Below are 56,430 nucleotides of genomic sequence, written 5' to 3'. Positions count from 1 at the left end.
TGCCGCCTTTTTAGGCGTTTAGGCCATTTCCAGAAATGTTCTCGGCAGGTGTTGCATTCTCACAACAATTTCACGGGTTTCCTGATTGCCCAGCGGCGTACGGAGCCGGGCAAACGCGGCACCGGTGACACACCGGAGAGCAGCTCTCACGAATCAACCTCCCCGTGAAAATACCGCTTCGGTCGCTTCTCCAGTCCCAACGAAAAGGCCGCAGCGGGTCGGACGCTGCGGCCTCTGGAAATATCCGGTCTCGGCGAGCGAGCTAGTGCTGATCGCCGCCGTTGGAGGAGCCCGATCCCCATGACGGGTTGGACGGCTCCGGAGAAGCCCAGCTCGGCGCAGGCGCCGGTTCGGGCTCTGTCATCGCCGGCTGCGGCTGCGGAGCGGCGGGCTTGGCAGCCGCCTTCCTTTTCTTGGCCGGGCTCTTCTTTGCAGCCTTTTTCGGTGCGGCCTTTGACTTCTTGGCCGCCTTCTTGGCGGATTTCTTCGCCGACTTCTTGGCGCCCTTCTTCGCTGATTTCTTGGCAGCCTTCTTCGCCGACTTCTTGGCGGACTTCTTCTTCGCCGCTACGGCCTTCTTGGCCTTTTTAGCCTTCTTCGCCTTCTTACTCTTCTTCGCCATCGTGGTCCTCCTGTTGCGCCTGTCCATGTCGAGCGCTTCGATAGTCCGCAGGCTAGACCGGGGCGACACTTCTTCGAAGTGCCCTCCCGCTCCATCCTTGTCTGGCATGATCTCCGGGCGCGACGCTTAAGCGCCTGTCCCGAGGAAAACCGGATGCCGATCCGCTGTCGAGACGCGGAGCAGGCTTACCGGATCATGCCCTAGGGCCGATCGATCAATTCAATCCTGGCCTGGGACCTCCCGTCGCCCAATCGAGAAGCTCAATCGTGTGCACCACAGGAACTGACGTACCGCCGGCAATTTGCACCATGCACCCAATATTGCCCGCAGCGATCATGTCCGGTTTGACTGTCGCAATGTTGGCGACCTTTCGATCGCGCAACCTGCTCGCAATGTCGGGCTGGAGAATGTTGTAGGTCCCCGCCGAACCGCAACACAAATGGCTCTCAGGTACATCTTTCACCACGAATCCATTCTTGGAAAGCAATTCTTTCGGAAGGGCTGTGATTTTCTGTCCATGCTGCAGCGAACAGGCCGAGTGATAGGCCACCGTCACGTCGCCTTTCTGGCTCGATGGCGTGAGCGCGATGCCGGCGAGATACTCGGTGATATCCTTTGCCAGCGCAGAGATTTGCGCTGCAGGGCTAGCGAAATCGCGATCCTCGCGCAGCATGAAACCATAGTCCTTAATGACCGTGCCGCAGCCCGAGGCCGTGATCAGGATGGCGTCGAGGCCGCCTTGTTCCGCTTCCTTTTTCCACACCTTGATGTTGGCCCGCGCCCGCGCCAGCGCGTCGCCGTCCTGCCCGAGGTGATGGGTGAGCGCGCCGCAGCATTGCTCGTCCCTGACCAGGACGACCTCGATGCCGTGGCGCGTCAGAAGATTGATGGCGGCCTGGTTGATGCGCGGCGCCAGCACCTGCTGGGCACAGCCCTGCAATAGAGCGACCCGCCCGCGCTTCGCGCCCTGGGCCGGAAACACGCTGCCGCCCGAGGGGCCCGGCGACGGAAGGCGTTTCGGCGCGAGCGCCAGCATCGCCTTGATTCGCCGCATCAGGCCGGGGGTCGCGGCCGGCTTCGCCGGCAGCAGGGCCGCGAACGGACGGGCGAGCCGCGCCATGATCATGCTGGCGCGAAACAGCTCTGGCCGCGGCAGCACCAGCGCCAGCACCGCGCGCAGGGCCCGCTCGGTCAACGGCCGCGAATAGTCGCGCTCGATCCGGACCCGCGCCTGATCGACCAGGTGCATGTAATGCACGCCGGACGGACACGTCGTCATGCAGGCGAGGCAGGAAAGGCAGCGGTCGATATGCTTGACCACCTCCGCCGTCGGCGGGACGTCCTTTTCCAGCATCTCCTTGATCAGGTAGATCCGCCCGCGCGGGCTATCGAGCTCGTCGCCGAGCAGGACGTAAGTCGGACAGGTCGCGGTGCAGAAGCCGCAATGCACGCAGGCGCGCAGGATCTTGTCGGCTTCGGCGATATCGGGATCGGCGAGCTGGGCCAGTGAGAATTCGGTTTTCATGACGCAGATACCCTCACCATCCGGCCGCGGTTGAGGATGATCTTCGGATCGAAGCTGTGGCGCACGCGCTCGCTCAGCGCGGCGATGCCGCCGGATTGCGGATGGAAGACGTCGACATTTTGCCTGGTCTCTTCGGACGCGCGGATCAGCGACGCGTGGCCGCCGGCCGCCCCGACGCGCTGACGCACCATCGCCGCTTGCGCGTCCGGCCTGGGCGGCAAGGCCGCCCAGATCAGGCCGCCGCCCCAATCATAGATCACGTCGCCCCCGGTCTCGCGCGCCAGCGCCTGCCCGAGCGCGCCGCCGGATGCCGGCGGACAGACGATCCGCCACACCGGCCAGGCGCCGAGCGCGCCGCTTGCGGCGAAAGGTTCGACGTCGCGGATCGCACTCCAGATTGCCGCCGAGGCAGCGTCCTCAAGCATTTCCACCGACCCGAACGGCGCAAGCGTTTTGCCCAGCGAAATGGCGCGGTCCGCGACCGAAGCCGCGATGCCTTCGAGCCGCAATAACGTGACCGCCCGCCCCTGAGAATCAAAATCCGCAAGCGCGCCGGTCGCAGGGCGGAACGCCGAATTCGGCAGGTGCGCCGCGCCCGAGACGTCGAACGGCGAGCCGAGTGCTGTGGTCATCGCCCGGTTCGCGGCCACATCGTCGAGGCCTGCGAGCACCAGCGTGCGCTCGCTCTCAGGCTTCGGCATCACCTTCAGCGTGACTTCGGTCATCACCGCCAGCGTGCCCCACGACCCCGTCAGGAGCTTGCAGAGATCGTAGCCGGTGACGTTCTTCACCACCCGTCCGCCGGTCTTGAAGCTGTCGCCGAAGCCGGACACCGCATGCGCGCCGAGCAGGTGATCGCGGGCGCCACCGGCCTTGATGCGGCGCGGACCGGCGAGACCTGAGCCGATCATACCGCCGATGGTGCCGTTGCCGGATACGCCTGTCAGTGCCGACGTATCGATCGGCTCGAAGGCGAACTGCTGGTTCTTGGAATCGATCAGCGACTGCACGTCGGCGAGCGGGGCGCCGGCCTGCACCGTGATGATCAGCTCGTTCGGCTCGTAGGCGCTGACGGCATTCAGCGCCGACACATCGAGCACGGCATTGGTCGTCATCGGCTGGCCGATGCCACGCTTGGTGCCATGGCCGACGATCTCAAGCGGCTGCTCGCCGGCGATCGCCGCCCGCACAACCTCCTCGACGTCCTTGGCGTCACGAACTCTTAGCGTGTCCACGGCGCACCTGAATTGCACATTGCATGCATGGCGTGACCGCGGCTCATCGTGCCGATCGTCGGCCGCGGTTTGCTGATACAGGGTCGCTGCCTCTCTCCCGTCAGCGCCCGGGGCTTACCCCTCCCCCGCAAGGGGGGAGGGAGCCCATCCGCCCGTGCGTCCCTGACGAGTCGCGATACTCCTGCTCGCTCACAGGACGCTGGTGCTCGCTCACAGGACGCTGGCGCTGTGAGGCAAAGTGAGGTGAGCACGCTCTTCAGGCTCCCTCCCCCCTTGCGGGGGAGGGTTGGGGAGAGGGGTAAGCGGCACGGGCGGTGCTCGTGAGAGAGGCCTTCCGGTGTGCGCATAAGTTCGGGCTTCATCACTAAAATCTCGGCAAATCCGGAAACGCCAACTTGCCGGCGTGCACGTGCATGCGGCCGAGTTCGGCGCAGCGATGCAGCGTCGGGAACACTTTTCCGGGGTTGAGCAGGCCCTGCGCGTCGAAAGCGCATTTCAGGCGCTGCTGCTGGTTGAGGTCTACTTCCGAAAACATCTCGCCCATCAAATCGCGCTTCTCGATGCCGACGCCATGCTCGCCGGTGAGCACGCCGCCGAATTCGACGCAGGCCCGCAGGATGTCGGCGCCGAAGGCTTCCGCCCGCTCGATCTCGCCAGGCTTGTTGGCGTCGTAGAGGATCAAGGGGTGCAGATTGCCGTCGCCGGCGTGAAACACATTGGCGACGCGCAGATCGTATTTCGCCGAGAGGTCGCGGATGCGCGCGAGCGCCTTCGGCAGCGCGCCGCGCGGAATCGTGCCGTCCATGCAGAGATAGTCGGGCGATATCCGCCCCACCGCCGGAAACGCCGCCTTGCGGCCGGCCCAGAACAGATTGCGCTCGGCCTCCGACGTCGAAATCTGGCAGCTCGTCGAGCCGCAACCTTGCGCGATCGCCTCGACCCGCTTGATCAATTCGTCGACCTCGACGCTCGGACCATCGAGCTCGATGATCAGAAGCGCCTCGACATCGAGCGGATAGCCGGCGTGAACAAAAGCCTCGGCGGCGTGGATCGCCGGCTTGTCCATCATTTCCATGCCGCCGGGAATGATGCCCGCGCCGATGATGTCAGCGACGCATTCGCCGGCGGCCTCGACCTCGGCGAAGCCGACCATCAGGGCGCGGGCCGTCTCCGGCTTCTGCAGGATTCGCACCGTGATCTCGGTGATGACGCCGAGCAGGCCCTCCGAGCCGGTGATGATGCCCATCAAATCGTAGCCGGAATTTTCGGCGGCCTTGCCGCCGATGCGCAGGATCTCGCCGGACATCAGTACGATCTCGCAAGCGAGCACGTTGTTGGTGGTCATGCCGTATTTCAGGCAATGCACGCCACCCGAATTCTCCGCGACATTGCCGCCGATCGAGCAGGCGATCTGCGAGGAGGGATCGGGCGCGTAGTAGAAACCGGCATGCGCCACCGCCTGGCTGATGGCGAGGTTGGTAACGCCGGGTTCGGTGACCACCACGCGGTTGTCGAAATCGATCTCGCGGATGCGCTTGAACTTGCCCAAGCCCAGTAGCACGCCGTCCACGAGCGGCAGCGCGCCGCCTGACAGTGACGTGCCGGAGCCGCGCGGCACCACCTTGATGCCCTGTTCGAAGCAGTATTTGAGAACTCTGGATACCTGCTCCGTGGTATCGGGCAGCACCACGACCATCGGCGGCTGCCGGTAGGCGGTGAGACCATCGGACTCATAGGCCAGCATCTCGGCCGCACTGTCGATCACGCCCTCGCCCGGCACGATCGTGCGAAGAGCGGCGACGATGGCATCCCGGCGTTCCAGAACCGCCTGATCGGAAGCCGGCATCATGATGGCCATGCGAATCCTCCAGGCCCGGCGAATAACGATTTGTGGTGGTAAATCAAGCACGTCTGCCAAGGTTTGGGTAGGCTATCCGAAGGTCGGATTGCCACGCTTCAAACGATCAGTTCTCTCTGGGACAAGTCGGCAATGGTGAAACCTGTCAAGGTTTCGTGGCTTGTCCAATCCAAGCGGGCCTGCCACAAGAAATCCGCCTCTCTGGGAAGAAACGAAGAGCACCACATGAAAATATCGACTTTGAGCGCGCTGGTCGCCGTTACCTCATTGGCCGCGTCATCGGGCGCGCTGGCGCAGGACGTCGCCGCGGGCAAGACCTCGTTCAACAAATGCCTGGCCTGCCATGCGATCGGCGAGGGCGCCAAGAACAAGGTCGGCCCGGTACTGAACGGGCTCGATGGCCGCAAGTCCGGCACCATCGAAGGTTATGCCTATTCGGAAGCCAACAAGAATTCCGGCATCACCTGGGGCAAGGATGTGTTCCTCGAATACATCAAGGATCCCAAGGCAAAGATTCCCGGCACCAAGATGATCTTCGCCGGCATCAAGAACGAGAAAGAAGCCGGCGACCTCTGGGCCTATGTCTCCTCGTTCGACAAGGACGGGAAGCAGAAGTGAGAGCTGCTTTTCTCCACCCTCCCCTGGAGGGCAGGGGAATCGCATGTTGGATATTGCAACCTGTTGCAAAGTGAGAAGAAAATGATTCTGAAGGTTGCTCCAGATTCGGATGGAGCGGCCCATGAATCGATTTGCCGAGTGCTTTGACGATCTCCCGGACCCGCGGGCCGACAACGCGCTGCATGACCTGACGGAGATCTTGTTCATCGCGCTGATGGCGACATTGTGTGGGGCAACGAGTTGCACCGACATGGCGCTGTTTGCCCGGATGAAGGCCTATCTTTGGCGGGATGTGCTGGTGCTCGAGCACGGCCTGCCGAGCCACGACACCTTCAGTCGGGTGTTCCGGATGCTCGATCCGAAGGCATTTGAAACCGCGTTTCAGAAGTTCATGAAGGCCTTTGCTCAAGGTGCGAAGATCAAGCGGCCGCGCGGGGTGATTGCGCTCGACGGCAAAGCCTTGCGGCGCGGCTATGAGCGCGGCAAGAGCCACATGCCGCCGGTCATGGTAACGGCCTGGGCGGAGCAGACGCGCATGGCGCTCGCCAACGTGCTGGCACCGAACAACAACGAAGCCGATGGCGCCTTGCAGTTGCTTGAACTTCTGCAGCTCAAGGGCTGCGTGGTCACGGCCGACGCCCTGCATTGCCACCGTGCGATGGCCAAGCAGATCGTGGAGCGGGGCGGCGACTATGTGCTGGCGGTGAAGGCAAACCAGCCTGCTCTGTTGGAGGATGCCAAAGCCGCAATCCGCGCCGTCAAACGCGCGGGCAAGACATCGCTCACCACTACCGATGCGCAGCACGGGCGCAACGAGAAGCGCGTCGCGCTGGTTGCGCCGGTTCCCGGCATGGCCAAGAAACACAACTTCCCCGGCCTCAAAGCTGTCGCTCGCATCACCAGCAAGCGTGGCCAGGACGACACGGTCGAGCGCTACTTCCTGATGAGCCGTCTCTACAGCCGAAAAGAAGTTTTGCGCATCGTCCGCGCCCATTGGTCCATCGAAAACGGCCTTCACTGGCCGCTCGACGTTACCCTCGACGAGGACCTTGCCCGCAATCGCAAGGACAACGGACCGGTCAATCTGGCCGTACTCAGGCGCACGGCCCTCAACGTCGCCAGGGCCCATCCAGATACATCGGTCTCCTTGCGCGGTAAGCTCAAGCGCGCCGGATGGAACGATGCCTTCCTCTTCGAACTCCTCGGCCACATGCGATAGCCCTGCCCTGGAGGGGGAGGGTCGCCGCGTAGCGGCGGGGTGGGGTGACGGTCTCTCCACGCCCAACAGTGCCCGAGTGGAGAGATCACCCCACCCCGTCTCACATCTCGCTACGCTCCATGTGAGCCGACCCTCCCCCTCCAGGGGAGGGTGAAGAATGGCAACCCCGCTTGATTGAGAGATCTCAGCGCTCGCCGCATCAAGCCAGCGTGTGCACGATCACCGGTCCGGCCGTCGCGGTGGCCGGTCCGGTCAACAGCGGCGCCAGGTCGTGTTCGATCCACGCCAGCGCACGCTTGTTGGATTCCTCGGCGGCCGCAAAGTTGTTGAACAGGCTGATCGCGATCACCGTATCGTCGGGCGCATAGACCACATAGTAGCCCATGAAGCCCTCGACGCCGCTGATGACGGGAATCGCGCCCTCCTTGATTCTGCGTGTCAGCTCTTCGGCCTTGCCGGCCTTGGCCTTGCCCTGACGAATGGCGGCGTACATGGGGCTCTCCCTCGAAGGTAAGCTGCCCGATATCGCAACTCTTAAGCTTCATCCCTCGCGGGACGAGCAGCGTAATCCCGCGCGCGTTGATCGTATCTCATCCAACGCCGTCAGGCCACGCGCACGCTCAAGGCGCCGCTGCGGTCGCCACACTCGGCGGCAATGCGCCGATCATCGCCTCGATTTCGGCAATGACGAGATCGGGAACCGCATTCTGAATCATGTGACCGACGCCCGGCAGCACGATCAATTTCGTCTTCGGCGCGGCCGCCGCGAACGGCCGTGAGTGGATGTTGGTCGACACCGTCTTGTCGGCGTCGCCGGTGATGATGGTGACGGGCGCCTTGATCTCGCCGTAGCGCGGCACCTGCTCGGCCACCGCCGCTTTCAGCGTCACCAGATCCCGCGCATTGGCAATGAATTCGCGCGGCCGCAGCAACAGCGGCGTGGCGGTGTTTTTGACAAAACCGTCCGGCATGGTCTGCGGCAGGAACACGCCCCGCGCGCCCGAATCCGCCAGCAGCATTCCGAGCGGCAGCGTGATGGTGTAGGCGAACAGCGGGCCGACCACCGGCGTGGCGATCAGTTTGTTGTAGCGCCCGACGCCGCCGGGCCAGGGATAGGCCACCGGCGCCAGCATCACCAAACCGGCGACAGAATGCGGGTAGTCCAGCGCGATACGCGCCCCCAACGCGCCGGCCCAGGAATGAACCACGAAGATCGCTTGGCCGACGCCGAGGTTGGTCAGCGCCTCCTCGATCATGCGGGCCTGAATTTCGGGCGTGGAGTCCCGAAGGCGGGCGCGGGTGCTCCAGCCATGCCCGGGGCGGTCGATCAGGATCACGCGGTGCTTTCCGGCAAGCCGCTCCCCGACCGGCTGCCGCATCACTTCCAGATTGGAACTGGCGCCGTGCAGCATCACGACTGGCGGCCCCGCCGCATCGCGCGGGCCGATATCGAGGATATGCAAGGCCCCGCCCGCCACCTCGACCATCCTGCCCTGGGCCGGATGGGCCCGTTCGCTGAGAAGAACGCCGGCTTGCGTGACCAGCGCCAGCACCGCCAGCGCCGCCACTAAAATCACCACCAACATCGAGAATTTCCGGCTGATTTCTTGCACCAGCGAGCTACGGCCCGGATCGGCGCGGGTTTCGGAGATTGTCCACAGAGGGCCGAACCTGTGGATAGCGGGGTCATACTGACGTCATCAGCAAGTTTGTACAGTGACGTTGCCACTTTTGCCATGTGTGCGCGTGCCTGATTGGGGGGTAGCCAGGCGCCTGCACTGTACCCAACATCCACAGGAACAGGGACGCTCACTACAAATTGTTCCAGCGTATCATCGGAGGACTACCCATGATTTCCGACGCAAGCGAAGCCGCCATCGATCAGATCGTAGCGAGTTGCAATGGCGACATCCGCGGCGCACTCAAGGCCCTGCTGCGGGTCAACGAGCAGCTTGAGACGGAGTTGGCGCAAATCTACGCGGCGGTAGGCCTCGACGGTCTGGCCCGCGGCAGCAACGCCGTACACTAGGTCTTGTGAGAGGTCCTGTGAGCCGACGCGTTTTCCAAGACGCAAAACGGCTCAAGAGCACTCTCGTTTGGATGAGTGCTCGTTTCCGGCGTCTCTGCGGGCGGCTCGTCCACCGCCGGCTAGCAGCGGTTGGCTCGCTCTGTCACGCAGTCAGCCGACAATAGCGCGCACGCGGCGCGGCGTTCCTGCCTGCTGCAGCGGGAGATCAGGGCTAAACTGCGAAAGCTCAGATATCGCGGCCTTCGACCTTTTCGGTCAGCGACTTGACCAGTTCCGGCACCTTCTCGAGATGCGGATTGACGGCCAGGGCCTTGCGGAACGCTTCCAGCGCGCGCTTTTCATCGCCGATCTCCTGCATGATCATGCCGAGCCCGGCCAGCGCGCCGAAATGCCGGGGCTCGCGGATCAGCACCTGGCGGATGTCCTCAAGCGAGCGGGTGTAGTCGTTCTTCAGGTAATACAGCGTGGCGCGACGATTCCATGCCTCGACGTAATCGGGACGCAGCTTGACGAGAGAATCCAAGAGCTTTAGCGCGACGTCGATCTTCTGTGCATCCATCGCGGCCTTGGCGCGCAGCATCAGCAGCGCAGCCGTGTCGCTCGGCGTCTGCATCCACTGCGCCCAGATCCGCGCCTCGACGTGTTTGGCGCTGGCTTCATCAGGGGCAGCCTTCAGGGCGCCGAACAGGAAATCCAGCCCGCGGGTGCGATCCGCACCGACCTTCGGAAGCTTGCTCGGCGCTTCCGGCAACTTCTTCTCGGATTTCGGCGGAGGAATGACCCTGGGGTCGTTCTGGGCAAACGCAGCGGCCGGCAGGGCCGTCACGACAGCAGCGAGGACCACGATCCGGCAGTTACGCGCGCCTGAGAATCTCAAAACCATGGGCCAAGTCTAGACGCGCAAAATCGCGCCGCAAAGCAGCAGATCGTCAAAGACCCGTGAAGCGAAGAAAAAAGCCGGCTCAGCGCCAGGATTAACCTTGGCGATTAACCTTGGCGATTAACCTTGGCGGGCCTTGAAGCGGCGCTGCACCTTGTTAATCACATAGACCCGGCCCTTGCGGCGGACCAGGCGGTTGTTGCGGTGGCGACCGCGCAGCGATTTCAAGGAGTTACGGACCTTCATGGGACAATCCTGATGCTTTGAAAGGCCGTGTTGGAGGCCCGAACCTGAGCTACCCGAAAGTGGCAAAATGGGATTAATCCCGAAAAGCGGCCAACCGCCCGGGACGGGGCGGTTTCTAAGCAGCGCGGGCTCGGATGTCAATGCAGATGGGCCGTTTTCGGGCCTCTTGCCGTCATTCCGGGGCGATGCGGCAGCATCGAACTATAGGGCGCCCTTGCGCCCCTGAGAATCTCGAGATTCCGGGTCTGGTCCTTCGGACCATCCCGGAATGACGGTGGGAGACGGTACAACCCTATTCACTGGCAGAACAGGTCGCACGGGAACTCGACCAGGGCCTCGCCGGTCGCGACCTTCTCGCCCGTCTGGTTCTTCACCACCACGTCGATCATCACCCAACGGGATTTTTCGGTCACCTGTTTGGCTTTGATGATTCCAGTAGGCTGGATGGTGTCGCCCGGCCGGACCGGCTTGACCCATCGCGTCTCCAGCCGGCGATGGATCGCACCGGCCGGATAAGCCCAGTCGGTGATCATGCGCGAGATCAGACCAAAGTTGTTCATGCCGTGCATGATGATGCCGCCGAAATTGGTCTTGCCGAAACTGCCCTTCATGTACTCGTCGTCGAGATGCAGCGGATTGTAGTCGAGCGAGGCGTCGCAAAACAGTCGGATGGATTCGCGGCTGACCGCGAAGGCCGGACCGTCGATGGCATCGCCGGCTCTGAGCTTTTCGAACGTCGTGGTCATCGCAACCTCCCCGCTCACATCGGCCGAATCGTCCAGCCACGGCCGGAACAGATTACGTCGCCCTTCTGATTAAAGAACACGTTGTCGTGCACCACGAACAGCCGCTCGCGCTTGATGAACTTGTCGAGCGCGCGGGCCTGCAAGGTGATGACGTCGTTGGGGCGCGCCGGAATGTTGTAGCTCCAGGATTGCCCGGCATTGACGGTGCCCGGCGAGCGCATCCAGTCATCCGCCGGGGTGCATGAGAACATCAGGACGATGTGGATCGAGGGCGGCGCGATCAACCCGCCATAGCGCGTGGTCTTCGCATAGGCCTCGTCGAAATAGATCGGATGAGTTTCGCCGACCGACTTGCAGTACAGTTCGATCGCCTCTCTGGTCAGCGTGTAGGGGATGGTCTTGCGCGGCTCGCCGGGAACGATGTCGTCCCAGACCTTTCTCAAGTTGGCGTCTTTCCAGAAATCGGTCTCGAAGGCCTGCGTTCGGGCCATGCCACGCTCCCTTATTTTCCGTCTTTTGTTTCTGCCGCCTTGCGGAATTCGTTATATAGTATAATCAATTTTCCAGACCCAAAAATCAAGCCGGCGGGAAACTCAAATGCCCAAGCTCAAGCTGCCCGATATCGAGAAAGTCGTCGCGATCGACATCCACACCCATGCGGAAGAGCCCTGCGGCCTGCATGGCGACGACGGCTATGACGATTTTCAGGAGCGCATGGCCGAATATTTCAAATCGCCGCACAAGCATCCGCCGACCGTGCCGGAGACCGCGGCCTATTACCGCTCGAAAAACATCGCGGCGGTGATCTTCCCGGTCGATGCCGAGCGCGAGACCGGCTTTCGCCGCTACAACAATTACGAGATGCTGGAGGTCGCCTCCGACCATCTCGACGTTTTGATCCCATTCGTCAGTATCGATCCGCACAAGGGCAAGTTAGGCGTGCGCGAGGCGCGCAAGCTGATCGAGGAATACGGCGTCCGCGGCTTCAAATTCCATCCGACCATGCAAGGCTTCTACGCCAACGACCGCATGGCCTATCCGCTCTATGAAGCGATCAACGACGGCGGCGCGATCGCATTGTTTCACACCGGGCAGACTGGTGTTGGTTCCGGCATGCCGGGCGGCATGGGGATGCGCCTAAAATATTCCAACCCGATGTACATGGACGATGTCGCGGCTGATTTCCCCGACCTCAAGATCATCCTCGCGCACCCCTCGTTCCCCTGGCAGGAAGAGGCGCTGTCGGTCGCGACCCACAAGCCCAACGTCTATATCGACCTCTCCGGCTGGTCGCCGAAATATTTCCCCCCGATTCTGGTGCGCTACATCAACTCGATTTTGCAGGACAAGATGCTGTTCGGCTCGGACTGGCCGGTGATCACGCCAGACCGCTGGCTGGCGGATTTCGCCAAACTTGAGATCCGCGAGGAGATCAGGCCGAAGGTAATGAAGGCCAACGCGAGGAAGATTTTGGGTATCTAAAGGAGTATCATCGGCGGCACATTTGCGAGGTGGTCATGACGAACTTCGCCAGAATTGTCGCCTTCCTTGCCACGCTCCTGTTCGGGACCGTGGCCGCTGCGCTCGCGGCCGACAGGCCGCCACTTCTGATCGAATTCGAAAGCCCGCTGGCGGGGCCGCAGGCATTGCAGGGCTACCTGCGATTGCCCGATGCTCCCGGCCCCTCGCCCGCGGTCGTGTTGCTCCATGGCTGCGGCGGCGCTTGGCGGGGCATCGACGCACGGTGGGGCAAGCGGCTCGCGGAGTGGGGCTATGTCACGCTGACCATCGACCGCTTCGGCACGCGCGGCATCGCCCACGCTTGCACGGCCTGGCCGCCGCCATCGACCCTATACGATGCCTATCGTGCGCTGAAATTCCTCGTCGGACAGCCGTCGGTCGACCCTGGGCGCGTGGCCGTGGTGGGGTTTTCGCAAGGTGCGATGCTCGCGCTGCTTGCGGTCGAGCGCAGCGAGATCGAACGCAGCTCGGAGGAAAAATTCCGCGCGGCTGTCGCCTTCTATCCGCCGTGCCGCGGCCTCAAGGGCGAGATGACGGTGCCGAGCCTGATCCTGATCGGCGAACTCGACGACTGGACGCCGGCGAGCGAGTGCCGCAACCTCGCCGAAGGCCGCGACGATTGGGGAATCTCGCGCGAGAAAGGCAAGGGGGTTCCGATCGAGATTATCGTCTATCCCGGCGCCCATCACGATTTCGACGTGCCGAACTTCGCAACGCCTGTGAAGATGTTCGGCCATCACCTCGAGTTCAACGAGGCGGCGCGGGATCAATCCGTTGAGGCACTTCGGAAATTCCTGTATGCGACCATTGGCGGAAAAGAGAAACAACCGTGACCATCAAAGCCGTTGTCTTCGATGCCTATGGCACGCTTTACGACGTCCAGTCGGTGGCTGATGTTACCGAGGACGCGTTTCCGGGCTATGGCGGGATCATCACCCAGGTCTGGCGCATCAAGCAACTCGAATACACCTGGCTGCGTTCGCTGATGGGACGCTACCAGGATTTCTCGGTCGCCACGCGCGACTCGCTGGCCTACACGCTGCGCAGCCTCGGGCTTCAATATGACGACGATGCTTTCGCGCGCATCATCGAGAAGTATCTGCATCTCGATCTCTATCCGGATGCGCTTGCGGCGCTGTCGGCGATGAAGGATTGCAAGCTTGCGATCCTGTCCAACGGCAGCCCCGGCATGCTCAACGCGCTCGTGCACAACAGCGGGCTCGAGCGCGTGCTCGATGCCACCATCAGCGTCGACGCGAAGAAGATCTTCAAGCCCAGCCCCGAGGTCTATGCGCTGATCGAGGAGGTGCTGCACGTGCCGCCTGCCGAGGTGCTGTTCATCTCCTCCAATCCCTGGGACGCTTGCGGCGCCAAGGCGTTCGGGCTCAACGTCGCCTGGATCGAACGGGTGACGCCGGAAGCGATGGCGCTGGCCTGCCTCGAAAGCGAGACGCTGCCGCCCTTGACGATGTTCAAGATATTGCGCACCCAGATGGATGAGCTGGGATTTGAGCCCGATCATCGCATCCACAGCCTCTCCGAACTTCCCGCACTGGTATCTGCCCAAAGGTCCTGAACAAGATGAGTCTAGAGTCCGTGCGCGCCTTCTTTGCAGAAAAGGCGCCCGAAATTTCCGTGATCGAATCCGAGATGAGTTCTGCCACCGTCGCGCTGGCGGCGGAGGCTTACGGCGTCGAGCCGGCGCTGATTGCGAAGACGCTGAGTTTGAGAATCGGCGAGCGGGTGATTCTGATCGTGGCGGCGGGCACCTCGCGAATGGACAACAAGAAGGTGAAGGCGCTGTTCGGGGGAAAGCCGAAAATGCTCGGCCTCGAGGAGGTCGCCGAGATTACCGGGCACGAGGTCGGCGGCGTCTGCCCGTTCGGACTGAAGACGCCGCTGCCGGTCTATTGCGACGTCTCGCTGAAGGCGTTCGACATCGTGGTGCCCGCCGCGGGCTCAACCCACAGCGCGGTGAAGATCACCCCGGCGCGCATGGCCGAACTGACGTCGGCCGAATGGGTCGACGTCTGCGAACTCAGGCCCGTCGAGGCGGCGTCGACCTAATAGTCCTCTTCAAAGAACGGTCTCTGCTGGCGCGGCACCGCCTGAGGCTGCACTTGTTGCGGCGCGCGCGAACGCGGCACCGCCTGCTGCGGCACCCCGCGCGGAGGCGGCGTCGGCTGCGCGTTGGCCTGCGATTCGAATACCGCGCGGCAACCGGTGGAGAGCTGCGGCGTGTTCTGCCGCAAACATGCCACGATCCGGGTAACGTCCGGGATCTGGTCGCCGCAGAGCCGCCAGACGTCGGGCGTGCAGGCCATCTGCTGTTCCCAGGTTCCGCGATATTCCTGCGAGAAAGCGGGAACGGCAGCGCCAGTTCCGCCGCCAGTCGCGAGGGCGAGTGCAAGGACGATCCGCTGCGTTTGCATGGACAGGTCCCCTTCTTTTTAATTTTCACAGGCGCGGAAGCTCCGCGCGGCGACGGCATTAAGCCTGTCGAATGAATGCGGCCACGCGACGTTAGTGCGAACAAAAAAATGTGAAGCGGGTTCCCCTACTCCACCTTGCCAATCTTCTTCACCGCCGCGACCAGCCGCGCGCTGTCTTCCGCGACGAATTTTGCAAATTCCGGCGCGTCCAGGTAGGCGGCGGGGCTTCCGGCAGTCTCATAGGTCTTGACCACCTCGGGCGCCTTCACGGCTTCCGCCATCGCTTCGCGCAGCCGCGTCATGATCGGCGCCGGCAATGCGCGTTGCGCAAACAGTCCCGCCCAGATGTAGAACTCGACATCCTTGTAACCGAGCTCCTTGAAGGTCGGCAGATCGGGAAAACTCTTGATGCGCTCGGCGCCCCAATTGGCGAGCACGCGCATCTTGCCGTCATCGACCTGCTGCTTCAGCGTGCCCGGCGCCGACGCCACCGCCTGCACAGTGCCACTCAAGAGCGCGGTCAACGCCGGCCCTGCGCCGCGGAACGGCACGTGCAGCAATTTGATGCCGGCGCTCGCGGCAAACATTTCCATCGCCACATGCAGCGTGCCGTAGGGACCGGACGAGCCGTAGGGAATCTGCCCGGGACGCTTTTTGGCGTCGTCGACGAACTCTTGCAGCGTCTTCCACGGCGCGGATGCCGGCACCGCGAGCAGCGTCGGATCGGCGAGCACGCGCGCTACGGCTGCGAATTGCGATACTTCATACGCCACCGGACGATCGAACAACCGGTCGGCTTCCGGCAGCACCGCGAGCGAGGACAGCGTCATCAATAGCGTGTACCCGTCAGGCTCGGCACGCGCCGCCGCCGCGTTGCCGACCGATCCGCCACCGCCGCCGGCGCGGTTATCGACGATAACAGGCTTGCCGAGGATCCGCTCCAGCGCCTGCGCGATCGGCCGCGCTGCGAGATCGGCCTGCCCGCCGGGCGGAAACGGCACGATCATGGTGATGTTGCGCGAGGGGTATGGGCCTTGCGCCAAGGCCGTGTTGGAGAGCGCGGTGTGCGCCAGCGGCAACGCAGCGGCGACTTTCAGGAGTTCGCGGCGGTTCATGGGTAGATGCCTCCCCAGCGTTTGTTTTTTGTCCGGCGAGACTAGCCGATACACGGCACATGGCGATAGCGCGCGTCGTCCCACCCTCCCCAGGAGGGGTCCGAGACGAGCGAAGCTCGCTCGTGGGTCGCCGCGTAGCGGCGGGGTGGGGTGACGGTCTCTCCCCATCCAACAGTGCCCGACTGGAGAGATCACCCCACCCCGTCTCACATTTCGCTTTGCTCAATGTGAGTCGACCCTCCCCTTCCAGGGGAGGGTAAACGCACACTTCACGGCTTCCGCTTCTTTCCCTTTGCAAAATGCTTGGCCAAAAACTCCGCCAGCACCTCGACGCGCGCGGGCCTTGGGCCGCCGGGCGGCGTCACCAGGTGCACCGCGCCTTCGGGCTGGTGCCAGCCTTTCAGGATCACTTCGACCTCGCCGGATGCGATGGCGTCACCGACGATGAAGTCCGGCAAATCGGCAATGCCGAGGCCGGCGATGACGGACGGCAACAGCGCCTCGCCATTGTTGACGCGGAGCTGGCCTGCGGGCCGCACGCTGGCCTGCTCGCCTGATGCGTTGGTGTAGTGCCAGACGCCGGGCGTCGAGAGATAGGCGTAGCCGAAGCATTTATGCTCCGCCAGATGCATCGGATGCGTCGGCTTGCCATGACGCTTCAGGTATGAAGGCGCCGCGACCGTATAGCGCGGCATCGCGCAGAGCCGCCGCGCGATCAGCGACGAGTCCGGCAGGCGCGCGATGCGCAGGCCGGCATCGAAGCCTTCGCCGATCAGATCAACCGTCGCATCGCTCAGGTGAAGGTCGATCGAGACTTCCGGGAAGGCTGTGAGAAATTCCGGCAAGATTGGCGCAACGGCTTTCACGCCGAACGTCATCGGCACCGCGAGCCGCACCAGCCCGCGCGGCGCCATCGATTGCGACAAGGCTTCATTCTCGGCGTCTTCGCCGTCCGCGAGCAGGCGCGCGGCGCGCTCGGCGAGCCTTTGCCCGGCATCGGTCAGCGCCAGCCGCCGCGAGGTGCGGTTGAACAGCCGCGCGCCGAGCCGCTGCTCGAGCCGACTGACAGCCTTGGACACCGTGGCCTTGGACAGCGCCAGCTCGGTCGCGGCCGCTGCAAATGACCGCAATTCCACGACTTTTGCAAAAATCGCCAACGCCTCGAAATCCGGGAGTCTGGACATCGGCTCGGCCCCCTCTGGTCAATTTTGGAAACAATGAGTTTCCATAGTTTCTATTTCTATATCACGGTGCAGAGCATATCCAAGCGGCATCAAACTTCGAACCGATGAAGGACCACCTCTCATGATCGAACTCAGGCCATTTGCAAAACTCGGCAGCGCCGATCACGGCTGGCTGAAGGCAAAACACCACTTCTCTTTCGGCAGCCATTACGACCCCGACAATATGGGCCACGGCGCGTTGCGGGTGTGGAACGATGACGAGATTGCGCCGAATACCGGCTTTCCCGCCCATCCCCACGCCAACATGGAAATCATCACCTATGTCCGCGAAGGCGCGATCACGCACCAGGACTCGCTCGGCAACAAGGGCCGGACTGAAGCCGGCGACGTGCAGGTGATGAGCGCCGGAAGCGGCATTCGTCATTCCGAATACAATCTGGAGCCTTTGAAGACCAAGATATTCCAGATCTGGATCGAGCCAACGACAAGGGGCGGCCAGCCGACCTGGGGCGCCAAACCGTTTCCGAAGTCGGATCGCTCTGGCAAGCTCGTCACCATCGCCAGCGGCATTGCCGGCGACGAGGATGCGCTGCCGATCCGCGCCGATGCGCGGGTGCTCGCCACCACGCTGAAGGCGGGGGAGAGCGCGCGGCGTACGAGGCGGCGAAGACGCGTCACCTCTATCTCGTGCCGGCGGCCGGCAGCGTCGAAGTCAACGGCGTGCGCGTCAATGCCCGCGACGGTGCTGCGATCCGCGACGAGGCGAAGCTGACGATTACCGCGCTGGAAGATTCCGAACTGGTGCTGGTCGACGCGGCGTAAGGCAATCACCGCTCGTCATGCCCGGGCTTGACCCGGGCATCCATCCTTCTTCGCGAGACTCCTTGCGAAGGCGATGGATTGCCGGGTCCCGGCTACGCCCCGAGGCTTCGCCGGGCACCACAGCACTAGGCCGGCGAAGCCTAGCGAAGACGGCAAGCCCGGCAATGACACCCAAAAATCAACAACTCACATCAAACCCAAAGGACAACCACCATGGCCAAAGTACTCGTGCTCTATTATTCCGCCTATGGTCACATCGAAGCGATGGCGAATGCCGTAGCCGAGGGCGCGCGCAAGGCCGGCGCCACCGTCGATATCAAGCGCGTGCCGGAGCTGGTGCCTGAAGCGGTCGCCAAGGCCTCGCATTACAAGCTTGATCAGGCCGCGCCGATCGCAACGATCGAAGACCTCGCCAATTACGACGCGATCGTCATCGGCACCGGCACCCGCTTCGGCCGGATGGCGTCGCAGATGGCGAACTTCCTCGATCAGGCCGGTGGGCTCTGGGCCAAGGGCGCGCTGCACGGCAAGGTCGGCGGTGCCTTCACCGCAACGGCGACCCAGCATGGCGGGCAGGAAACCACGCTGTTCTCGATCATCACCAATCTCTTGCACTTCGGCATGACGGTCGTAGGCCTGAACTACGGCTTCGCCGGCCAGATGAAGCTCGACGAAATCACCGGCGGCGCGCCCTATGGCGCCACCACGATCACCGGCGGCGACGGCAGCCGCCAGCCGAGCGAAAACGAACTCGCCGGCGCGCGCTATCAGGGACGCGTGATCGCGGAGACCGCCAGCAAGCTGCATGGCTGAATGCGATATGGGCGGCGTTCTCTCTTACGAATGCCGCCCTATCTAGTCCTTCGGGAGCGCGGAGCGCGGCGCCCGCCCGAAATGCACGAAATCGTGAGGCATAGTTTCCAAACGCCTTATGAATTCGTGATAGGCCTTCGGCCTCCCGTCTGCACGCAAAGGTTCTAGCATGAGCAATAATTCGCAAATCCGGTGGCCGGAATTGCCGACGGCGGCGTGGCGTGACACCTATGCGACGCTCCATCTTTGGACCCAGATCGTCGGCAAGATCCGCCTCGCCAAATCGCCATGGCTCAATCATTCCTGGCACGTGGCGCTTTATGTCACGTCGCGCGGATTGACGACATCGCCAGCGCCCGACGGCGCACGAACGTTCCAGATCGACTTCGATTTCATTGACCACACGCTGCGCATCTCGACCAGCGACGGCTCGCTAGAGCAATTTGCGCTAGCAGGACATTCGGTCGCCAGCTTCTATGCCGCCACGATGGCAGCGCTTGCCGAGCTCGGCATTGCCGTTGCCATCGACGAGATGCCGAACGAACTGCCCGATCCGATAAAATTCTCCGAGGACACCGTGCACGCCGCCTACGATCCAGATGCTGTCGGGTGCTTCCTGCAAATTCTCGTCAACTGCGACCGCATCTTCAAGCAATTCCGAACCGGCTTCCTCGGCAAGGCCAGCCCGGTGCATTTCTTCTGGGGCAGTTTCGATCTCGCGGTGACACGCTTCTCGGGACGCCGCGCGCCACGCCATCCCGGCGGCGTGCCACATTTGCCCGACGCGGTTGCACATGAAGCCTATTCACACGAAGTCAGCAGCGCCGGGTTTTGGCCGGGCGGTGGCGCTATCGATTATCCCGCCTTCTATTCCTATGCCTATCCCGAGCCGCCGGGTTTTCGCGCGGCGAAGGTGCAACCGGATGCGGCGTTCTTCAGCGAAGCGCTCGGCGAATTCATTCTGCCATACGACGCTGCCCGGACGGCTGCCGATCCCGACAGGGCGCTGCTCGATTTCCTGCACAGCACCTATGAGGCCGCGGCAATCGCGGCAAATTGGGATCGCGACGCGTTGGAATGCGATTCCGGGCAGCCCGGCGTGGTGAGGCAGGTTTGAAGCTGCTGTGTAGGATGGGCAAAGCCAACGGGTCGCGCGAACACGCGCCCAGCGACGAGCGCAAGGGCGCTCGCGGAGTGATGACAGGCTCCGCGCGCCCACCGGCGCGTGCAATGTCGAAAATGGTGGGCACGCCTGCGGCTTTGCCCACCTGCGAACCGCCACTAATGCCGCAGTTGCGGCTTCATAATAGTCTGCCGGACTTCGGCGCCGCAATCGGCGCATTCATAGGTGAAGTCAATCTTTGCCTGGCTCCAATGCGGTTCGACGTCCCGCACGAACATCGGAACCCCGACACAGCACGGACAAATGACGAAACCCGGCTCAATGCCATCATGATGAATAAAGGCTGGCATGTTGGCTCTCCCCACGGCAGCAATTCACGAGTAGCCCTTCACCCGCAGCGCAGCATACGCGCGTGCGGCTAAGCCGATCATCAACTCTCGCGAACACACGAAGAACGACTGCACTATCCTGGCATGTGTTGCAGATTTGCACGGGCTGTTCCCGTGCGGCAACAATGTGTCAGCTCTTTTCGCGCGACAATGGCTTGCCGAGCAGGCGCTTCACATGGAAGTCGAGCCGCGGATAATTGCGCAATTCGCGCACCGCGCGATCGCGCAAGGCGTAGGGCCATCCGCGCCAGCTCAGGGCTGCGCTAACGTCGATCAGCGGCACGCGCGTGACGCCGAAGCGGCGCTTGTAGCCGTAATTGCCGACAGAGAAGTCGAACTCGCGCACGCCGTCTTTGTGCAGGGCTGCCATGGTGCGCTCGATGATCAGCCGGCCCGGCGAACAGCTCGACCATTTCTCGCCGGCATTGCTGATGCGGATCATCACATAACGTGAGCCGGTCCTGATGCCGAGCAGCGTCGCCACGATTTCGTCGCCGGCTGCGAGCGAGGAGACCAGCGCATAGCCGTTGCCGACGCCGTCGCGCACCAGGTTGCGATAGAACGCTGCGCAGGTTTCGTCGTCGAGGATGTAGTTCAGTCCTAGGCTTCGCATCCGTGTGCCCTGCTGAACCTCGGTGATCGAGAGAATCCGCAGCGCCTCGTCGGTATCGGTGACGATCGCAAAGGACGCAGCCGGATCGCGCGTGAACACGCGCCAACTCCGTTCCAGCTCCTTGCGCACGGTTCTTCCCAGCGAGTAGCGCCAGGCGTCGTAATCCTCGCCTGTCGTGACGAGATTGCCGTTGAGCGAGCACGCTCCGGCAGCGTCGAGCAATGCAATAGGATTGGGCCCACCGTCGAGGTCGACAGGCACCTTGCGAAGGCGGATGAGATCGGCCGCGTCGGGCATCCGGTACAGCGCCGACAACAGGCTGCGCCACAGCGCGCGCGCTGCCCCGGCATCGCGGGGCGCCGCGCTGCCCAGGATCGGCGCGTTGTAGTCGGTCAAATCGAGATCGGCGAATTCGACAATGGCGATCTTGCCTTGCTGTCGGCGGATCAACGGCAGCAGCACCACCGGCTCGCCGGTCGATGCATCCGTGACGATCGCGATCAACGGCGCCACGCCCTCGGCCGCGGCGAAGGCGGCGTACCAAGCCGCGTACCATTGCGGGTGCTGGAACGGCGTCGAGGGGCTGATGTCGTGCCAGCGCGCGACGGCCTGCTGCCAGTCGCGCACCAGTTCGACGCAGAATCCGGCCGCTTGGCTTGTTGCGTGCGTCGCCAATTGCCCCGCACTGGTCGTCAGCACCGTCATCGGCGTTGCGATCTATGCCGCCTTCGGCAGATCGACGATCTTGCCGGGTTCGTCAGCATCGAGGCGGAAATCGATCGCGCGGCGGGCGCTCCGCTCGCGCTTGACCCACCTGCTGTCGCGCACCAGCTTCTGCAGCACCTTCTTGGCGAAGAAGGACGGTCCGCGCAGATTGCGACTCTTCGGCGTGTAGCCGAAGCGATGGCGCAGCAGGCCGTTGGCGAGATGAATGATCTGGGCGCGACGGATGTCGTCGTTACCGTAGGACACCGTCATGGAGATGTTGACGGTGCCGAGATTCTCGACGCGGTGCGGCGCGTTCAGCGGCCAGTTCAGCATCTGTCCGGGCTCGAGGTCGAACACCTGCGCATGCGCGTCGTACCAGGGCGCGTAGGGCAGATCGACTTCGACATCGAACAGCGCGATGTCCTCGAGGTGCTCCGGCTTGAGGAACGGCGGCGTGTTCGGATAGACATAGACCCGCTTGCGGCCGGCGATCTGGATCAGACCCTGCCCCGGCAAATCGGCATGATAATAGACCTGCGCGTCCGGCGAAGAGACCAGAATGCCGGCCTGGTGGTTCGGCACCACGAATCCCGGAACCTGGGCCGCGATCTCCTCGAACATCCGGTCGATCAGCTTGCGGTAACGGCTATCGACCGCGCCGACATCGCGCATGTTGAGCCAGAGCCCGCCGCGAGAAATCGCTTCGATGACTTGGCGGCCGGAGAGGTTACCGATATCGCCCTCGCGCCACACCCGGCTGGATCCCTTGGCTCCAGTCTTCACCAGGCTGTAGTGCTCGCGCGGATAGCTCTCGATCAGTTGCGCGAGTTCGTCCATCGAGAACGCGGGCGATTTGTGCATCTCGTGTTCGAGCCGGATCGGCTGATGGCTCCAAAGCTCGGAATGCGTCTCATCCCAGGTGCTGAAGATCTTGCCCGTCATCGCCGCTCCTGCTGACTTCCTGTTGCCTGGCGCACCGCCTATTCCGGCTGTTCCGAAATCGCGGCTTGGCGCCATTGCGTGACCGCCCGGTGTCCCGTTATGAGACGGCCGGACGACCTTTACGGTCAGAATGGCAAGAACGATGCCGGGCGGACGCTGCCGCTTACCGGAAGCTAATGTCTGGCAGCTATAGCTAACGCCGACAGTACCTGGAACCCCACCGCCGCACGATGACTGGAGAAACTCGATATCGGGCGCTGTTTCTCGGCGCCGGACCGCAGATGCATTGCGGCATCGGCCAGTTCACCCGGCTGTTGCAGGAGGCGATCGAAAGGCTCGAGCCCGGAGCCAGCGCGACGTTAACCCTGACGCGCAGCGAGGGTTCGCTCGCCGATATCTGGCGCGCGGTCGGCACGGCACAAAGCATGGTCTGCAACTTCCCGATCGTGGCCTGGAAACGTGTGATCTTCGTGCCGCTCGCGGCGCTGGCGATCGGCTGGCTACGCCGGCGCAAAATTGTCCTGATTCAACATGAATGGGGAGGGCTGCATTGGCTGCGCCGCATCACCTACATTCCGGCGCTGCTGCTGGCCGATACCATCGTCATGTTCTCGCCGCTGGTCCGGCGCGAGCTGGCCGATGATCGCCTGCTCGGCTGGACCGCGAGAAAAAGCGTGCTGGCACCGCTGCCACCAAACATCGAAGCGCCGGCAGGCATCGAGGACTCGAAATTGCGCCACCGCCTCATCGCCGCCAAAGGCGACGGGCGGCTCTTGATCGGTCATTTCGGATCGATCTATCCGAGCAAGCAACCTAATGCGCTGCTCGAGATCGGTGCCATCCTGAAGCAACGCGGCGTCAAGCCGCTGCTCGTCTATATCGGCTCCTTCATTCGCGGCGTCGACAAGGTCGAGGACGAGTTTCATGCGCGCGCGCGCGAACTCGGCATTGCCGAGGACGTAATCGTCTCCGGCTTCGTCGCCTCCGATCACGAGGTGTTCGGCCTGTTCAGCGAGATCGACGTATTCTGCTATCCACTTGACGAAGGGATCACCGCGCGGCGCTCCAGCATTCTCACCTGCGTGCAATCCGGCCGTCCGCTGATCGTCGCCGGCCCCGTGCTTCCGGAAGAGTTCGACCATCATCCGCGGTTCAAGGAATTGATCAGCCGCGGTGCCATCGTGCTGGTCGCGCGCGGCTCGGACAACGAGGCTTATGCCGACCGTATTGCCGCGGTGGTGAAGCGGCCGCCGGTGCCGTTGCCGTTCGATTTCGACGGCTGGTGGAAGGACGTCGCCGAAACGGTGCGGGCGCAATTGTGAGACGCGTTCCCCGGACGCAGCGCAGTGCGCCGCCTTTGCAGCGTAGTGCGCTGCAGATCCGGGGTCCATAAAGCTGCGGCTAGAGTGGGTCCCGGCTCTGCGGAGCAGCCGCCATAGCGCGTCGAAGACGCGCGTAAACGCGCTTAAGGAGCGCTGCACCGCGTCCGGGACACGCCATCGTCAGGCTCTTGCCCGGAACCGCGCCAGATAGTGCAGGCCGAATACCGCCATCAGGAATGTGAACCACAGCGGATCGGCACGGTCCAGGAAGAAGCTTTCCATCGCCGACAGGTAGAGCCCGAACAGCCAGATCCGCAGCAGCATCATGGCGAGCGGACCGTTGTTGCCGCCCTCGTCAGCCCGTTGAAAATTCCTCAACGGCAGGATCACCAACACCAGGATCAGCAAGAGAAGCCCGGGAACGCCCATGCCCAGCGCCGTATCGAGATAGCCATTGTGGCTGTGGGAGGCGAAGCTGGCCCACTCCTTGCCTTCGGGAAGATTCTGAATGGCGCTGCTGCCCCAGAAGGACGCAAAGCCGTAGCCGGTGAGCAATCGTGCCTGTAGCGACTGCAACGCGAACGCCCAGATGTCGGTGCGGCCGGTGAATGTCGAATCGAACGGCAGCAGCTTGGAAATCCCGGCGAGACTCTCTGACATCACCGAGCCGATGCTCAACAGGTTCAGCAACAGCAAGGGCGTCAGCCATATTACCGCGCGAAGCCGGAATGAGCGGATGAAGGAGCTGACCGACGTCAACAATAGCACGGCAAAGCACAGCGTCAGCGAGCTCTTTCCGGCCGAATACACCAGGAACAGCGAGGTGAGCGCGATGATCGCACCCCCCGATAGCCATAGGCCGCAGCGCATGATGTAGATGCCGAGAAACAGCACCATCACCATGATGCCGGCGGCCTGGTTCTTGTGACCGAAGGCGCCGCGCCAGTTGCCGGCAAGTCCCGGCTCCTGCGGGTCGGTCGCCAAGTGAATCGAAAGATCCGGGGCGAGCAATAGTCCGAGATAGCAGACCGCCAACAATGTGAGCGCCGCGATCGTGAACCAATGCGTCAATTCCTGCTGCGACCTCGGCAGCAGCATCAGTGCGGCGGTCACCGCGACAACGCAGATCGTCAGCGAAAGACGCCTGATCGACGTTGCCGGATCGAACGACAACACGACGCTCACCAGCACCCAGGCGCCGAACAGGACAAACGCCGGCGACAACAATGTCGCCAATCCCCGCGCGTCATTTCGCATCGCGAGCGCGACCGTCAGCACGCTGAGCGCACCGAACATCGCATAGGTCGCCAGCTCGTTTCCGGTGCCGACGTCGCCGATCTGCATGTCGCCGAGGCTGACGAACGGATGCAGCGAGATCCAGCCAAGCAGCAGCGTGCCGACAAAGGTCGCGCCGCGAACGATATCCATCACCTGCTGGCGCTCTATCCCGGCGGCGACGTTGCGAATTTCGGATGCGTCGATGAGCTGGCTCATGCGACGATCTTCGACGCCTTGTAGGGCTGCGGCTCGAGGCCGAACGCGACCAGCACGCTGCCAATCGCCACCGTGACGGGATGCAGGGCAATGGTCCACTCACGCTCGGTGAGGACCGCGTACACGGCATGGCCGAGTGAAAGCGGCAAGGCAGCCAGCAGTTTGGCGGTCAGCTTCGCCCGCAACCGGAATGTCGGCGTCGCCTTGCGCTGGACGTGATAATTGATCGCCCCGATCCGCAGGCCCCGCATCGCCAGCCATTTCAGGCTGGTCCGGCTTTGCGGCACGGTCTCGCTGATCGCGGCTTCGGCCGCCCAATGAAACCGCAAGCCGAGCCTTTTACAGCGGTAGAAGAAATCGGTGTCTCCGCCGCCGAGAAAATTGAAACGGAGGTCGAACGCCGGCATGCCCAACCGATCAAACACCGCGCGCCGGATCAGGCAGTTGCCGCAGCCATAGATCACCGGCACTGGACCTGAGGCGTCGTAGGCCGGTGCAAACGCGGGATGGCGCCGTAGCCCACGCTTCCGTTCGTCATCGAATTCAGGAAATACCGGACCGCCGACGATGTCGGCGCCGGTCGCCTCCGCAGTCCCGACCATCTGCTCCAGCCAATCCGGCGAAGCGATTTCGTCATCGTCGATCATCAGGAAGCTGGTGGCCAGCGGGAACATCTGCAGTGCCGTCTCGAAGGCGGCATTGATCGCATAGCAATTTCCCTGCCGCGGCTCGATCACGCAGAGCCCCGAGAATTTCCCCGAAGCGAGGTATTCGACGGCAACCGGCACGCTCTCGCTCCTCGATGCATCGTTCTCCACCATCACGACGGCGAAGCGGCGGCTGGTGCGCTGAACGGCGAGCGACTGCAACGTCCGGCGCAGGTACTTGGGGCGACGAAAACAGGGGATGCACACGACCGTTTCGATTCCTGGATCGAGCGCCGGTGAAGCAGCCACCAGCGCGCGCAGAGCCCTAGCCGCCGGATCAGGCCGGTCCATCCTGATATCGCCGATCGAGCTCTCTGCCATGAAAGTCTGGTCGTTCACGAATATGTCTCATCGTCCCGAAACGGGATTGCCGGATTAATTCCGGGACACTTCCGTCTCGATAAAGCCGCTCGCTCGGGGATTATCCCGTCCTTGCGGACGTAACGCGCACGGTGGTGCAAAAACCGATCCGGCAGCGAAACGTGAGGCACTGAATTCTGGCGACGGTTAATGGATGGGGTTAATCCGCGCTGAACGAACGTCGAGTGCAGATCAGCGGCTGAACAGTTTTCGGAACAGTCTTTGCGAGTTCGGAAACTGGCCGTTGTCGATCTGGGTGGGCCACGCCCCGTTGACGTCGAAATAGGCGGCGTAGGCAATCCTGTCTTCGTTCTTCATGAACCAGTGGTGCATCTGCTGAATGAAGAACGGATTGTCGCCGAAATTGCCCACGCCCCATTCGGGATAGCTCATGCGCTTGCCGTGCAGACGCGCAAACTCTCGGTGCCATTCGAGTCCGAATGGCACCTTAATGTAAAAATTAGTCCAGCGCTCCTCGGCGGAGCCCTCCTGCTTGAAGTCGTAGACGTCGAGACCGATGTAGTCGACGACATCGTCACCGGGATAGCTCGCATCCGCCGGCATGTCCTGCGGCCCCCATCCCGGACACCAATCGAACTTGAAGCCAGTGGAGTGGCGGCGGAATATCTCCACGACGCGGCGGAACGCCTTGATGTAATCGGCTTCATGCCCCTTCGCGAACCACGCCATTTCCGCCAGGTTCATTTCCCAGCCGAGCCGGATGATCGCCTGGGGATGCGCTTCTGAAATCGCCCGGGCCGCCGCTTCGAATTCGGCATCGTGCAGCCCATCGGCAACGTCGGCGAGAGGCGTCCCTTTCATGGTCAGCGGGATCGACCAGACCACGTTGCGCGCAGGGTTGAGCTTCTTCCAGACGCCGGGAACCCAACTCACTTTGGAGAAGTCCTCCCAGGTCGTCTGTCCATAGAAGTCGACGCCGAGCACCGAGGACGGCTTCTGCTTCAGCCATTTTTCCCACGCCTGCAGCGTATGCTCGCGTCCCACGGGCCCCCAATTAACGAAGGCGCCTGCGAACTTCGATGGAGTGGACGTGGCGCGCGAGGCGGCATTGCTGTCGACGTGCGCCAACAGCAGCACGGTCAGCACGAAGGCCGCCAGAAACAGCACCAGCCGCTTTAGGCCGTGTTTCTTGCGCCGCCTGGGCTCAGTTCGAAACATCGCCTGCCCTCGTGTGCTTTCTGGCAAAGACGGCCGTGACAGCGTTAACGCACCGCAGGAAGCGGTTGCGATGATGAACTCTCGCCGTCGCAAAAGGATACAAACCGAACAAGGCGGCTGTCCCATAAAGAACAGGAGCCTCGCAGGGCCCACTTCGCGGAAAGAGATTTTGTCGAAAAAAATATAACCAAACGCTCATCGGCAATCCATTCGCCGAAAAGGCCGGCGATCTCGGTGACGGGCTTTGCAATATCCAGTCCACTACGGGCGCATGCACGAACGGCGCGTCTGAAATGGTTACTGCGCAGCGAGATCCGCAGCGGCGTGTCGCAAATGCGGACAGCGCGGACAGATCGGATGTGCCCAAAATTCCCAGCCTCGTCGTTTATCCGCAAGAGACGCCGGAAACCACCGGGTTAACCACGCTGATGCGCCGCAAGACATGCAGCGCCGGTTCGGCACCGATCTTGCTCCAATGGGCACCGCGGGAGGTTTGCGCCGGTTGGCGGCGAGCCTCCGGCAGATCGTCGAGATGAACTGTGCCGTGTCGTTAACCCTGAACCCATTGCCGAAGTAATGCTCAGCCAAACGTTCCATTATTCGGTTGCGAGCGTCGTATCGGCCGCTGTCGGCTTGCTGAGTGCGGTCGTATTCACGCGCCTGCTCTCTCCGGACGAATATGGCGTCTATGTCGTCGGCCTGAGCACCGCCGGCATCGTCTCGGCACTGCTGTTCACGTGGGTTCGCGTCGCCGCGCTGCGTTTTCAGTCGGAGGGCGGTGCGGTCGACGTCAGGAAGACCGTTTTTCTCGCCTACCTCATCTCCGCCCTCGCCGCGCCGATCGCACTCCTGGTTGCCACGCTGACGACGTCGGTCTCGCTGGAACGAAATATCGCCGCCATCTTCTTTGCGCTGGGGCTCGGCCTGTTTGAACTCGGGCAGGAACTGCTCAAGGCACGGCTGCAATCGCTTGCGTTCATGACGGCGTCGATCATCCGCGCCTGCCTGGCTTTCACGCTGTGTCTGGCCGCGGCGCTTCTAGGCGGCGGCGGACTGTGCCAACTCGCGATGGTAGCCATCACCTATTTCGTCACGACGACACTGTTTGCGAGTACGATCCTGCGGTCGCCCGTTGCGGGACCAAAAATTTCCGATCTGCGGACGTTTGCGGCCTTCGGCATTCCGATCACGCTATCCGGCATCGTCTTTGCGATTCATGCCGCGCTCGACCGGATGCTGGTGTTTCATTTCATGGGCGACCATGCGGCAGGCCAGTACGGCGCTTCCGCCGACCTCGTCCGACAGATCATTCTTATTCCTGCGGTCAGCATCGCGTCGGCGACGATCCCGCTGGCGGTGCGCGCCTACGTCAACGGCGGCGCCCGCGAGGCGCGGCCGCATCTGGAGTTCAGCCTCGAAATCCTCTTGGCCGCCGTCCTGCCTGCGGTCGTAGGCGTGGCATTGACGAGCAGCCATATCGCCGGCGTGATCCTCGGCAGCGAGTTCAGGGAGACCGCGGCGCAGATCATGCCGATCCTGGCGTTCGCCTGGCTGTTCCAGTCATTCTCCCAGTCCTACATTCACGCGAGCTTTCATCTTGCCAAGACGCCGTTCATGATGACGATGCAAAGCATCGCGATGCTGATCGCGAACTTGCTGGTCATGCCGGTTCTGCTTGCCAGATTTGGCCTGATTGGCGCGGCGGCGAGCCTTGTCATCGTCGAAGCATTTGGCGCGGGTTTCGGCTGGTATCTCACCCGAAAGGCGTTTCCGCTTCCCTTCAACGCATTCCAGGTCATGCGCATCGTCTCGGCGACGGCAATCATGGCGCTGGTTCTGGCGTTCCTCAAGCCGTCGCTTCCGATCGGCGTGGTCTCGTTTGGCGTGCTAGCCGCCACCGGCTGCCTCGTGTACGTCGTTGCCGCTTTCGCGTTCGACATCGCGGGCTTGCGGAAGGCCGTCATCGCCTACGGCGCGTATCGCAAGCTCTGGCCGGCCAGCAAATCGACGCGTGAAGGACACGCCCTTCCGGTCTCGCCGATCACCGCCCCGTCCACGGGACTCCCCAGCATGTCGATCAGAAAGCCATGATGCGGCTCGCCAGCAAAAGCCCGGTCGCTGCAACCGACAATCGACATGTCGTCTGCCGGACCAATCCGGTGTCGCTGTCGGACTTTACCGACAAGCGGCGCGAGGCAACACGACCGGTCGCGTTCCGGGGCGCGAATTTCGACCGGGACTTCGACAGCAATACGCTGTTCTACGATGCGGTGCAGGTCAGCCAATCAAAGATTGCGCTGTTTGCACCGCCCTTCTTCAACCTCGCGCGCGAAGTCGCGACGACAACCTTTATCAGCGGCGCCGGGACCTCCAAGGCGCGGACAAGGCGCCTCGACCGTCACGCCCAGTTGTGGCTGGACATTCCCGAGAACGTCGGCCCGGTCCAGGCGTTGGGCGAACTGGGCAGCTTCGCGTTCTCGGTATCGCCCAACGAGTCGAAGATGTTCCGCGATTGCCGCGTCATCTTCACGATGTCGAAGGACAATCCGATCGAATGGATCCTCGATTGGGTAAGGTTCAACCGCGACATTCACGGCGCGGATGCCGTCCTCATCTACGATAACGGCTCCAGCGCCTACGACAGCGCCACCTTGAGCGCGGCGCTTCGATCGATCACGGGCATCCGATGCTCGGTCGTGATGGAGTGGCCCTTCAAATACGGCCCGCAGGGCGCCAATAGCTGGGATCACTGGGATTCCGATTTCTGCCAATTGGGGGCCTGGGAGCACGCAAGATGGCGGTTCCTGCGACATGCCCGAAGCGCCATGAACTCCGACATCGACGAGTTGGTACTCTCGAAGACCGGCAGGTCGGTGTTCGAAGCCGCCGAACAATCGTGGACCGGCCTTGTTCGTTATCGGGGACGATGGATCATCGGCATCGACCACGGTCTTCGCGGCGACACGCGCGTTCCGCATCGCCACGCCGACTTCTCGATCTTCATGCCGCCGAAATACGAAGTCTCACGGCTGGTGATGCGACGAGACGCCAACGCGTGCCTGCCGAAATGGACGGTGGTTCCCGGCCGGTGTCCGACGCATGCGCAATGGCACGTCCATTCGATCTTCTCCTGGTGGGCCTCGTATTTCTGCACCAAGGACTTTTCGTTCCGGCATTTTCGCGAGATCGGCAGCAACTGGAAATATCAACGCACCAACCGCGTGCCGTTCGATCCTTCGATTCACAAGGCGGACAAGACATTGTTGCAAGCGTTTCAGCGGGTGGATTGGGAAAACTAGAATGAACAGGGCACCGCCCACGTCGGAATGGATGAAGTCGATGAACGAGGCAGTCACGATCGGCCACGCGCCGGCGACAGCAGTTTCTCCGCAAGCCGTACACCATCCGCAGGCGCTTCTCGAGCTGGTGCATGGCGAGGCGCGGCAGAGCCTGCTCACGGTTCACGCCATCCTCGAAGCGACGCTGCCCGAAAGCGAACTCTCGATTTACGAAGCCGGCGGCGGCTCGACCAGCTTCCTGCCGCTCAAGGTGCTGCATCGCGCCCACGTCACCGTGGTCGATATCGACGAGGACCAGATCCGGAACAACGACTACGCCCAGCGGGCGATCCTTGGCGACATCCAGACCCATCGCTTCCGGCCCAACAGCTTCGACCTGGTGATCTGCTACAATGTCATCGAGCACCTGCCCGATGTCGAAGCCGCATTGCTGCGCTTCTACGAAGCGCTGAAGCCGAACGGACTGATCCTGATCGGCGCGCCCAATCCGCGTTCGCTGTCCGGCTTCGTCACCAAATACTCACCGCACTGGTTCCATGTCTGGTTCTACCGCCATGTCCGCGGCGACAAGAAAGCCGGCCTGCCCGGCCACGCACCGTTCCCAACGCTGTTCCATCCGCTGGTCACGCTTTCCAACCTGGAAGCATTCGCCGAACAGCACGGCCTGCAGATGATCTATCGCAAGCAATATGAGAGCCCGCGCTATCCGGAGATGCGGCTGCGCATGCCCGCGTTCGCTGCGCTGGTCGATGCCGCCGCGCGCGCGATGAACTTTCTCCTGCCCGGCCGCACCGACGTGCGGAACGGCGACTACCACGTGATCCTGCGAAAGCGCTGAACCATGAACGCGATGTGGTCAGAGGCAAGGGCAAAGGTCGGCCACCGGCTGGCGATGCATTTGCACGTCGATCGGTTCCGGCTGCGTAACAGCACGCCGATGGTCAGTTTTACCTTCGACGATCTGCCAAAGAGCGCGGTGACGACCGGCGCTGCGATGCTCGAAGCGCATGGCGCGCGGGGAACGTTCTATGTCTCGGGCAGCCTGGTCGGCGCCGCCGCGCCGGACTGGGTCGCGGGCGATGGCGAGGATGTGGTCTCGCTTCACCGCACGGGTCACGAGATCGGCTGCCACACGTTTTCGCATCAACGCGCCTGCGACCTCGACGAGGCCGCGATGCGGCAAGAAATCATGCGCAACCGCGCTTACCTTCGCGCGCTCGATCCTTCGATACGGATCGATAGTTTTGCCTATCCGTTCGGATATGGCTCCTACGCCCGAAAAGCTCAGCTCAGGAAGGAGTTCCAGACCTGCCGCAGCATCGTCCAGGGCGTCAATAGCGGCAGCGTCGATCTGCAGTTCCTGCGCGCGATGCCGCTGATCGATCGCGAGATGGATCGCGACGGGATAGACCGCGCGTTCGAGGACGCGCAAACCAATAATGGATGGTTAATTTTCTACGGCCACGACGTCATCGACCGTCCGAGCCCCTATGGCTGCTCGCCTGCCCTGCTCGAGCATGCGCTCGCAGCGGCATCGCGGCGGAAAATTCCGATCCTCACCGTGGCGGAGGCGATGCGATGCGCCCGCGGTTAAACGCTTTGTTTGCCATTTCGGTGAATAGTCCCTCGGTGAGTATGGTTAATTTTCCCTGTTGCGTTTTTTCAGCGCTTTTTTCCGGCGCGCCCGGCGTGACCCGAAGAGTAACCCCTCAGCCGATGCGTGCGGCAGTTCGAATGGATGCTGGGGTCGATGCTTATCTATGACCAGCCGATACGGCCTGACGCCAGGCCCGCCGCGGCGACCGCGCCGGCTGGCTTCAGCGTGCTCGATCTGGCCCAGCTCCTGTGGCAACGGAAGGCTGCGATCGCATCAGCGGCGCTGATCTCCGCCTGCATCGCCGTTGCGGTCGGCAAGAGCCTGACGCCGAAATATACCGCCTCCACCCAGCTCTACATCGACCCCCGCGAACTGCAGTTGGTCGATCGCGAATTGACGCCCCGCGCCCAGGATATTTCCGGCCTCGCGATGGTCGTGGAGAGCCAGGCGCGCGTCATCACCTCGAACAACGTGCTGCTGCAGGTGATCCGCGACACCAATCTGGAAAAGGATCCGGAGTTCGGCGGCGGCGCCGCCAAGGGCCTTCTCGGATCGCTGCTCGGCCTGTTCGGGATCGAGCTGCGCCCGACCGCCGAGCAGCAGAAGCAAATCCAGATGAGCGCGCTGGAAGCGCTCAATCGCCACATCAACGTCAAGAAGACCGACCGCACCTTCATCGTCGATATCGACGTCTGGTCGTACGAGCCCGCCAAGGCGGCGATGCTCGCCAACGCGATCTCGAAAGCCTATTTGGCCGAATCCAAGCAGTCGCAGGCGGCCGCGGCGCGGCGCGCGACCAGCGACCTTTCCGGCCGGCTGAAGGAACTGCAGGAACGGCTTCGCAATGCCGAGAACACGCTCGCGGTCTACAAGGCGCAGAATAATTTCGTCGGCACCCAGGACACGCTGATCAGCGACCAGCAGCTCTCCGCCAGCAACCAGCGGCTCGCGGCGGCGCGCGCGCTGACGCTCGACGCGCAGGCCAAATTCGCTCAGATCGAGGCCAACCGCAAGGTGTCGGCCGACGCCGGCGCCATTCCCGAGGCGCTGCAGTCGGCGACCATCGCCAATCTGCGCGCGCAATATGCCGAGGCGCGAAAGCGCCAGGCGGAATTGCAGGGTGAGCTGGGACCGCGTCACCCGGCGCTGCGCCAGATGGCGCAGCAGGTGCAGGACCTGCGCCGCGCCATCAATGAAGAGGTCGAGCGCTTCGCGCAGGCCGCGAGGAACGACCTGATCCGGGCCCGTGACTACGAAGCCTCGCTCAACAAGGCGCTGGAAGCCCAGAAGCGCCAGAGCGTCCAGATGAGCCAGGCCTCGGTGCGCCTGCGCGAACTCGAACGCGAGGTCGAGGCGAGCCGCGACGTCTATCAGTCGTTCCTGAAGCGATCGCGCGAGACCGAGGAGCAGGAGAGCCTGAACACCTCGAACGCGCGCATCATCGGCGAGGCCACCGTGCCGCAGCGGCGCACCTTCCCGCCGGCCATGAGCCTGCTCGCGATGATCGGCTTTGTTCTGGGCGGGCTCGCAGCCGCCGGCTGGATCGTCGCGGCCAACCAGTTGATGCCGGGCACGAGTCCGTTTCAGCCCCGGGACAAGGCGCCATCGGAAGCTACCAAAGAGCCCGCCGCGCCTGAGGCTGCCAGGGACCCGCCTGCCGCCGAACTCCGAGCGCAACCCGCAGTCAGCCTGATCGAAAAGCCGCTGATTGCACGGCTGCAGGAAGCCGACCTAATGCGCACGCTCAGTGGCATCCTTGCGACTGATGGCACCGCCGACGTCACGCGCTTCGGATGGCCGACGCTGCGCGCCGGCCTTCCGTTGATGACCGTCCTCAATGCCATGCGCGAGATGCGCGCAGCGCTGGCCAGGCGCGCCGAGCAAACGCCGCCCGTGATGGCCGTGATCGGCGCGGGTGCGGATCAGGACCGCAGCATCGCCGCGCTGAACATTGCGCTCGCTGCGGCGCGCGACGGCGCCAAGGTGCTGTTGATCGATGCCGACCTCACGCAGCGCGCGCTGTCGGACAAGGTGAGCCACTTGGCCAAGAGCGAGCCCAACCGTTTCGGCTGGCTCAACATCGGCGCCAAGACACCCCGCGCGATCCAGACTGCCAACGGAATTTCGATCCTGCCGGCCATCAAGGCTACGGACGCGAAGGCCGGCGACGCCATTCGAAAGGCGATTGCGCAGGCCCGTTCCACCGATGGCCATGACCTTGTGATTCTCGACGGGCCGGCGATGCCGTGGAGCCCAACCGACCGCAAACTCCTGGATATGGCCGAGGGACTGGTTGCGATCCTGCCGGTGCACCTCGACATCAACGACAGCATGGAAGACATCATCGCAGCCCTCGGCGGAGCCGAGCGCAAGCTGGTCGGTGTCGTCCTCAGCGAAGTCAACCCGACAGCCGCCGGCGAGCAGCGGGACAAGCAATATGCGTGAGCGCCGCGCAAATCCCGTCGGGCGAGCCGCCACGGCCAGCATACCGCGCATCACGCTCGGCGGGCTGCGGCTTGCTGTGCTGGATCTCGAGCAGACCGCGGACTTCATGGTCGACATGGTATTCCCGCAACGCCGCATCAATCGTCCGCTCTATCTGACCTCGGCCAATGGCGAGGTGCTGGCGCGTTGCTCGACCGAGCCGATGACCGACCGGCTGTTCCGGGCCGCCGATCTGATCAATGCCGACGGCCAACCGCTGGTGACGTTGTCGCGGCTGAAATCAAGGACGCCGCTGCCCGAGCGTGTCGCGACCACTGACTTGTTCCACGTCGTCGCCCGCAAGGCACAGGCGGCCGGCCTGACCTTCTACCTGTTCGGCGCGGACGAGACTGAGAATGCCGCCGCGGTCGCCAGCGTTCGCAGGCAATATCCCGATCTCAAGATCGTCGGCCATTGCCACGGCTATCTCCGGGGCGAGACGCTGCGCGCCAAGGTCGCCGAAATCAACGCGCTGGCGCCGGACTATCTCTGGGTCGCGCTCGGCGTTCCCTATGAACAGGCTTTCGTCGAGGAATTCGCGCCCGCCCTCTCCAATGTCGGCGTCATCAAGACGGCTGGTGGACTATTCAATTTCCTGTCAGGCAGCCGCACCCGCGCGCCGCTGTGGATGCAGCATGCGGGCCTCGAATGGGCTTGGCGCATCTGGCTGGAGCCGCGCCGCCTGTTCTGGCGCTATTTGACCACCAATCCGCGCGCGCTTTATCTGTTGCTGAACAGGAGCCGATCGAGAAACATCGGCGGGACACAAAAGCGATGAGCAGCCGTCCAGCCATTCTCGTCACCGGCGGTGCGGGCTATATCGGCTCGCATTGCTGCCGGGCGTTGGATAACGCGGGCTACCAGCCCATTGTCTACGACAATCTTTCGACCGGCCATCACAGCTTCGCCGCGGGCACGCTGGTGGTCGGCGACATCGCCGACAGGACGACGCTGGCGCGGACCTTTGCCGAGCATGACATTGTGGCGGTTATGCACTTCGCTGCGTCGAGCCTGGTCGGCGAATCCGTTGCCGATCCGCAGAAATACTACGTCAACAATCTGGCCGGCACGCTGTCGCTGCTCGAGACCATGCGCGCGGCCGGCTGCAACCGCCTGGTGTTTTCATCGACCGGCGCGGTCTATGGCAACGCCGACAGCAAGGCGCTGCGCGAGGACTATCCCTGCGCGCCGATCAACCCCTACGGCGCCTCGAAATGGATGATCGAGCGCGTGCTGTGGGATTATCGCATAGCCTATGGCTTCGGCTCGTTCGCGCTGCGCTACTTCAACGCCGCTGGCGCCGACCCTGCCGGCGGCATCGGCGAATTGCGCGAGGTGGAAACCCACCTCATCCCCCGCGCCATGATGGCGCTGCAGGGACATGTGCCTGATTTCGCCGTGTTCGGCGACGACTACGACACGCCCGACGGAACGGCGATCCGCGACTACATCCATGTGACCGATCTGGCGGCTGCCCACGTACTTGCGCTCGAGCTTCTGCTGCAGGGGCATACCGGCGGCGCCTTCAATCTCGGCACCGGCAACGGCTTTTCGGTGCGCGAAATCCTCGCGGCGATCGCCGCCGAGACCGGCCGCGAAGTCCCGCATGTCGTCAAGCCCCGCCGACCAGGCGATCCGACCTATCTGGTCGCCGATCCCTCCGCCGCACGCACGACATTGAACTTCCGTCCCGCCCATTCGGATCTGGCCACGATCATCCGTACCGCCTGGGCGTGGCACAGGAAGGCTCACCCGCTGAAGACGGGTGCGCCTGGTCGCGATTGAGGCGGGATTACGCCCGGGCCGCTTGAACCTCGGCGATCCCGATGCGGCGGCACCCCCACCCGTAGCTGATGCTCCGCATCCGGAGGCCGCCTATGCCTCCCCCGCAAGCGCAGGGGAATCGCATGTTGGATGTTGCAACCTGTTGCAAAGTGAGAAGAAAATGATTCTGAAGGTTGCTCCAGATTCGGATGGAGCGGCCAATGAATCGATTTGCCGAGTGCTTTGACGATCTCCCGGACCCGCGGGCCGACAACGCGCTGCATGACCTGACGGAGATCTTGTTCATCGCGCTGATGGCGACGTTGTGTGGGGCAACGAGTTGCACCGACATGGCGCTGTTTGCCCGGATGAAGGCCTATCTTTGGCGGGATGTGCTGGTGCTCGAGCACGGCCTGCCGAGCCACGACACCTTCAGTCGGGTGTTCCGGATGCTCGATCCGAAGGCATTTGAAGCCGCGTTTCAGAAGTTCATGAAGGCCTTTGCTCAAGGTGCGAAGATCAAGCGGCCGCGCGGGGTGATTGCGCTCGACGGCAAAGCCTTGCGGCGCGGCTATGAGCGCGGCAAGAGCCACATGCCGCCGGTCATGGTAACGGCCTGGGCGGAGCAGACGCGCATGGCGCTCGCCAACGTGCTGGCACCGAACAACAACGAAGCCGACGGCGCCTTGCAGTTGCTTGAACTTCTGCAGCTCAAGGGCTGCGTGGTCACGGCCGACGCCCTGCATTGCCACCGTGCGATGGCCAAGCAGATCGTGGAGCGGGGCGGCGACTATGTGCTGGCGGTGAAGGCAAACCAGCCTGCTCTGTTGGAGGATGCCAAAGCCGCAATCCGCGCCGTCAAACGCGCGGGCAAGACATCGCTCACCACTACCGATGCGCAGCACGGGCGCAACGAGAAGCGCGTCGCGCTGGTTGCGCCGGTTCCCGGCATGGCCAAGAAACACAACTTCCCCGGCCTCAAAGCTGTCGCTCGCATCACCAGCAAGCGTGGCCAGGACGACACGGTCGAGCGCTACTTCCTGATGAGCCGTCTCTACAGCCGAAAAGAGGTTTTGCGCATCGTCCGCGCCCATTGGTCCATCGAAAACGGCCTTCACTGGCCGCTCGACGTTACCCTCGACGAGGACCTTGCCCGCAATCGCAAGGACAACGGACCGGTCAATCTGGCCGTACTCAGGCGCACGGCCCTCAACGTCGCCAGGGCCCATCCAGATACATCGGTCTCCTTGCGCGGTAAGCTCAAGCGCGCCGGATGGAACGATGCCTTCCTCTTCGAACTCCTCGGCCACATGCGATAGCCCTGCCCGCAAGCGGGAGAGGGAGTCCGACACGCCGTGCGGCAATCGCTCAACTACTACAGCGGCTTGATCTGCACTTTGCGGAATTTAACGACTCCGGAACCGTACTGCAGCGCGAACGGGCCGCTGGCGTGTTTTGAGTCCTGAACATCAACGGTCTTCTGGCCGTTCAGCACGACGACGAGCTGCGGCCCCTTGGCCGTGATTTCGTAGGTGTTCCACTTGCCGCCAGCCTTCGGCATCGGGTCGACCCGGGCCACATCGACAATCGCGCCGGTGCCGTAGGTCGGATCGGGCCGTTTGTCGAAGATGTTAATCTCATAGCAAATCTTGGCATCGATTTTTGCCGACTGGTCGCAGCGAATAAAAATTCCGCTGTTGGCGTCATCGTCGGCCCAGAACTCGACCTTCATCTCGAAATCCTTGTAGGAGGCCTTGCTGACGAGATACGAGGGATCCTTGCCCTCAGTGATCTTGTCCGCGACCAGCGCGCCGTCCTTCATCGCCCAATTGGCTTTGCCGACCTCGGTCCAGTCGCCCATCTTGGTGCCGTCGACAAGCGTCACCCAGCCATCGCTCTGGCCGGACGCCACGCTGGAAAATTGAACGGCGGCCGCGCCCATCAACAGGCCGGCGGCAAGTCTCGACAAATGCTTCATGAACATAGCCTCCCATGCTGCTCTTGGTTGGGCGGCAACCTAGCACCACAAGGCCGGGCGGAAATCCCCTTTTTCATGCTGCAGTTGCGTCATACGCATCGTGCGTATCGCAGCCGGTCACACATGCATGTGCGCGCCTTGTCCCAAGAGAACGGGAGCGGCTAGCGTGGATGGACCACAGACATGAGCCTCGGCCCACGAGTCGATCGGCAACCATTTTGGGTGCGGGGCGTTTTTATGTCCTGAACTATCTAAGGGATGTAGAACATGGCTGTTACCGCGCAGATCAAGGAACACATGGACGTCATCTCGTCGGACAGGAAGACGGTCGGAAAAGTCGATCATCTCGAAGGACCCGACAAGATCAAGCTGACCAAGCAGAGTTCGCCTGATGGTGAGCATCACCACTTCATTCCGGTGTCATGGGTCGATTACGTCGATCAGCACGTGCATCTCAATAAATCGGGCGCGGATGTGACCGTGCACTGGCAGCACGGCCGGCAGTGACCGGCTAACACGCATTGCGCCGCGTGCGGATGTGGATATCATCTGATGACAGGAGATGAGATGCATCCGGCGGCACGATTGCAGTTCGAACGCTTGATCGGCGAGTATGCACGCTGGCGGGCTGTTCCCGAAACCGAACGATCGCCCGCCCCGGCATGGTGGTGGGGACCGGCGATGGAGTTGCGTAGCGCGCCGCAATCCCTTCCAGCGGAATGGTGTGCCGAGCTTGGCCTGCCCAACCAGGCGACATATGCCGCCGCGGCAGAACTCCTCCTCAAAGCCATCGCGGGACAGACGACCCTGCCCTGGCCGGACGACTTTCCTCGCAAGGCTTCGGACACCAAGGCTTCGGACACCAAGCTCGCGCGTGAGTTGCACCCGCAGCCGTCAGACGACAGTGCGTTCCAACCCTGACCCGGCTTCCGGCTGCAGCGGCGGCGAGGCGAGCCGCGGTTCGGCCCGAAGCAAATCGGCCATCTGGTTTGCAGGTAGCGGTTTCGAGAACAGGAAGCCTTGCATCTCGTCGCAGGCGTGATTGCGCAGGAACGCCTCCTGCTCAACGGTCTCGACGCCCTCCGCAATGACGGTCATGCCAAGCGCCTTGCCCATGCTGATGATCGCCTGCGCAATGGCCTGGTCTTCGGAATCGACAGGCAGGTCGCGAATGAAAGAGCGATCGATCTTGATCGTATCGATCGGGAACTGCTTCATCAGCGACATCGACGAATAGCCGGTTCCGAAATCGTCGATCGCAAGGCGAATGCCGCGGCTTTGGATCGCGTCGAGCACCTTGATCGCGCGCGAGACATTCCGCATCACCATGCTTTCGGTGACTTCAAGCTGCAGCAGTACCGGCGACATGCCGCTTGCCAACAACGCCTCGTCGACGTCGTGCAACAGATGCGGATCGGCGAATTGACGCGGCGACAGGTTGACCGCCATCGTTACCGGCCGCAGGCCACGGCGCTGCCAGGCCATGTTCTGTGCGCAGGCTTCCTTGAGCACCCAGCAGCCGATCGGAACGATCAGGCCGGTTTCTTCGGCGAGCGGAATGAATTGTCCCGGGGAGACCGTGCCGAGCTCGGGGTGTACCCAGCGCAGTAGCGCCTCGACGCCGGTGATCTGGCCGCTCACCATGTCGATCTTCGGCTGATAATGCAGCGAGAACTGGTCGCGCTCCAGAGCGCGGCGAAGCGCGCTCTCCAGCGTCAGCCGCTCGATCGATTGCGTCTTGATCTCCTTGGTAAAGAAGCGGAAGCCGTTCTTGCCGTCCTCCTTGGCGAGATACATCGCCATATCGGCGTTCTTGGTCAGCGTCTGCATGTCGGTGCCGTCGGACGGGTACATCGCGATCCCGATCGAGGCGGTGGTGTGGCATTCGTGACCGCTGAGCTGCAGCGGCTGGCCCAGTACGGAGAGGAGCTCGCCGGCTATGCGCTCCACCTCGTGGCGCTCGGCCGCCTCCTCCAGAATGACCACGAACTCGTCTCCGCCGAGCCGCGCCACGACATCGCTCGAGCGCAGCGCGCGGCGCAGCCTGTTGCCGATTTCCACCAGCAGCATGTCGCCGGCGTCGTGCCCCAGCGAATCGTTGATGACCTTGAACCTGTCGAGGTCGATGAACAGCAGCGCAAACTCCCGCTGGCAGCGCGCGGCGGCGTCGATCGCGCGGCGAAGCATGCCGTTGAACATTTCCCGGTTCGGCAGGTTGGTCAGACTATCGTGCGACGCCAGGTACTCGATCCGCTCGTCCGCGCGGGTCTTTTCATCCGCGCGGTCGAAATTCTCCAGCGCAAAGGACACGTTGTCGACGAGCCGCTGCAACAACTCGGCAAATTCGGGCGTGAACGTATCCTTCTCGCGCGACATGAACGACATCACGCCGACGGCTTTCCCATGCACCAGCAGGGGGAACGAAGCGCCGGAATTCGTACCATCAAGACGCGCTCTGTGGTGAAACGCCTCGGCATTGGGATCCGCGAGGTAATCGTTGATGATGCAGGCACGCTGCGAACGGATCGCCTGACCGCACAGCCCACGTCCCTCCGGGTGCGCCTCACTGGCCGATAGCTTTGCCAGACGTGCGCTGAGGGCAGTCGGACCCGCGGCAGCGACAACGTCGAGATAATCGCTGTCGGGCTTCGTCAACACGATAGAGGTCAAGGTGAACTTGCCGCCGTCGGCCGCGGCCTCGCACACCAGGTCGAACAGTTCAGCCCGCGACGTCGCGCGAATGATCGCCTCATTGGTCGCGCTCAGCGCCGCCAGCATGCGCGTCAACCGCTCCTTCTGGATTTCGGTCCTCGCCTTGTCGTCGGCACGGTCGAAATTCTCCAGCGCGAAAGATACGTTGTCGGCCAATCGCTGCAGCAGTTCGACGAATTCGGGAGTGAAGGTGTCCTTATCCAAGGACATGTAAATCATGACGCCAACTGGCTCGTCATGCACCAAAAGGGGAAAGGCGGCGCCCGACTGAGCGCCATAGCTACCTACGACGGCTTGGAAGGCGGCAACGCGCGGGTCGCCAACATAATCATTGGTGATGCATGGACGCCTGGTTCGGAACGCCGTTCCGCTGAGCCCACGTCCCTCGGGACGGCTTTCATCCGTCGACAACCTGACGTGCCGCGTCGCCTCGGCTGCCGGGCCGGAGGCGGCCACGATCCTGAGAAGGTCGCTGGCCGGGGTTGCCAGCGCAATGGTGGCCGACGTGAACCTGCCGCCATTTGCGGCAGCTTCGCACACGAGATCAAAGAGCTCCGTGCGGGACTTGGCCCGCATGATGGCTTCGTTGGTCCTGCTCAAAGCAGCGAACATCCGCGTCAGGCGCTCTTTCTGACTTTCGGTCCTCGCCTTCTCGTCCGCACGGTCGAAATTTTCCAGCGCGAACGACACATTCTCCGTGAGCCGCTGCAGCAGTTCGGCAAATTCGGGCGTGAACGTGTCTTTCTCGGACGAAATGAAGAACATCACGCCAACGGGCTGACCGGAAACGAGCAGCGGAAATGCAGCGCCCGACATAGCACCGTCGCTGTGAATGAACTGACGAAATGCCGATCCTCGCGGATCGGCCCGAAAGTCGTTTGCGATGCAAGCTTGCCTGGAGCGGAACGCATTACCGCAGAGACCGCGCCCTTCAGGCAGATCCGCGTTGGTCGAGACCTTGACCCGCCGCATGTTGGTTGCCGTCGGCCCTGCCACCGCCACCAGATCGATGTCGTAGCTGTCGGGGCGGGCCAACAGGATACTGGTCGAGTTGAACCGCCCACCGTTCGCGGCAGCTTCGCACACCAGTTCGAACAGCTCTGCCCGCGACGTCGCACGGACGATCGCTTCGTTGGTGGCGCTGAGCGCCGCCAGCATGCGCCCCAGACGTTGCTTCTGGGCGTCGGCCCGCGCCTTCTCGCTGGCGCGCTCGAAGTTTTCCAGCGCGAAGGAGACGTTTTCCGCAATCCGCGCCATCAGCGCGACGATCTCTTCATCCTCCGCCCACAACTTTCCGACGAAAAATAGCAGCACGCCGATACTCTCATCCGCCCTGATCAGGGGAGCGGCGACGCAGGCGGTAACGCCCGTCTCGCGGGCGGCCGGATGCCAGGGCTGCCCCTGTGTCGAATTGAGGATGTCGTTGTTGACGGCCGGCCGTTGTGTTCGGAATGCCTTGCCGCAGACGCCCGTTCCGTACGGGTTGCCCGCGTCGATCGAGAACGGCGCTCGCATGATCTGTTCGACGATTGCGCCTGTGCCGGCGGCCGGCTTCAGCCAGATCGAGTCCGGCTCTGCAAGCAGGACCACTGTGGCCGCGGATTTGCCGCTGTATACCGCGGCGTCGCAAACGCGCTGATAGAGATCCTGTTCGGTCTTGGCGCGAAGAATGGCTTCGTTGGTCGCGCTGATGGCGCCGAACATCCGGTTCAACCGCCGCATCGCACGCTCGCCGTTCTTGCGCGCGGCTTCATGGTCGAAATTGTCGAGCGCAAACGAAATGTTTGCCGACGCACGCTCCAGCATCGATACGAGCTGCCCGTCGATCGAGTGCGCCTCGCGGTGCGAAACCAATAGCACTCCGACGCTTCGGCCATTGCAGATCAACGGCAGCGCCGCCGCGGCGCGCACCTGGTTGGCCTTGGCGCCCTCGCGCCAAGCCAGCGAGCGCGGATCGTTCAGGAAATCATTGCTGACGCATGCCCGCCGGTCGCGAAACGCCTGTCCGGCAACCCCGGACCCCTCTGGCGTACCGGCCACGATCGAAATGTCGATGCTGCGAAGGCGGGGCACGTCATCGCCGCAGCCGGCGGCGAAGCGCAGGAGATTGGTTTCCCTCTCCAGCAGGAAGACCGAGACAGCCAGGAAGTCGCCGACCGAGAACGCGGCTTCGCAAACCTTCGCATACAGTTCTTCGGGCGATTTGGCGTACAGAATCGCTTCGTTGGTCGCATTCAACGCCGCGAGCGTGCGCGCGATGTCGGTCTTCACCGTCCCCAAGCTCCCTGCCGGCAGCACCGGGCTGCCCCTTGCGGATTTTATGCGTGCAACAGGCCTAAATGCTCGTTATTGGCGGCCGTGAGTTGCGATTCAGAGTAAATGTCGGACCAACGGTGAACGACGCCGCTCCGGAGAACTACGGCCCATTCACGATTTGTCAGCCATACCGCTGGCGCGCGCCGGCCGGGATGCGGGATCTGCTGCGAGCAATTTTCGAATTTTGCGGGATGAAAGTCCTGATACGTGAGGGCCGTGCTGACGGCATGGCTAACAGGATATTTCCACGCTTGCCCTGCCGCGCGCGCTTTGAGAGCATGCCGGTACCAAACACGACCCGCGGTTCGCGCGGGCGCTCAAGGTGAGGAAACTACCATGCCGATGGTCCAGGCCGACCGTCTCACGCGAATCGGCGCGGCCCTGCTTAGGGCTGCCGGCGCAACCGAGGAGGAGGCCAGTGCGGTCGCCGTCGGCTGCGTCAACGCCAATCTCGCCGGTCACGATTCGCACGGGGTGATCGCGATCCCGACCTATATCGACCGCATCAAGGCCGGCCATATCGTGCCCGGCGCCAAATGGACCATCGTCCAGGAATCGCCGACCACGACCGTGATCGACGGCCATTGGGGGTTCGGCTTTCACGTCAACGCCAAGGCGATGGCGCTGACGATCGAGAAGGCGAAAACCGCCAATGTCGCCGCCTGCACAGTGTTCCGGCAAAGCCATGTCGGGCGTCTCGCCGCCTATCCACTGATGGCGATGCGGGCCGGCATGATCGGGATTGCGGCTGCCGATTCCGGCCGCTCGCCGAAACATGTCGCGCCGTTCGGCGGCCGCGAGGCAAGGCTCGGCACCAACCCGATCTCGATTGCGGTGCCGTCGGATCTTGAGGCACCGTTCTATCTTGACATGGCGACCTCGGCGGTTGCGGCCGGCAAGATCGCACTGTCGGTCGCGCGCGGCGAACAGATTCCGCAAGGCTGGATCATCGACGCCGAGGGACGGCACACCACCGACCCCATCCAGTATCGCAAGGGCGGCGCGCTGCTGCCGCTCGGCGGCAGCGAGGGCTACAAGGGAAGTGGGCTGGCAGCGATGGTGGAAGTGCTCTGCGGCCTGCTCACCGGCCTCGGTTTTGGCGTCGAGCCGACCGGCCGGCACAACGACGGATGTTTCATGGCGGTGTTTAATGTCGCAGCCTTCCGTCCCCTGAAGGATTTCGAGAAGGAGGTCGGCGAGTTCGCGCGTTATCTCAAATCGACGCCGCCGTCGGAAGGCTCGCCCGGCGTGTTCTATCCCGGCGAGATCGAACATATCCGCGAGCAGCAGCGCAGGCGCGACGGTGTCGAGGTCGAGGACGCCACCTGGGAGAAATTGAAGGCACTCGCTACCGACTACAAGCTCATCGCTGAGCTCGACCTGAAATGAAATCCGTACCAGTCCGCACAAGGAGAACGGCATGACACGGCAAATGGCGCTGGTGGGATTTTTGCAGGCGCAGAACTGCACCAACCTGCCGAGTTCATGGCGGCACCCGGAATCGCGCGACGATTCGATGTCGGCCGACTACTACCAGGAGATCGCCCGGATCCTCGAAGCCGGCAAGTTCCACATGGCGTTCTTCGACGACCGCCTGGCGATGCCGGACCGCTACGGCAACGACCACGCTCACACCGTCGAATACGGCATCCGCTGCGTGAAGATGGACCCGCTGATCGTGCTGACCACGATGGGTATGGTCACGACGAAGCTCGGTCTGGGGTCGACCTGCTCGACGACCTATTACGAGCCGTTCGATGTCGCCCGCCGCTTCGCTACCCTCGACCTGATGTCGGGCGGTCGCGCGGGCTGGAACGTCGTCACCTCGCTCAATGACGGCGAGGCCCGCAACATGGGCAAGGATGCCCATCTCGAACATGATTTCCGCTACGATCGCGCCGACGAGTTCATGGAAGTCGTGCTCGGCCATTGGGACACTTGGGAAGACGGCTCCTTGATCATGGACAAGAAGAGCGGCCGCTTCGCCGATCCAGCCAAGGTGAAGCGGCTCGACCACAAGGGACAATTCTTCAAGTCGCGCGGGCCGTTCACCGTGCCCCGCTCGCCGCAGGGCCATCCCGTCATCATCCAGGCCGGCGCGTCCGGTCGCGGCCAGCGGTTTGCCGGGCGATGGGGCGAGGTGATCTTCACCGCGGCGCGCAACGTGGCCGCGGCCAAGGAAGGCTATGCGGCGGTCCGCAACGAAGCGGCGAAGGCCGGCCGCGATCCCGATCAGATGTTCCTCTGCAACCTCACAACCCCCGTCTGTGGCGCAAGCAAGGCCGAGGACAAGATGGCTGTGATCAACAAGCTGCCGCTGGAGATCGATGCGCTGTCGCTGCTGGCAGAAGCGCTGAACTTCGACTTCGCCGCCAAGCCGCTCGATGAGCCGCTGACCACGGAAGAGCTCAAGAGCATGCAGGGCATCCTCGGCATTCGCGACGGCGTGCTGAAGGCATCGGGCAAGACCAACCCCAGCGCGCGCGACTTCGTCACCTTCTCCGGCCGCGGCCAGGTGCAGGACGCGATCGTCGGTGGCCCGAAGGAGATCGCGGACAAACTCGAAGAGATGTTCGTCGAGCGCGGCTGCGACGGCTTTGTCATCGCGGCCACTATCGTGCCGGGCTCCTACGCCGATTTCGTCAAGCATGTGGTGCCGGAATTGCAGCGCCGCGGCCTGTTTCACAAGGACTATGCCGGCAAGACCCTGCGCGACAATCTCGGCCTGAAGCGGCCTGCCGCCGGTGCCTGGAAAACCCGGCCGCAGGCCGCCGCCGAATAACACGAGGGCACTTCATGCGTTGGCTCAAATTCACCGCCGCCGGCAAGACAGCCTGGGGCATTGTCGAGGGCGAGCGCGTGATCGCGGTCGATGGCGATCCGTTCGGCGAATGGCAGCGCGGCACGCAGTCGCATGCACTGAGGGACGTCAAGATCGAGCTGCCGCTGATCCCGCGCACCTTCTATTGCGTCGGGCTGAATTATCTCACGCACCTGAAGGAAGCCGCCGACAAGGCCGGCACGGTGCCGAACGTGCCCGACCGGCCCGAGATCGGCTATCGCGCGCAGAACGCGCTGATCGCCCATAATGAGGATGTGGTGATCCCGGCGAGCGCGACCGAGAAGATTCATTACGAGGGCGAGCTGGTGGTCGTCATCGGCAAGAAGGCAAAACACCTCACCGAAGCCGACGCGATGGACTGCGTGTTCGGCTATACGATCGGCAACGACGTCAGCGAGCGCACCTGGCAGAAGGCCGACCGCAGCCTGTGGCGCTCCAAGAATGCCGACACCTTCAAGCCGATGGGCCCGTGGATCGAGACCGACGTCGATCTCGACAGGATGGAAACGGTGATCCGCGTGAACGACAAGGAGACCGGCCGCTTCCGCACCAACGACATGATCTTCGGCATCGTGCCGTTCCTCGTCGAACTCTCCAAATATTTCACGCTGTCGCCGGGCGACGTTATCTGGATGGGCACCGACGGTGCCTCGCCTGATTTGAAAGCCGGCGATGTCGTCGAGATCTACATCGCCGGGATCGGAACGTTGCGGAACAGGTTTGTGAGGGAGAAGGGGTGAGGCGCGCTCTTTCGTCATGGCCGGGCTTGTCCCGGGCATGACGAACAGGGGCCCCGGCGTCCTCAGAAATGAGGACAGGCGCCGGAACCGGCATTGGGTAAGGTTCGTCCCAACGGGTATCCAATCCTGCGGAGAATCATCATGGCTCGCAGCTCCATCCTGCTCGGCTCGGCATTTACGAGCCTTGTCCTCGCATCGTCTCCAGCGGCAGCCCAACCGGCGATCGATCTGGATCAGCTCACCGCAACGCAAGCCGCCGCCGATCTCTGCGCCGGAAAAATCACCAGCAAGGCGCTGACCGCGGCGGCGGTGGCGCGCGCCAAGGCGAAGCCTGAGCTCAACGCCTTCATCACGCTGGACGAGGCCGGCGCGATGAAGGCCGCCGAAGCCTTCGACGCCGGCCGCAAGAAAGGCGCGTGCAAGCCGCTCGGCGGTGTGCCCATTGTCATCAAGGACAACATCGAGGTAGCCGGCCTTCCCAGCTCGGCTGGAACGCCGGCGCTGAAAAACTTCGTGCCGAAGAAGGATGCGCCGGTGGCGGCAAAACTGCGCGCGGCGGGCGCCATCATCATCGGCAAGACCAATATGCATGAGCTTGCCTTCGGCATCTCCGGTTACAATGGTGCGTTCAAGACCGGCTCGGAGCCCGGTGTGCGCAACGCCTATGATGCGACGAAGATTGCCGGCGGCTCGTCCTCCGGAACGGGGGCCGCGATCGGTGCGCGCATCGTCACCGCAGGCCTCGGTACCGATACCGGCGGCTCCGTCAGGGTGCCCTGCGCGCTGAACGGCTGTGCCTCGCTGCGCCCAACCGTCGGCCGCTATCCGCAGGCGGGGATCGCGCCTATTTCACACACGCGCGACACCGCCGGCCCGATGGCTTCCACTGTCGGCGACGTGGCGATCGTCGATCGTGTGATCGCCGGCGGCGGCGCGATTGCGCCCGCCGAGCTGAAGCGGCTCCGCATCGGCGTCGACAAAGCCATGCTGGCCAATCTGGATGGCGACACCGAAGCCGCATTCAAGACCGCGCTGGACAAGCTCAAGGCGAGCGGCGTGACGATCGTCGATGTCGAAATGCCAAAGCTCGCCGAGCTCAACGGCCAGGTCGGATTTCCGCTCGCGCTGTATGAGGCCTATGACGACATCATCGCCTATCTCAAGAAGACAGGCAGCGGCGTCGGCATCGAGAACCTCGCCAAGGAGATCGCAAGCCCCGACGTGAAGGGCACCTATGACGGGCTGGTCATTCCACGCAAACTGCCAGGACCGAACAATACAGTCGCTGACGCCAAGCCGGCCTATGACGCCGCGATGAGAACCGCCCGGCCGGCGTTGCAGGCGCTCTATCGCGACACGTTCGCAAAGAACAAGCTCGATGCCATCGCCTTCCCGACCGTGCCGAAGGTCGCGATCGCGTCCAACCCCGATTCCTCGAGCCTCGCCAATTTCCTGCTGTTCATCCAGAACACCGATCCCGGCAGCAACGCCGGCATCCCAGGGCTTCAGCTTCCGATCGCGCTCGGCGCGTCGACGAAGCTGCCTGTCGGCCTTGAGCTCGATGGTCCCGCGGGAAGCGACCGCAAGTTACTTGCGGTTGGCATGGCGATGGAGAAGCTATTCGGCAGGCTTCCGCCGCCGTCGCGCTAGCCGTTAATGCCTTGCAAACAGGCTGGCGACGCCGCTGCGGCGGCGGACGCCGAGCTTGGCAAAAATGCGCTCGATGTGGGTACGGACGGTGGAGACCTCGACCTGCAGCCGGTGCGCGATCTCCTTGTCGCTGAGATCGTCCGATATCATCCGCGCGATCTCGAATTCACGCACCGAGAGCTTCAGGATCGGTGAACCGGCAGCCGCAACGGCCGCCACCCCGCCGGCCGCGCGCACCAGCGCGCCGGTGAAGGCAGGCTCGATCAGCCGCAACAACTCCAGCGTATGGCCATCGAAATTCTCGCGGCGCGAGCCGCGCCAGATCCTGACGTCGCCGATATTGCGGCCGCCGGCGAAACTATAGGCATTGACGCCCCAATGCAGTCCATCGCGGGCGAGAAAATCGTTGAAGAATTCGGTCCGCATCAAGTCGCGTTGCGGCATCACCTGCGTGACCAGCGTCGCCTCGCGGCGAGCCTGAAGCTTTAACGTGATGGGGTCGCGCTGTTGAAAATAGCAATCGTAAGCCGCGATGTTGTCCGGGTCCATGTTCAGGTACACGGCCTTCTCGAAACGACCGGTCGCCTCCTGCCAGACGAACGAGGCGTAATGATCGGCCTCCAGCAGTTCGAGCAGATGATGGCCGACCGCCTCGCGAACGTCGCGCTCGCTGAGGTCTTCGGACAACAGCCCGAAGATGCGCGCCAGCACCCGGCTCTCGGAAGCGCTCACATACATGAGGCCATCCTAGCGGGGAACCGCGATCAGGGGAACCGGCTTCGCGTGAGCCTGCCGCCTACTCGACCTTGATGCCGGCGTCTTCGACGACCTTGCGCCAGCGCTCTACCTCGCTGCGATAGTATCGGCCGAATTCTTGGGGAGGTGCCGTAATCAGGACGAGGCCCTCGTTAACGCTAAGTTTTTTAAAGGCGTCGGCCTGCACGGCTTTCGCCGCCGATTTGTTGAGGCGGTCGATGATGTCAGGCGGCGTTTTCGCCGGCGCAAACAGGCCGTACCAGGTTTCCGCTTCAAAGCCGGGAAAACCGGTCTCGGCGACCGTCGGCAATTGCGGAAAGGCAGGCGAGCGTTCCGCTGATGTCACTGCCAGCGCGCGTAACTGACCGCCCTCGATCAGCGATGCTGCACTTGCCATCGTCGTGAACATCACCTGGGTCTGCTCGCCGATCAGATCGGTGATGGCGGGCGCGGAGCCCTTGTAGGGGACCATCGTCATATGGACGCCGGCCATGCGCTTGAACATTTCGCCGGCGAGGTGCGCCGAGGTGCCGGCGCCGAATGTTCCGTAGGAGATCTTGTCGGGCTCGGCCTTCGCCGCCGCGATCAGATCGGCGATCGAGCGAAACGACGATTTCGGATTGACGACGACGATATTGGGAGAACGCGCGATCAGCGCGACGGGCGCAAAGTCCTTGTTCGAGTCGAACGGCAATTTGGCATTCAGGCTCGGATTGACGGCATGGGCAAACGTTCCCATCAGCAGCGTGTAGCCATCGGCTTCGGCCGTCGCGACCGCCTGCGCGCCGATAATGGTGCTGGCACCCGGCTTGTTCTCGACGATGATACTGGCGCCAAGATCCTTTGCCATCTCCTGCGCCAGGACGCGGGCGATGGAGTCCGTGCCGCCGCCTGGCGCAAAGGGAACGATGATCTTGATGATGCGGTCCGGATAGGCGGCGAAAGCCTTGTTGCCCGAAAGCAGGGACGGCGCTATCGCGGCGAGCGCGAAGAGGAAGGCAATGCAGCGTCGATCGATTGCGCTCGTCGACATCGCAAGGCTTTCTGCCGCTCCCCATCTGCGCTCAAACATCCGCGGCCTCCCCCGGTTTGTTTCGGATCACTTTATTGTACCTGACAGCATCGATCCAGATCGTGACTATCGCTCCGATCAGGATACATTTGGGCGATCGTTCAAATTGAAAAGCGTCCAGAGAGGAGAACGTGCATGAAGCCCCGGATGAATTACTACCAGGCCGCGCCCGACACCATCAAAGCGCTCACCGCGGTGGAAGCCCAGATCGTCGCCTCAGGGCTCGAAAAGTCGCTGATCGAACTCGTGAAGACACGTGCCTCCCAGATCAACGGCTGCGCCTATTGCATCAACATGCACACCCAGGACGCCCGCAAATTGGGGGAGACCGAGCAGCGGCTGTATCTATTGAGCGCCTGGCATGAATCGCCGCTCTATACCGACCGCGAACGCGCCGCGCTGGCGTGGACCGATGCATTGACGCTGATCGCTGACACTCATGCTCCTGACAATCTCTACGCAGACGTGCGGGCTCACTTCTCGGAGGCGGAGACAGTGAATTTGACGATGCTGATTGGAGCCATCAACGCCTGGAACCGGCTAGCGATTGCCTTCCGCGCAGTTCATCCGGTGAAGGCGAAGGCCGCGGTGGCGTAACCAACGGGAGGACGGCATGAAACGATCGATTCACAGTATTGCGGCAATCACCCTGCTCGCACTGGTCACAGGCAACTCGCCGGTCGCGCATGCCGAAGGCGACAAGGTGACGCCCGTGCGTTCGGAAAAGCTGCCGAATGTTGCCGGCAAGAGCATAACCACCGTGCTGGTGAACTACGCACCCGGCGGCAAGTCGGCCAGCCACCATCACGCCGGCAGCGTGATGGCCTATGTGCTGACGGGAAGCATCCGTTCAGAGAATTCGGCGACCGGACCGGCCAAGGTCTATAAAGCCGGCGAGGCATTCTTCGAGCCTCCCGGCAGCGAGCATCTCGTGAGCGAAAATGCGAGCACGACGGAGCCCGCAAGCCTGCTGGCGATTTTCGTCGCCGATGATGGCGCGCAACTGACGACGTTCGGCAAGAAGTGAATTGAACACTCAGCTCGTCATGCGCGGGCTTGACCCGCGCATCCATCAAACAAGAAGAACCTTCAAGCGCGATGGATTGCCGGGTCAAGCCCGGCAATGACGAAGCGAGAGTTGGCGCTACACCGCCGTCGCCTTGGCGAACTCCACATAAATCTCCCGCAGGCGGTTGGTCATCGGTCCGGGCTTGCCGTCGGCGACTTTCTTGCCGTCGATCGACACCACGGCCTGTACGAACAGACTGGCGCTGGTAACGAAGGCTTCCTTGGCGGCCAGCGCTTCCTCGACGGAAAATGCCCTCTCCTCGACGCGGAGCTGGCGTTCTTCGGCCAGCGCGACGACGGCCTTGCGGGTGCAGCCGGGCAGGATCTCGCTGCCGTTCTGCCGCGTCACGATCACATCATCCTGGGTCAGGATGAAGCACGATGACGAGCCGCCCTCGGTCACCTTGCCGTCCTCGATCATCCAGGCCTCGCCGGCGCCGGCCACCGCCGCAGCTTGCTTGGCCAACACCTGCGCCAACAGTGCGACGCTCTTGATATCGCGGCGGGCCCAGCGCAGGTCCGGCACCGTAATCACGTTGATGCCGGTCTTGGCTGAGGGCGCGTTGATGATGTCCTTGGTTGAGGTGAACATGATCAACGTCGGCTTTACGTTCTTCGGAAACGCAAAATCGCGCCCGGTGTCGGCGCCGCGTGTTACTTCGAGATAAACCATGCCGTCGGCGAGATTGTTGCGCTTAACCAGTTCCTTCTGGATCTCCTGGATGCGCGCGGTCGACTCCGGCAGCGCCAGCTCGATCTCGCCGACCGAGCGCTCCAGCCGCGCCAGATGCGAGGCGTTGTCGATCAATTTTCCGTCCAGCACGGCAGCGACTTCATAGATGCCGTCGGCAAACAGGAATCCGCGATCGAGGATCGAGACCTTCGCCTCCGAAAGCGGGACGAACGAGCCGTTGACGTAAGCGATCTGTTCCAAAGTAGAGTCTCCTGGAGGTAGTAAAGCTGTTGCGTGGACCTTATCGGCAATCTGTTAACGGCGAGAACCTCTCACCGCGACCCGGATGATTTCGACGGCCACCACCGTCATTGCGAGGAGCGCAAGCGACGAAGCAATCCACCTATCCGTTACGCCGCGCTATGGATTGCTTCGCTTCGCTCGCAATGACGGCGGCGGCCGCAGCGACTAATGCGACAGAATCTTCGACAGGAACTTCTGCGCGCGTTCGCTGCGCGGGCTGCCGAAGAAATCCGTCTTCAACGCGTCCTCGACGATCTCGCCCTTGTCCATGAAGATCACGCGATGCGCGACCTTGCTGGCAAAGCCCATTTCGTGGGTGACGACCATCATGGTCATGCCCTCATGGGCGAGGTCGACCATCACGTCGAGCACCTCGCTGATCATCTCGGGGTCGAGCGCCGAGGTCGGCTCGTCGAACAGCATCGCAATCGGGTCCATGGCAAGCGCCCGCGCGATCGCGACGCGCTGCTGCTGGCCGCCGGACAATTCGGCCGGGTATTTATTCGCATGCACCGTCAACCCGACACGCTCGAGCAGCTTGTGGCCCTTGGCCATGGCCTCGTCATGCGAGCGGCCCAGCACCTTCTCCTGCGCGAGACACAGATTTTCGATGATCCTCAAGTGCGGAAACAGCTCGAAATGTTGGAATACCATGCCGACGCGCGCGCGCAGTTTTGGCAGATCGGTCTTGGGATCGTTGACCTTGATGCCGTCGAGAATGATCTGGCCTTCCTGAAACGGTTCAAGCGCGTTGACGCATTTGATCAGCGTCGACTTTCCCGAGCCCGACGGGCCGCACACCACCACCACCTCGCCCTTGGCGACGCTGGTGGTGCAGTCCTTCAGCACCTGGAAACTCGGCCCGTACCATTTATTGACGTGGCTGATTTCGATCATAGGCTCTCACCGAACAATGGCAATGCGTGCCTGCAGGCGCCGGACGCCATAGGACGCGACACAGGAAATTACGAAATAGACCGCGGCCGCGAACAGATACATCTCGACCAGCCGGCCGTCGCGCTGCGCCACCTTGCTGGCGGCGCCGAGGAAATCCGGGATCGACAGCACGTAGACCAGCGAGGTGTCCTGGAACAGTACGATGGTTTGCGTGAGCAGCACCGGCAGCATGTTGCGGAACGCCTGCGGCAACACGATGTAGCGCATGGACTGGCTGTAGGTCAGGCCGAGCGCGCTTGCGGCCGCCGGCTGCCCTTTGGAGATCGACTGGATGCCGGCGCGCATGATTTCGGAGAAATACGCTGCCTCGAACATGATGAAGGTGACGAGCGATGAGGTGAACGCGCCGACGCGAATGGGCCGCGACGCCCCCGTCAACCACTGTCCGATATAGGGCACCAGGAAATAGAACCAGAATATCACCAGCACCAGCGGCAGCGAGCGCATGAAGTCGACATAGAGCCCGGCGACGCGGCCGAGCAGCTTGTAGCCGGACAATCGCATCAGCGCGATCAGCGTACCGAAGACCAGGCCGCCCAGCGCCGACAACCCGGTCAGCATCAGCGTAAAACTCATGCCGTCGAGGAACAGGTAGGGCAGCGAGCGGCGGATGACATCGAAATCGAGATTGTCGAACATCGCTATTTCCCCGTGATATAGCCGGGGATCGCCAGGCTGCGTTCGAGGAAGCGCATGCCGGTGACGACGACGATGTTGATCGCGAGATACATCACGGTCGCGGCGGTGAAGGCCTCGAACACCTGGAACGAGAATTCCTGCATCGCCCGCGCTTGGCCGGTCAGTTCGATCAGGCCGATGGTGATCGCGACGGACGTATTCTTGATGGTGTTGAGGAATTCGGACGTGAGCGGCGGCAGGATGATGCGGAACGCGATCGGCAGCAGCACGTAGCGATAGCCCTGCGCCGTGGTTAGACCCAGCGCGGTCGCGGCATTCTTCTGTCCACGCGGCAGCGAGGCGATGCCTGCGGCCAATTGCACGGCGACACGCGCCGACATGAACAACCCGACCCCGATCGCCGCCGTCCAGAATGGCGCATTCGGAATCTGCTTCAGCCACAGCCCCGCGCCGCGCGGCAACAGTTCCGGCAACACGAAGAACCAGAGGAATAACTGCACCAGCAGCGGCATGTTGCGGAAAAATTCGACATAGCAGAAGCCGATCCAGGACGCGGTTCTCGACGGCAGCGAGCGCAGGATGCCGATGAAGGTGCCGAAGATCAGCGCGATGACCCAGGCCAGCAGCGCGGTCTGGATGGTCAGCAGCAGTCCCGACACCAGCATGTCGAGATAAGTCCCCGCCCCTGTCGGGTTCGGCTCGAAGAAGATGTGCCAGTTCCAGTTATAGTTCACGCTGCACCTTGTCCCCGAAAGTGCCGGTAAAACTCTTGATCGCTAACGCTTATGCAAATGTCCGGCCATTTCTATTGCAAAATGGCCGGACTATCTTGCTGGAAGTTCCTCATCCTGAGGAGCCCCGCACTGCGGGGCGTCTCGAAGGATGAGGGTCTACTTTTACTTATACGAATCCGGATCCGGCGAGTCCGACGGTTTGGCGAATTCGTTCTTCAGCTCGGCGCTGATCGGCGTGTTGAGGTTCAGCCCCTTGGGCGGGATCTTCTGCGTAAACCACTTGTCGTAAATCTTCTGGCCCTCGCCGCCCGTATAGACCGCCGCCGTCGCCGCATCGACCACCTTCTTGAAGGCCGGATCGTCCTTGCGCAGCATGATGCCGTAGGGCTCGGGCTTGGAGAAAGCATCCTTGGAGATGAGGTAATCGCCCGGCGCCTTCGAGCCGGCAACCAGGCTCGCGAGCAGGATGTCGTCCATCACGAAGGCTACGGCGCGATCGGTCTCGACCATCAGGAATGCCTCGGCGTGGTCCTTGGCCGGGATGATGTTGATGTTGAGGCTGCGCGCCGCGTTCGCTTCGGTGAGCTGCTTGATATTGGTGGTGCCGGCAGTAGAGACCACCGGCTTGCCCTTCAGATCGTCGATCGAATTGATCTTGCTCGCCTTCTTGGTGACGTAGCGGCTGGCGGTCAGGAAGTGGGTGTTGGTGTAGGAAATCTGCTTCTGGCGCTCGACATTGTTCGTGGTCGAGCCGCATTCGAGATCGATCGTGCCGTTGGCGAGCAGCGGGATACGGGTCGACGACGTCACCGGGTTGAGCTTGACCTCGAGCTTGTCGAGCTTGAGCTCTTTCTTCACGGCATCGACGATCTTGTAGCAGATGTCCATGGCGTAGCCGATCGGCTTCTGGTTGTCGTCGAGATAGGAGAACGGAATCGACGAGTCGCGGTAGCCGAGCGTGATGGCGCCGGTATCCTTGATGTTCTTCAGCGTCCCGGTGAGCTCCTGGGCCGTTGCCGGTCCGGCGCACAACGCACCCGCGACCAGACAACCGATAATATGATGGTGTTTCACGTAACTTCTCCCTCCAAAGGTTTCAGATGATTGCTCATCCACCCTAACTCAGCAACTTGCCGGGCCGTTT

General features: G+C 62.7%; 55 protein-coding genes and 1 pseudogene (1 of these 56 running past the window's edge). 27 read left to right on the top strand and 29 right to left on the bottom strand.

From position 1 onward, the window contains the following. Positions 1–262: 262 nt before the first annotated feature. From V1277_RS20185 to V1277_RS20170, 4 genes are all read right to left on the bottom strand, one after another. Positions 263–622: a hypothetical protein gene (locus V1277_RS20185; protein WP_057841639.1), complete on the bottom strand. Its 360-nt coding sequence runs from the start codon at positions 620–622 to the stop codon at positions 263–265. A gap of 214 nt (positions 623–836) precedes the next feature. Continuing rightward, positions 837–2,147 (bottom strand): glycolate oxidase subunit GlcF, encoded by a 1,311-nt coding sequence (glcF, locus tag V1277_RS20180; protein ID WP_334417802.1) that lies wholly within the window; start codon positions 2,145–2,147, stop codon positions 837–839. Next, complete coding sequence (locus tag V1277_RS20175) at positions 2,144–3,382, bottom strand: FAD-binding protein (RefSeq protein ID WP_334417801.1); 1,239 nt, start codon at positions 3,380–3,382, stop codon at positions 2,144–2,146. The genes glcF and V1277_RS20175 overlap by 4 nt, the downstream gene beginning before the upstream one ends. Positions 3,383–3,746: 364 nt before the next feature. Beyond that, positions 3,747–5,240, bottom strand: coding sequence for an FAD-linked oxidase C-terminal domain-containing protein (locus V1277_RS20170; protein WP_334417800.1), 1,494 nt, complete (start codon positions 5,238–5,240; stop codon positions 3,747–3,749). Between the two features lie 225 nt (positions 5,241–5,465). On the opposite strand from V1277_RS20170, the gene cycA reads away from it, so the two are divergent. After that, on the top strand, positions 5,466–5,858 hold the full coding sequence (cycA, locus tag V1277_RS20165; RefSeq protein ID WP_334417799.1) for a cytochrome c-550 CycA: 393 nt from the start codon (positions 5,466–5,468) through the stop codon (positions 5,856–5,858). Between the two features lie 121 nt (positions 5,859–5,979). Further along, positions 5,980–7,077 carry an ISAs1 family transposase gene (locus tag V1277_RS20160; RefSeq protein WP_334416208.1) on the top strand — a complete coding sequence of 366 codons (1,098 nt, stop codon included), beginning with the start codon at positions 5,980–5,982 and terminating at the stop codon, positions 7,075–7,077. Between the two features lie 199 nt (positions 7,078–7,276). Here the strand turns inward: V1277_RS20160 and V1277_RS20155 are convergent, their stop codons facing one another. Beyond that, a complete protein-coding gene (locus V1277_RS20155) occupies positions 7,277–7,570 on the bottom strand; it encodes an antibiotic biosynthesis monooxygenase (RefSeq protein ID WP_057841446.1) in 294 nt (97 codons plus the stop codon). Positions 7,571–7,697: 127 nt separating this feature from the next. After that, positions 7,698–8,663, bottom strand: coding sequence for an alpha/beta fold hydrolase (locus tag V1277_RS20150; protein WP_334417798.1), 966 nt, complete (start codon positions 8,661–8,663; stop codon positions 7,698–7,700). 263 nt (positions 8,664–8,926) lie between these two features. Here V1277_RS20150 and V1277_RS20145 point away from each other — a divergent pair, with 263 nt between their 5' ends. Further along, positions 8,927–9,106, top strand: coding sequence for a hypothetical protein (locus V1277_RS20145; RefSeq protein ID WP_028351545.1), 180 nt, complete (start codon positions 8,927–8,929; stop codon positions 9,104–9,106). 226 nt (positions 9,107–9,332) lie between these two features. On the opposite strand, the gene V1277_RS20140 is transcribed toward V1277_RS20145, so the two are convergent. The 4 genes from V1277_RS20140 to V1277_RS20125 all read right to left on the bottom strand — a co-directional run bounded on the left by V1277_RS20140 (position 9,333) and on the right by V1277_RS20125 (position 11,469). Beyond that, positions 9,333–9,989: a tetratricopeptide repeat protein gene (locus V1277_RS20140; protein WP_334417797.1), complete on the bottom strand. Its 657-nt coding sequence runs from the start codon at positions 9,987–9,989 to the stop codon at positions 9,333–9,335. A 117-nt stretch (positions 9,990–10,106) separates the two neighbouring features. Next, on the bottom strand, positions 10,107–10,232 hold the full coding sequence (gene ykgO / locus V1277_RS20135; RefSeq protein ID WP_002718645.1) for a type B 50S ribosomal protein L36: 126 nt from the start codon (positions 10,230–10,232) through the stop codon (positions 10,107–10,109). A 296-nt stretch (positions 10,233–10,528) separates the two neighbouring features. Further along, the gene (locus tag V1277_RS20130; RefSeq protein WP_334417796.1) at positions 10,529–10,978 is read right to left on the bottom strand and encodes a MaoC family dehydratase; all 450 of its coding nucleotides are present in this window, start codon (positions 10,976–10,978) and stop codon (positions 10,529–10,531) included. Between the two features lie 14 nt (positions 10,979–10,992). Then, complete coding sequence (locus tag V1277_RS20125) at positions 10,993–11,469, bottom strand: MaoC family dehydratase (RefSeq protein ID WP_334417795.1); 477 nt, start codon at positions 11,467–11,469, stop codon at positions 10,993–10,995. 106 nt (positions 11,470–11,575) lie between these two features. Here V1277_RS20125 and V1277_RS20120 point away from each other — a divergent pair, with 106 nt between their 5' ends. From V1277_RS20120 to V1277_RS20105, 4 genes are read left to right on the top strand one after another with little or no spacing between them, the layout of a single operon-like run. Beyond that, on the top strand, positions 11,576–12,460 hold the full coding sequence (locus V1277_RS20120) for an amidohydrolase family protein (protein WP_057838072.1): 885 nt from the start codon (positions 11,576–11,578) through the stop codon (positions 12,458–12,460). Between the two features lie 35 nt (positions 12,461–12,495). Then, entirely contained in the window at positions 12,496–13,332 is an 837-nt protein-coding gene (locus V1277_RS20115; RefSeq protein WP_334417794.1) for a dienelactone hydrolase family protein, read from the top strand. After that, the gene (locus V1277_RS20110; RefSeq protein WP_334417793.1) at positions 13,329–14,075 is read left to right on the top strand and encodes a haloacid dehalogenase type II; all 747 of its coding nucleotides are present in this window, start codon (positions 13,329–13,331) and stop codon (positions 14,073–14,075) included. Before V1277_RS20115 ends, V1277_RS20110 begins: the two co-directional genes overlap by 4 nt. A gap of 5 nt (positions 14,076–14,080) precedes the next feature. Then, positions 14,081–14,566 carry a YbaK/EbsC family protein gene (locus tag V1277_RS20105; protein ID WP_334417792.1) on the top strand — a complete coding sequence of 162 codons (486 nt, stop codon included), beginning with the start codon at positions 14,081–14,083 and terminating at the stop codon, positions 14,564–14,566. Here the strand turns inward: V1277_RS20105 and V1277_RS20100 are convergent. From V1277_RS20100 to V1277_RS20090, 3 genes are all read right to left on the bottom strand, one after another. Next, positions 14,563–14,931 carry a hypothetical protein gene (locus V1277_RS20100; protein WP_334417791.1) on the bottom strand — a complete coding sequence of 123 codons (369 nt, stop codon included), beginning with the start codon at positions 14,929–14,931 and terminating at the stop codon, positions 14,563–14,565. The two genes, V1277_RS20105 and V1277_RS20100, sit on opposite strands and share 4 nt — an antisense overlap. Before the next feature lie 125 nt (positions 14,932–15,056). Beyond that, the gene (locus tag V1277_RS20095) at positions 15,057–16,046 is read right to left on the bottom strand and encodes a Bug family tripartite tricarboxylate transporter substrate binding protein (RefSeq protein ID WP_334417790.1); all 990 of its coding nucleotides are present in this window, start codon (positions 16,044–16,046) and stop codon (positions 15,057–15,059) included. Between the two features lie 269 nt (positions 16,047–16,315). Then, the gene (locus V1277_RS20090; protein ID WP_334417789.1) at positions 16,316–17,230 is read right to left on the bottom strand and encodes a LysR family transcriptional regulator; all 915 of its coding nucleotides are present in this window, start codon (positions 17,228–17,230) and stop codon (positions 16,316–16,318) included. 121 nt (positions 17,231–17,351) lie between these two features. On the opposite strand from V1277_RS20090, the pseudogene V1277_RS20085 reads away from it, so the two are divergent. From V1277_RS20085 to V1277_RS20075, 3 genes and pseudogenes are all read left to right on the top strand, one after another. Further along, positions 17,352–18,052: pseudogene (locus tag V1277_RS20085) on the top strand (pirin family protein). A 213-nt stretch (positions 18,053–18,265) separates the two neighbouring features. Beyond that, positions 18,266–18,865 carry an NAD(P)H:quinone oxidoreductase gene (gene wrbA / locus V1277_RS20080; protein ID WP_334417788.1) on the top strand — a complete coding sequence of 200 codons (600 nt, stop codon included), beginning with the start codon at positions 18,266–18,268 and terminating at the stop codon, positions 18,863–18,865. A gap of 169 nt (positions 18,866–19,034) precedes the next feature. Next, positions 19,035–19,982, top strand: a complete 948-nt coding sequence (locus V1277_RS20075; RefSeq protein ID WP_334417787.1) for a DUF5996 family protein — start codon at positions 19,035–19,037, stop codon at positions 19,980–19,982. Between the two features lie 164 nt (positions 19,983–20,146). On the opposite strand, the gene V1277_RS20070 is transcribed toward V1277_RS20075, so the two are convergent. From V1277_RS20070 to V1277_RS20060, 3 genes are all read right to left on the bottom strand, one after another. After that, the gene (locus V1277_RS20070) at positions 20,147–20,338 is read right to left on the bottom strand and encodes a hypothetical protein (protein WP_334370258.1); all 192 of its coding nucleotides are present in this window, start codon (positions 20,336–20,338) and stop codon (positions 20,147–20,149) included. A 169-nt stretch (positions 20,339–20,507) separates the two neighbouring features. Next, positions 20,508–21,695 (bottom strand): GNAT family N-acetyltransferase, encoded by a 1,188-nt coding sequence (locus tag V1277_RS20065; RefSeq protein WP_334417786.1) that lies wholly within the window; start codon positions 21,693–21,695, stop codon positions 20,508–20,510. A 12-nt stretch (positions 21,696–21,707) separates the two neighbouring features. Continuing rightward, the gene (locus tag V1277_RS20060; RefSeq protein WP_334417785.1) at positions 21,708–22,640 is read right to left on the bottom strand and encodes a cupin-like domain-containing protein; all 933 of its coding nucleotides are present in this window, start codon (positions 22,638–22,640) and stop codon (positions 21,708–21,710) included. Between the two features lie 230 nt (positions 22,641–22,870). Between V1277_RS20060 and V1277_RS20055 the strand changes: the two genes are divergently transcribed. Further along, on the top strand, positions 22,871–23,962 hold the full coding sequence (locus V1277_RS20055; protein WP_334417784.1) for a glycosyltransferase: 1,092 nt from the start codon (positions 22,871–22,873) through the stop codon (positions 23,960–23,962). 180 nt (positions 23,963–24,142) lie between these two features. On the opposite strand, the gene V1277_RS20050 is transcribed toward V1277_RS20055, so the two are convergent. The 3 genes from V1277_RS20050 to V1277_RS20040 form a co-directional block, all read right to left on the bottom strand. After that, on the bottom strand, positions 24,143–25,456 hold the full coding sequence (locus tag V1277_RS20050; RefSeq protein ID WP_334417783.1) for an O-antigen ligase family protein: 1,314 nt from the start codon (positions 25,454–25,456) through the stop codon (positions 24,143–24,145). After that, positions 25,453–26,454, bottom strand: coding sequence for a glycosyltransferase family 2 protein (locus V1277_RS20045; protein WP_334420417.1), 1,002 nt, complete (start codon positions 26,452–26,454; stop codon positions 25,453–25,455). The genes V1277_RS20050 and V1277_RS20045 overlap by 4 nt, the downstream gene beginning before the upstream one ends. 261 nt (positions 26,455–26,715) lie before the next feature. Continuing rightward, the gene (locus V1277_RS20040; protein WP_334417782.1) at positions 26,716–27,702 is read right to left on the bottom strand and encodes a glycoside hydrolase family 26 protein; all 987 of its coding nucleotides are present in this window, start codon (positions 27,700–27,702) and stop codon (positions 26,716–26,718) included. A gap of 576 nt (positions 27,703–28,278) precedes the next feature. Here V1277_RS20040 and V1277_RS20035 point away from each other — a divergent pair. From V1277_RS20035 to V1277_RS20000, 8 genes are all read left to right on the top strand, one after another. Continuing rightward, on the top strand, positions 28,279–29,793 hold the full coding sequence (locus V1277_RS20035; protein WP_334417781.1) for a lipopolysaccharide biosynthesis protein: 1,515 nt from the start codon (positions 28,279–28,281) through the stop codon (positions 29,791–29,793). Beyond that, a complete protein-coding gene (locus tag V1277_RS20030; RefSeq protein ID WP_334417780.1) occupies positions 29,793–31,001 on the top strand; it encodes a hypothetical protein in 1,209 nt (402 codons plus the stop codon). The genes V1277_RS20035 and V1277_RS20030 overlap by 1 nt, the downstream gene beginning before the upstream one ends. Before the next feature lie 40 nt (positions 31,002–31,041). Continuing rightward, a complete protein-coding gene (locus tag V1277_RS20025) occupies positions 31,042–31,839 on the top strand; it encodes a class I SAM-dependent methyltransferase (protein ID WP_442894588.1) in 798 nt (265 codons plus the stop codon). 3 nt (positions 31,840–31,842) lie between these two features. Continuing rightward, positions 31,843–32,595 carry a polysaccharide deacetylase family protein gene (locus V1277_RS20020; protein ID WP_334417778.1) on the top strand — a complete coding sequence of 251 codons (753 nt, stop codon included), beginning with the start codon at positions 31,843–31,845 and terminating at the stop codon, positions 32,593–32,595. Positions 32,596–32,751: 156 nt separating this feature from the next. Further along, positions 32,752–35,043, top strand: coding sequence for an exopolysaccharide transport family protein (locus V1277_RS20015; RefSeq protein WP_334417777.1), 2,292 nt, complete (start codon positions 32,752–32,754; stop codon positions 35,041–35,043). Beyond that, a complete protein-coding gene (locus tag V1277_RS20010; RefSeq protein WP_334417776.1) occupies positions 35,036–35,860 on the top strand; it encodes a WecB/TagA/CpsF family glycosyltransferase in 825 nt (274 codons plus the stop codon). The genes V1277_RS20015 and V1277_RS20010 overlap by 8 nt, the downstream gene beginning before the upstream one ends. After that, positions 35,857–36,867 carry a UDP-glucose 4-epimerase GalE gene (gene galE / locus V1277_RS20005; protein WP_334417775.1) on the top strand — a complete coding sequence of 337 codons (1,011 nt, stop codon included), beginning with the start codon at positions 35,857–35,859 and terminating at the stop codon, positions 36,865–36,867. Before V1277_RS20010 ends, galE begins: the two co-directional genes overlap by 4 nt. 200 nt (positions 36,868–37,067) lie before the next feature. After that, on the top strand, positions 37,068–38,165 hold the full coding sequence (locus tag V1277_RS20000) for an ISAs1 family transposase (RefSeq protein ID WP_334417542.1): 1,098 nt from the start codon (positions 37,068–37,070) through the stop codon (positions 38,163–38,165). 56 nt (positions 38,166–38,221) lie between these two features. Here the strand turns inward: V1277_RS20000 and V1277_RS19995 are convergent, their stop codons facing one another. Beyond that, positions 38,222–38,824 carry a 3-keto-disaccharide hydrolase gene (locus tag V1277_RS19995; protein WP_334370272.1) on the bottom strand — a complete coding sequence of 201 codons (603 nt, stop codon included), beginning with the start codon at positions 38,822–38,824 and terminating at the stop codon, positions 38,222–38,224. 267 nt (positions 38,825–39,091) lie between these two features. Between V1277_RS19995 and V1277_RS19990 the strand changes: the two genes are divergently transcribed. Both V1277_RS19990 and V1277_RS19985 read left to right on the top strand, forming a co-directional pair. Further along, positions 39,092–39,331, top strand: coding sequence for a DUF2171 domain-containing protein (locus V1277_RS19990; protein WP_334417774.1), 240 nt, complete (start codon positions 39,092–39,094; stop codon positions 39,329–39,331). A 60-nt stretch (positions 39,332–39,391) separates the two neighbouring features. Continuing rightward, complete coding sequence (locus tag V1277_RS19985) at positions 39,392–39,745, top strand: hypothetical protein (RefSeq protein ID WP_334376920.1); 354 nt, start codon at positions 39,392–39,394, stop codon at positions 39,743–39,745. Here the strand turns inward: V1277_RS19985 and V1277_RS19980 are convergent. Further along, positions 39,719–43,807 (bottom strand): sensor domain-containing phosphodiesterase, encoded by a 4,089-nt coding sequence (locus tag V1277_RS19980; RefSeq protein ID WP_334417773.1) that lies wholly within the window; start codon positions 43,805–43,807, stop codon positions 39,719–39,721. The two genes, V1277_RS19985 and V1277_RS19980, sit on opposite strands and share 27 nt — an antisense overlap. Before the next feature lie 381 nt (positions 43,808–44,188). Here V1277_RS19980 and V1277_RS19975 point away from each other — a divergent pair, with 381 nt between their 5' ends. The 4 genes from V1277_RS19975 to iaaH all read left to right on the top strand — a co-directional run bounded on the left by V1277_RS19975 (position 44,189) and on the right by iaaH (position 49,084). Next, positions 44,189–45,241, top strand: coding sequence for an Ldh family oxidoreductase (locus tag V1277_RS19975; RefSeq protein WP_334417772.1), 1,053 nt, complete (start codon positions 44,189–44,191; stop codon positions 45,239–45,241). Between the two features lie 31 nt (positions 45,242–45,272). After that, a complete protein-coding gene (locus V1277_RS19970) occupies positions 45,273–46,634 on the top strand; it encodes an LLM class flavin-dependent oxidoreductase (RefSeq protein ID WP_334417771.1) in 1,362 nt (453 codons plus the stop codon). Positions 46,635–46,648: 14 nt separating this feature from the next. Further along, complete coding sequence (locus V1277_RS19965; RefSeq protein WP_334417770.1) at positions 46,649–47,434, top strand: fumarylacetoacetate hydrolase family protein; 786 nt, start codon at positions 46,649–46,651, stop codon at positions 47,432–47,434. 222 nt (positions 47,435–47,656) lie between these two features. Next, on the top strand, positions 47,657–49,084 hold the full coding sequence (iaaH, locus tag V1277_RS19960; RefSeq protein WP_334420416.1) for an indoleacetamide hydrolase: 1,428 nt from the start codon (positions 47,657–47,659) through the stop codon (positions 49,082–49,084). Positions 49,085–49,087: 3 nt separating this feature from the next. Here iaaH and V1277_RS19955 read toward each other — a convergent pair whose 3' ends face one another. Both V1277_RS19955 and V1277_RS19950 read right to left on the bottom strand, forming a co-directional pair. Next, complete coding sequence (locus V1277_RS19955; protein ID WP_334417769.1) at positions 49,088–49,822, bottom strand: helix-turn-helix transcriptional regulator; 735 nt, start codon at positions 49,820–49,822, stop codon at positions 49,088–49,090. Positions 49,823–49,880: 58 nt separating this feature from the next. Then, on the bottom strand, positions 49,881–50,912 hold the full coding sequence (locus tag V1277_RS19950) for a tripartite tricarboxylate transporter substrate binding protein (protein WP_334417768.1): 1,032 nt from the start codon (positions 50,910–50,912) through the stop codon (positions 49,881–49,883). Between the two features lie 135 nt (positions 50,913–51,047). On the opposite strand from V1277_RS19950, the gene V1277_RS19945 reads away from it, so the two are divergent. Continuing rightward, positions 51,048–51,509 carry a carboxymuconolactone decarboxylase family protein gene (locus tag V1277_RS19945; protein WP_334417767.1) on the top strand — a complete coding sequence of 154 codons (462 nt, stop codon included), beginning with the start codon at positions 51,048–51,050 and terminating at the stop codon, positions 51,507–51,509. Positions 51,510–51,525: 16 nt separating this feature from the next. Then, positions 51,526–51,939 (top strand): cupin domain-containing protein, encoded by a 414-nt coding sequence (locus V1277_RS19940; RefSeq protein ID WP_334417766.1) that lies wholly within the window; start codon positions 51,526–51,528, stop codon positions 51,937–51,939. A 117-nt stretch (positions 51,940–52,056) separates the two neighbouring features. Here the strand turns inward: V1277_RS19940 and V1277_RS19935 are convergent, their stop codons facing one another. The 6 genes from V1277_RS19935 to V1277_RS19910 all read right to left on the bottom strand — a co-directional run. Then, on the bottom strand, positions 52,057–52,914 hold the full coding sequence (locus V1277_RS19935) for a D-amino-acid transaminase (RefSeq protein WP_334417765.1): 858 nt from the start codon (positions 52,912–52,914) through the stop codon (positions 52,057–52,059). 207 nt (positions 52,915–53,121) lie between these two features. Beyond that, positions 53,122–53,853 carry an amino acid ABC transporter ATP-binding protein gene (locus tag V1277_RS19930; RefSeq protein WP_334366677.1) on the bottom strand — a complete coding sequence of 244 codons (732 nt, stop codon included), beginning with the start codon at positions 53,851–53,853 and terminating at the stop codon, positions 53,122–53,124. A 6-nt stretch (positions 53,854–53,859) separates the two neighbouring features. Further along, positions 53,860–54,552: an amino acid ABC transporter permease gene (locus V1277_RS19925; protein ID WP_334366676.1), complete on the bottom strand. Its 693-nt coding sequence runs from the start codon at positions 54,550–54,552 to the stop codon at positions 53,860–53,862. 2 nt (positions 54,553–54,554) lie between these two features. Next, a complete protein-coding gene (locus V1277_RS19920) occupies positions 54,555–55,286 on the bottom strand; it encodes an amino acid ABC transporter permease (RefSeq protein WP_334417764.1) in 732 nt (243 codons plus the stop codon). A gap of 162 nt (positions 55,287–55,448) precedes the next feature. Further along, positions 55,449–56,360 (bottom strand): amino acid ABC transporter substrate-binding protein, encoded by a 912-nt coding sequence (locus V1277_RS19915; RefSeq protein ID WP_442894503.1) that lies wholly within the window; start codon positions 56,358–56,360, stop codon positions 55,449–55,451. Between the two features lie 43 nt (positions 56,361–56,403). Further along, positions 56,404–56,430 carry the end of a LysR family transcriptional regulator gene (locus tag V1277_RS19910; RefSeq protein ID WP_334417763.1) on the bottom strand. 966 nt of this gene lie beyond the right edge of the window, so only the last 27 of its 993 coding nucleotides appear in the window; the start codon falls outside the window, past its right edge; it ends in the stop codon at positions 56,404–56,406.

This window comes from Bradyrhizobium sp. AZCC 1588 (genome assembly GCF_036924735.1).
GTDB lineage: Bacteria > Pseudomonadota > Alphaproteobacteria > Rhizobiales > Xanthobacteraceae > Bradyrhizobium.
Note: the sequence above shows the minus strand (reverse complement) of the source record. Positions and strands in the feature narration are given on the sequence as shown.

Coding starts and splice junctions, on each gene's coding strand:
- V1277_RS20185 (WP_057841639.1), bottom strand. CDS start 622: ATGGCGAAGAAGAGTAAGAAGGCGAAGAAGGCTAAAAAGGCCAAGAAG.
- glcF (WP_334417802.1), bottom strand. CDS start 2,147: ATGAAAACCGAATTCTCACTGGCCCAGCTCGCCGATCCCGATATCGCC.
- V1277_RS20170 (WP_334417800.1), bottom strand. CDS start 5,240: ATGGCCATCATGATGCCGGCTTCCGATCAGGCGGTTCTGGAACGCCGG.
- cycA (WP_334417799.1), top strand. CDS start 5,466: ATGAAAATATCGACTTTGAGCGCGCTGGTCGCCGTTACCTCATTGGCC.
- V1277_RS20160 (WP_334416208.1), top strand. CDS start 5,980: ATGAATCGATTTGCCGAGTGCTTTGACGATCTCCCGGACCCGCGGGCC.
- V1277_RS20155 (WP_057841446.1), bottom strand. CDS start 7,570: ATGTACGCCGCCATTCGTCAGGGCAAGGCCAAGGCCGGCAAGGCCGAA.
- V1277_RS20150 (WP_334417798.1), bottom strand. CDS start 8,663: ATGTTGGTGGTGATTTTAGTGGCGGCGCTGGCGGTGCTGGCGCTGGTC.
- V1277_RS20145 (WP_028351545.1), top strand. CDS start 8,927: ATGATTTCCGACGCAAGCGAAGCCGCCATCGATCAGATCGTAGCGAGT.
- V1277_RS20140 (WP_334417797.1), bottom strand. CDS start 9,989: ATGGTTTTGAGATTCTCAGGCGCGCGTAACTGCCGGATCGTGGTCCTC.
- ykgO (WP_002718645.1), bottom strand. CDS start 10,232: ATGAAGGTCCGTAACTCCTTGAAATCGCTGCGCGGTCGCCACCGCAAC.
- V1277_RS20130 (WP_334417796.1), bottom strand. CDS start 10,978: ATGACCACGACGTTCGAAAAGCTCAGAGCCGGCGATGCCATCGACGGT.
- V1277_RS20125 (WP_334417795.1), bottom strand. CDS start 11,469: ATGGCCCGAACGCAGGCCTTCGAGACCGATTTCTGGAAAGACGCCAAC.
- V1277_RS20120 (WP_057838072.1), top strand. CDS start 11,576: ATGCCCAAGCTCAAGCTGCCCGATATCGAGAAAGTCGTCGCGATCGAC.
- V1277_RS20115 (WP_334417794.1), top strand. CDS start 12,496: ATGACGAACTTCGCCAGAATTGTCGCCTTCCTTGCCACGCTCCTGTTC.
- V1277_RS20105 (WP_334417792.1), top strand. CDS start 14,081: ATGAGTCTAGAGTCCGTGCGCGCCTTCTTTGCAGAAAAGGCGCCCGAA.
- V1277_RS20100 (WP_334417791.1), bottom strand. CDS start 14,931: ATGCAAACGCAGCGGATCGTCCTTGCACTCGCCCTCGCGACTGGCGGC.
- V1277_RS20095 (WP_334417790.1), bottom strand. CDS start 16,046: ATGAACCGCCGCGAACTCCTGAAAGTCGCCGCTGCGTTGCCGCTGGCG.
- V1277_RS20090 (WP_334417789.1), bottom strand. CDS start 17,230: ATGTCCAGACTCCCGGATTTCGAGGCGTTGGCGATTTTTGCAAAAGTC.
- wrbA (WP_334417788.1), top strand. CDS start 18,266: ATGGCCAAAGTACTCGTGCTCTATTATTCCGCCTATGGTCACATCGAA.
- V1277_RS20075 (WP_334417787.1), top strand. CDS start 19,035: ATGAGCAATAATTCGCAAATCCGGTGGCCGGAATTGCCGACGGCGGCG.
- V1277_RS20070 (WP_334370258.1), bottom strand. CDS start 20,338: ATGCCAGCCTTTATTCATCATGATGGCATTGAGCCGGGTTTCGTCATT.
- V1277_RS20065 (WP_334417786.1), bottom strand. CDS start 21,695: ATGACGGTGCTGACGACCAGTGCGGGGCAATTGGCGACGCACGCAACA.
- V1277_RS20060 (WP_334417785.1), bottom strand. CDS start 22,640: ATGACGGGCAAGATCTTCAGCACCTGGGATGAGACGCATTCCGAGCTT.
- V1277_RS20055 (WP_334417784.1), top strand. CDS start 22,871: ATGACTGGAGAAACTCGATATCGGGCGCTGTTTCTCGGCGCCGGACCG.
- V1277_RS20050 (WP_334417783.1), bottom strand. CDS start 25,456: ATGAGCCAGCTCATCGACGCATCCGAAATTCGCAACGTCGCCGCCGGG.
- V1277_RS20045 (WP_334420417.1), bottom strand. CDS start 26,454: ATGGACCGGCCTGATCCGGCGGCTAGGGCTCTGCGCGCGCTGGTGGCT.
- V1277_RS20040 (WP_334417782.1), bottom strand. CDS start 27,702: ATGTTTCGAACTGAGCCCAGGCGGCGCAAGAAACACGGCCTAAAGCGG.
- V1277_RS20035 (WP_334417781.1), top strand. CDS start 28,279: ATGCTCAGCCAAACGTTCCATTATTCGGTTGCGAGCGTCGTATCGGCC.
- V1277_RS20030 (WP_334417780.1), top strand. CDS start 29,793: ATGCGGCTCGCCAGCAAAAGCCCGGTCGCTGCAACCGACAATCGACAT.
- V1277_RS20025 (WP_442894588.1), top strand. CDS start 31,042: ATGAACGAGGCAGTCACGATCGGCCACGCGCCGGCGACAGCAGTTTCT.
- V1277_RS20020 (WP_334417778.1), top strand. CDS start 31,843: ATGAACGCGATGTGGTCAGAGGCAAGGGCAAAGGTCGGCCACCGGCTG.
- V1277_RS20015 (WP_334417777.1), top strand. CDS start 32,752: ATGCTTATCTATGACCAGCCGATACGGCCTGACGCCAGGCCCGCCGCG.
- V1277_RS20010 (WP_334417776.1), top strand. CDS start 35,036: ATGCGTGAGCGCCGCGCAAATCCCGTCGGGCGAGCCGCCACGGCCAGC.
- galE (WP_334417775.1), top strand. CDS start 35,857: ATGAGCAGCCGTCCAGCCATTCTCGTCACCGGCGGTGCGGGCTATATC.
- V1277_RS20000 (WP_334417542.1), top strand. CDS start 37,068: ATGAATCGATTTGCCGAGTGCTTTGACGATCTCCCGGACCCGCGGGCC.
- V1277_RS19995 (WP_334370272.1), bottom strand. CDS start 38,824: ATGAAGCATTTGTCGAGACTTGCCGCCGGCCTGTTGATGGGCGCGGCC.
- V1277_RS19990 (WP_334417774.1), top strand. CDS start 39,092: ATGGCTGTTACCGCGCAGATCAAGGAACACATGGACGTCATCTCGTCG.
- V1277_RS19985 (WP_334376920.1), top strand. CDS start 39,392: ATGCATCCGGCGGCACGATTGCAGTTCGAACGCTTGATCGGCGAGTAT.
- V1277_RS19975 (WP_334417772.1), top strand. CDS start 44,189: ATGCCGATGGTCCAGGCCGACCGTCTCACGCGAATCGGCGCGGCCCTG.
- V1277_RS19970 (WP_334417771.1), top strand. CDS start 45,273: ATGACACGGCAAATGGCGCTGGTGGGATTTTTGCAGGCGCAGAACTGC.
- V1277_RS19965 (WP_334417770.1), top strand. CDS start 46,649: ATGCGTTGGCTCAAATTCACCGCCGCCGGCAAGACAGCCTGGGGCATT.
- V1277_RS19955 (WP_334417769.1), bottom strand. CDS start 49,822: ATGTATGTGAGCGCTTCCGAGAGCCGGGTGCTGGCGCGCATCTTCGGG.
- V1277_RS19950 (WP_334417768.1), bottom strand. CDS start 50,912: ATGTTTGAGCGCAGATGGGGAGCGGCAGAAAGCCTTGCGATGTCGACG.
- V1277_RS19945 (WP_334417767.1), top strand. CDS start 51,048: ATGAAGCCCCGGATGAATTACTACCAGGCCGCGCCCGACACCATCAAA.
- V1277_RS19940 (WP_334417766.1), top strand. CDS start 51,526: ATGAAACGATCGATTCACAGTATTGCGGCAATCACCCTGCTCGCACTG.
- V1277_RS19930 (WP_334366677.1), bottom strand. CDS start 53,853: ATGATCGAAATCAGCCACGTCAATAAATGGTACGGGCCGAGTTTCCAG.
- V1277_RS19925 (WP_334366676.1), bottom strand. CDS start 54,552: ATGTTCGACAATCTCGATTTCGATGTCATCCGCCGCTCGCTGCCCTAC.